This is a genomic window from Lacimicrobium alkaliphilum, assembly GCF_001466725.1.
Classification (GTDB): domain Bacteria; phylum Pseudomonadota; class Gammaproteobacteria; order Enterobacterales; family Alteromonadaceae; genus Lacimicrobium; species Lacimicrobium alkaliphilum_B.
In genome coordinates, this window is sequence record NZ_CP013650.1 from 57672 (window position 1) to 113462 (window position 55791).

The 55791-nt window shown below is 50.2% G+C and carries 61 protein-coding genes (1 of these 61 cut by a window edge); 20 read left to right on the top strand and 41 right to left on the bottom strand.

Going from position 1 to position 55791, the window contains the following annotated elements:
* Window positions 1-543: the 5' portion of an NADPH-dependent FMN reductase gene (locus tag AT746_RS00325; protein WP_062474825.1), read on the bottom strand. The gene continues 21 nt to the left of window position 1, outside the view; only the first 543 of its 564 coding nucleotides appear in the window; it begins with the start codon at window positions 541-543; the stop codon falls past the left edge of the window.
* Window positions 544-891: 348 nt separating this feature from the next.
* Window positions 892-1182: a coiled coil domain-containing protein gene (locus tag AT746_RS00330; protein ID WP_231730986.1), complete on the bottom strand. Its 291-nt coding sequence runs from the start codon at window positions 1180-1182 to the stop codon at window positions 892-894.
* Window positions 1183-1349: 167 nt separating this feature from the next.
* Here AT746_RS00330 and AT746_RS00335 point away from each other — a divergent pair, with 167 nt between their 5' ends.
* From AT746_RS00335 to AT746_RS00345, 3 genes are read left to right on the top strand one after another with little or no spacing between them, the layout of a single operon-like run.
* Window positions 1350-3068 (top strand): hypothetical protein, encoded by a 1719-nt coding sequence (locus AT746_RS00335; RefSeq protein WP_062474831.1) that lies wholly within the window; start codon window positions 1350-1352, stop codon window positions 3066-3068.
* Window positions 3065-3865, top strand: a complete 801-nt coding sequence (locus AT746_RS00340; RefSeq protein ID WP_062474834.1) for a hypothetical protein — start codon at window positions 3065-3067, stop codon at window positions 3863-3865. The genes AT746_RS00335 and AT746_RS00340 overlap by 4 nt, the downstream gene beginning before the upstream one ends.
* A gap of 48 nt (window positions 3866-3913) precedes the next feature.
* The gene (locus tag AT746_RS00345) at window positions 3914-5467 is read left to right on the top strand and encodes a glycoside hydrolase family 10 protein (protein ID WP_062474836.1); all 1554 of its coding nucleotides are present in this window, start codon (window positions 3914-3916) and stop codon (window positions 5465-5467) included.
* Between the two features lie 215 nt (window positions 5468-5682).
* Here AT746_RS00345 and AT746_RS00350 read toward each other — a convergent pair whose 3' ends face one another.
* The 16 genes from AT746_RS00350 to AT746_RS00420 all read right to left on the bottom strand — a co-directional run bounded on the left by AT746_RS00350 (window position 5683) and on the right by AT746_RS00420 (window position 16132).
* On the bottom strand, window positions 5683-6519 hold the full coding sequence (locus tag AT746_RS00350; protein ID WP_062474839.1) for an alpha/beta hydrolase: 837 nt from the start codon (window positions 6517-6519) through the stop codon (window positions 5683-5685).
* Window positions 6520-6661: 142 nt separating this feature from the next.
* Entirely contained in the window at window positions 6662-7033 is a 372-nt protein-coding gene (locus AT746_RS00355) for a hypothetical protein (protein WP_062474842.1), read from the bottom strand.
* A 49-nt stretch (window positions 7034-7082) separates the two neighbouring features.
* Window positions 7083-7433, bottom strand: coding sequence for a DUF1622 domain-containing protein (locus tag AT746_RS00360; RefSeq protein WP_062474845.1), 351 nt, complete (start codon window positions 7431-7433; stop codon window positions 7083-7085).
* A 65-nt stretch (window positions 7434-7498) separates the two neighbouring features.
* Window positions 7499-8050, bottom strand: a complete 552-nt coding sequence (locus tag AT746_RS00365) for a DinB family protein (protein WP_062474848.1) — start codon at window positions 8048-8050, stop codon at window positions 7499-7501.
* A gap of 50 nt (window positions 8051-8100) precedes the next feature.
* The gene (locus tag AT746_RS00370; protein ID WP_062474851.1) at window positions 8101-9315 is read right to left on the bottom strand and encodes a winged helix-turn-helix domain-containing protein; all 1215 of its coding nucleotides are present in this window, start codon (window positions 9313-9315) and stop codon (window positions 8101-8103) included.
* 19 nt (window positions 9316-9334) lie between these two features.
* Window positions 9335-10117: a class D beta-lactamase gene (gene blaOXA / locus AT746_RS00375; RefSeq protein WP_062474853.1), complete on the bottom strand. Its 783-nt coding sequence runs from the start codon at window positions 10115-10117 to the stop codon at window positions 9335-9337.
* A gap of 101 nt (window positions 10118-10218) precedes the next feature.
* Window positions 10219-10620 (bottom strand): GFA family protein, encoded by a 402-nt coding sequence (locus AT746_RS00380; protein WP_062474857.1) that lies wholly within the window; start codon window positions 10618-10620, stop codon window positions 10219-10221.
* A gap of 43 nt (window positions 10621-10663) precedes the next feature.
* Window positions 10664-11053: a GFA family protein gene (locus AT746_RS00385; RefSeq protein WP_062474860.1), complete on the bottom strand. Its 390-nt coding sequence runs from the start codon at window positions 11051-11053 to the stop codon at window positions 10664-10666.
* A gap of 151 nt (window positions 11054-11204) precedes the next feature.
* Window positions 11205-11525: a quaternary ammonium compound efflux SMR transporter SugE gene (gene sugE, locus AT746_RS00390; protein ID WP_062474863.1), complete on the bottom strand. Its 321-nt coding sequence runs from the start codon at window positions 11523-11525 to the stop codon at window positions 11205-11207.
* A gap of 94 nt (window positions 11526-11619) precedes the next feature.
* The gene (locus AT746_RS19745) at window positions 11620-11781 is read right to left on the bottom strand and encodes a hypothetical protein (RefSeq protein ID WP_156413590.1); all 162 of its coding nucleotides are present in this window, start codon (window positions 11779-11781) and stop codon (window positions 11620-11622) included.
* Window positions 11753-12247, bottom strand: coding sequence for a GNAT family N-acetyltransferase (locus AT746_RS00395; RefSeq protein WP_420480299.1), 495 nt, complete (start codon window positions 12245-12247; stop codon window positions 11753-11755). Before AT746_RS00395 ends, AT746_RS19745 begins: the two co-directional genes overlap by 29 nt.
* An 18-nt stretch (window positions 12248-12265) precedes the next feature.
* Window positions 12266-12772 (bottom strand): hypothetical protein, encoded by a 507-nt coding sequence (locus AT746_RS00400; protein WP_156413591.1) that lies wholly within the window; start codon window positions 12770-12772, stop codon window positions 12266-12268.
* A 57-nt stretch (window positions 12773-12829) separates the two neighbouring features.
* Window positions 12830-13321 carry a hypothetical protein gene (locus AT746_RS00405; RefSeq protein WP_062474869.1) on the bottom strand — a complete coding sequence of 164 codons (492 nt, stop codon included), beginning with the start codon at window positions 13319-13321 and terminating at the stop codon, window positions 12830-12832.
* Between the two features lie 88 nt (window positions 13322-13409).
* Window positions 13410-14276, bottom strand: a complete 867-nt coding sequence (locus tag AT746_RS00410) for an HD domain-containing protein (RefSeq protein WP_062474872.1) — start codon at window positions 14274-14276, stop codon at window positions 13410-13412.
* Window positions 14277-14298: 22 nt separating this feature from the next.
* Window positions 14299-15651 carry a hypothetical protein gene (locus tag AT746_RS00415; protein ID WP_062474875.1) on the bottom strand — a complete coding sequence of 451 codons (1353 nt, stop codon included), beginning with the start codon at window positions 15649-15651 and terminating at the stop codon, window positions 14299-14301.
* A gap of 91 nt (window positions 15652-15742) precedes the next feature.
* Window positions 15743-16132, bottom strand: coding sequence for a helix-turn-helix domain-containing protein (locus tag AT746_RS00420; protein ID WP_062474877.1), 390 nt, complete (start codon window positions 16130-16132; stop codon window positions 15743-15745).
* Window positions 16133-16594: 462 nt separating this feature from the next.
* Here AT746_RS00420 and AT746_RS00425 point away from each other — a divergent pair, with 462 nt between their 5' ends.
* A complete protein-coding gene (locus AT746_RS00425) occupies window positions 16595-16816 on the top strand; it encodes a hypothetical protein (RefSeq protein ID WP_062474878.1) in 222 nt (73 codons plus the stop codon).
* A 4-nt stretch (window positions 16817-16820) separates the two neighbouring features.
* On the opposite strand, the gene AT746_RS00430 is transcribed toward AT746_RS00425, so the two are convergent.
* The 4 genes from AT746_RS00430 to AT746_RS00445 all read right to left on the bottom strand — a co-directional run bounded on the left by AT746_RS00430 (window position 16821) and on the right by AT746_RS00445 (window position 19255).
* On the bottom strand, window positions 16821-17192 hold the full coding sequence (locus AT746_RS00430; protein ID WP_062474879.1) for a hypothetical protein: 372 nt from the start codon (window positions 17190-17192) through the stop codon (window positions 16821-16823).
* Between the two features lie 119 nt (window positions 17193-17311).
* Window positions 17312-17803, bottom strand: a complete 492-nt coding sequence (locus tag AT746_RS00435) for a hypothetical protein (protein WP_156413592.1) — start codon at window positions 17801-17803, stop codon at window positions 17312-17314.
* A gap of 105 nt (window positions 17804-17908) precedes the next feature.
* Window positions 17909-18742, bottom strand: coding sequence for a hypothetical protein (locus AT746_RS00440; protein ID WP_062474885.1), 834 nt, complete (start codon window positions 18740-18742; stop codon window positions 17909-17911).
* 108 nt (window positions 18743-18850) lie between these two features.
* Window positions 18851-19255, bottom strand: coding sequence for an energy transducer TonB (locus AT746_RS00445; RefSeq protein ID WP_062474887.1), 405 nt, complete (start codon window positions 19253-19255; stop codon window positions 18851-18853).
* A gap of 101 nt (window positions 19256-19356) precedes the next feature.
* Between AT746_RS00445 and AT746_RS00450 the strand changes: the two genes are divergently transcribed.
* A complete protein-coding gene (locus AT746_RS00450; protein WP_062474890.1) occupies window positions 19357-20511 on the top strand; it encodes an IS110 family transposase in 1155 nt (384 codons plus the stop codon).
* Between the two features lie 758 nt (window positions 20512-21269).
* On the opposite strand, the gene AT746_RS00455 is transcribed toward AT746_RS00450, so the two are convergent.
* The 9 genes from AT746_RS00455 to AT746_RS00495 form a co-directional block, all read right to left on the bottom strand.
* Window positions 21270-21686 carry a hypothetical protein gene (locus tag AT746_RS00455; RefSeq protein ID WP_062474892.1) on the bottom strand — a complete coding sequence of 139 codons (417 nt, stop codon included), beginning with the start codon at window positions 21684-21686 and terminating at the stop codon, window positions 21270-21272.
* Between the two features lie 108 nt (window positions 21687-21794).
* A complete protein-coding gene (locus AT746_RS00460) occupies window positions 21795-22298 on the bottom strand; it encodes a hypothetical protein (RefSeq protein WP_062474894.1) in 504 nt (167 codons plus the stop codon).
* 119 nt (window positions 22299-22417) lie between these two features.
* Window positions 22418-22798 carry a hypothetical protein gene (locus AT746_RS00465; protein ID WP_062474896.1) on the bottom strand — a complete coding sequence of 127 codons (381 nt, stop codon included), beginning with the start codon at window positions 22796-22798 and terminating at the stop codon, window positions 22418-22420.
* 19 nt (window positions 22799-22817) lie between these two features.
* Window positions 22818-23531 carry a hypothetical protein gene (locus AT746_RS00470; RefSeq protein ID WP_197414305.1) on the bottom strand — a complete coding sequence of 238 codons (714 nt, stop codon included), beginning with the start codon at window positions 23529-23531 and terminating at the stop codon, window positions 22818-22820.
* 125 nt (window positions 23532-23656) lie between these two features.
* Window positions 23657-24166 (bottom strand): demethoxyubiquinone hydroxylase family protein, encoded by a 510-nt coding sequence (locus tag AT746_RS00475; RefSeq protein ID WP_062474899.1) that lies wholly within the window; start codon window positions 24164-24166, stop codon window positions 23657-23659.
* 120 nt (window positions 24167-24286) lie between these two features.
* Window positions 24287-24811 carry a hypothetical protein gene (locus AT746_RS00480; RefSeq protein WP_062474901.1) on the bottom strand — a complete coding sequence of 175 codons (525 nt, stop codon included), beginning with the start codon at window positions 24809-24811 and terminating at the stop codon, window positions 24287-24289.
* 119 nt (window positions 24812-24930) lie between these two features.
* Window positions 24931-25305 carry a hypothetical protein gene (locus AT746_RS00485; RefSeq protein WP_062474904.1) on the bottom strand — a complete coding sequence of 125 codons (375 nt, stop codon included), beginning with the start codon at window positions 25303-25305 and terminating at the stop codon, window positions 24931-24933.
* Window positions 25306-25396: 91 nt separating this feature from the next.
* On the bottom strand, window positions 25397-25864 hold the full coding sequence (locus AT746_RS00490; RefSeq protein ID WP_062474907.1) for a nucleotidyltransferase: 468 nt from the start codon (window positions 25862-25864) through the stop codon (window positions 25397-25399).
* A 99-nt stretch (window positions 25865-25963) separates the two neighbouring features.
* Window positions 25964-26344, bottom strand: a complete 381-nt coding sequence (locus AT746_RS00495) for a hypothetical protein (RefSeq protein ID WP_062474910.1) — start codon at window positions 26342-26344, stop codon at window positions 25964-25966.
* Window positions 26345-26584: 240 nt separating this feature from the next.
* Between AT746_RS00495 and AT746_RS00500 the strand changes: the two genes are divergently transcribed.
* The gene (locus AT746_RS00500) at window positions 26585-27550 is read left to right on the top strand and encodes an integron integrase (protein ID WP_062474912.1); all 966 of its coding nucleotides are present in this window, start codon (window positions 26585-26587) and stop codon (window positions 27548-27550) included.
* A gap of 151 nt (window positions 27551-27701) precedes the next feature.
* Here AT746_RS00500 and AT746_RS00505 read toward each other — a convergent pair whose 3' ends face one another.
* Complete coding sequence (locus AT746_RS00505; protein ID WP_082633087.1) at window positions 27702-29783, bottom strand: amidohydrolase family protein; 2082 nt, start codon at window positions 29781-29783, stop codon at window positions 27702-27704.
* A gap of 308 nt (window positions 29784-30091) precedes the next feature.
* Window positions 30092-31324, bottom strand: coding sequence for an imidazolonepropionase (gene hutI / locus AT746_RS00510; RefSeq protein WP_062474915.1), 1233 nt, complete (start codon window positions 31322-31324; stop codon window positions 30092-30094).
* Window positions 31325-31492: 168 nt separating this feature from the next.
* On the opposite strand from hutI, the gene AT746_RS00515 reads away from it, so the two are divergent.
* The 4 genes from AT746_RS00515 (at window position 31493) to hutH (ending at window position 35896) form a co-directional block, all read left to right on the top strand.
* Window positions 31493-31864, top strand: a complete 372-nt coding sequence (locus AT746_RS00515; RefSeq protein ID WP_062474919.1) for a GxxExxY protein — start codon at window positions 31493-31495, stop codon at window positions 31862-31864.
* Between the two features lie 128 nt (window positions 31865-31992).
* Window positions 31993-32694, top strand: a complete 702-nt coding sequence (gene hutC / locus AT746_RS00520) for a histidine utilization repressor (protein ID WP_062474922.1) — start codon at window positions 31993-31995, stop codon at window positions 32692-32694.
* A gap of 14 nt (window positions 32695-32708) precedes the next feature.
* Window positions 32709-34373 carry a urocanate hydratase gene (hutU, locus tag AT746_RS00525; protein WP_062474927.1) on the top strand — a complete coding sequence of 555 codons (1665 nt, stop codon included), beginning with the start codon at window positions 32709-32711 and terminating at the stop codon, window positions 34371-34373.
* On the top strand, window positions 34373-35896 hold the full coding sequence (gene hutH, locus AT746_RS00530; protein WP_062474930.1) for a histidine ammonia-lyase: 1524 nt from the start codon (window positions 34373-34375) through the stop codon (window positions 35894-35896). The genes hutU and hutH overlap by 1 nt, the downstream gene beginning before the upstream one ends.
* A gap of 690 nt (window positions 35897-36586) precedes the next feature.
* On the opposite strand, the gene AT746_RS00535 is transcribed toward hutH, so the two are convergent.
* On the bottom strand, window positions 36587-37495 hold the full coding sequence (locus AT746_RS00535; protein WP_062474933.1) for a CPBP family intramembrane glutamic endopeptidase: 909 nt from the start codon (window positions 37493-37495) through the stop codon (window positions 36587-36589).
* Window positions 37496-37636: 141 nt separating this feature from the next.
* Here AT746_RS00535 and AT746_RS00540 point away from each other — a divergent pair, with 141 nt between their 5' ends.
* Together AT746_RS00540 and AT746_RS00545 are read left to right on the top strand one after the other, a co-directional pair.
* Window positions 37637-38533 carry an AraC family transcriptional regulator gene (locus tag AT746_RS00540; protein WP_062474936.1) on the top strand — a complete coding sequence of 299 codons (897 nt, stop codon included), beginning with the start codon at window positions 37637-37639 and terminating at the stop codon, window positions 38531-38533.
* 156 nt (window positions 38534-38689) lie between these two features.
* Window positions 38690-38986 (top strand): GIY-YIG nuclease family protein, encoded by a 297-nt coding sequence (locus AT746_RS00545; protein ID WP_062474939.1) that lies wholly within the window; start codon window positions 38690-38692, stop codon window positions 38984-38986.
* Window positions 38987-39567: 581 nt separating this feature from the next.
* Here AT746_RS00545 and hslU read toward each other — a convergent pair.
* Both hslU and hslV read right to left on the bottom strand, forming a co-directional pair.
* The gene (hslU, locus tag AT746_RS00550; RefSeq protein WP_062474942.1) at window positions 39568-40902 is read right to left on the bottom strand and encodes an HslU--HslV peptidase ATPase subunit; all 1335 of its coding nucleotides are present in this window, start codon (window positions 40900-40902) and stop codon (window positions 39568-39570) included.
* Window positions 40903-40944: 42 nt separating this feature from the next.
* Window positions 40945-41469, bottom strand: coding sequence for an ATP-dependent protease subunit HslV (hslV, locus tag AT746_RS00555; RefSeq protein ID WP_062483828.1), 525 nt, complete (start codon window positions 41467-41469; stop codon window positions 40945-40947).
* A 284-nt stretch (window positions 41470-41753) separates the two neighbouring features.
* Here hslV and AT746_RS00560 point away from each other — a divergent pair, with 284 nt between their 5' ends.
* Complete coding sequence (locus AT746_RS00560; protein WP_062474944.1) at window positions 41754-42656, top strand: phosphoribulokinase; 903 nt, start codon at window positions 41754-41756, stop codon at window positions 42654-42656.
* A gap of 575 nt (window positions 42657-43231) precedes the next feature.
* On the opposite strand, the gene AT746_RS00565 is transcribed toward AT746_RS00560, so the two are convergent.
* Window positions 43232-43642, bottom strand: coding sequence for an OsmC family protein (locus AT746_RS00565; protein WP_062474947.1), 411 nt, complete (start codon window positions 43640-43642; stop codon window positions 43232-43234).
* Between the two features lie 229 nt (window positions 43643-43871).
* On the opposite strand from AT746_RS00565, the gene ompR reads away from it, so the two are divergent.
* The 4 genes from ompR to AT746_RS00585 all read left to right on the top strand — a co-directional run bounded on the left by ompR (window position 43872) and on the right by AT746_RS00585 (window position 48819).
* Entirely contained in the window at window positions 43872-44600 is a 729-nt protein-coding gene (ompR, locus tag AT746_RS00570) for a two-component system response regulator OmpR (protein ID WP_062474950.1), read from the top strand.
* Between the two features lie 11 nt (window positions 44601-44611).
* Entirely contained in the window at window positions 44612-45916 is a 1305-nt protein-coding gene (envZ, locus tag AT746_RS00575; RefSeq protein WP_062474953.1) for a two-component system sensor histidine kinase EnvZ, read from the top strand.
* Between the two features lie 66 nt (window positions 45917-45982).
* Window positions 45983-47437, top strand: a complete 1455-nt coding sequence (locus tag AT746_RS00580; protein WP_082633088.1) for a M16 family metallopeptidase — start codon at window positions 45983-45985, stop codon at window positions 47435-47437.
* Window positions 47434-48819 (top strand): M16 family metallopeptidase, encoded by a 1386-nt coding sequence (locus AT746_RS00585; protein WP_062474956.1) that lies wholly within the window; start codon window positions 47434-47436, stop codon window positions 48817-48819. Before AT746_RS00580 ends, AT746_RS00585 begins: the two co-directional genes overlap by 4 nt.
* Before the next feature lie 469 nt (window positions 48820-49288).
* On the opposite strand, the gene AT746_RS00590 is transcribed toward AT746_RS00585, so the two are convergent.
* Entirely contained in the window at window positions 49289-49972 is a 684-nt protein-coding gene (locus AT746_RS00590; RefSeq protein WP_082633364.1) for a hypothetical protein, read from the bottom strand.
* Window positions 49973-50048: 76 nt separating this feature from the next.
* A complete protein-coding gene (locus AT746_RS00595; protein WP_156413593.1) occupies window positions 50049-51317 on the bottom strand; it encodes a GGDEF domain-containing protein in 1269 nt (422 codons plus the stop codon).
* Window positions 51318-51545: 228 nt separating this feature from the next.
* Between AT746_RS00595 and AT746_RS00600 the strand changes: the two genes are divergently transcribed.
* The 3 genes from AT746_RS00600 (at window position 51546) to AT746_RS00610 (ending at window position 53999) form a co-directional block, all read left to right on the top strand.
* Window positions 51546-51971, top strand: coding sequence for an ATP-dependent zinc protease (locus AT746_RS00600; RefSeq protein ID WP_062474965.1), 426 nt, complete (start codon window positions 51546-51548; stop codon window positions 51969-51971).
* Window positions 51972-52068: 97 nt separating this feature from the next.
* Window positions 52069-52974, top strand: coding sequence for a 30S ribosomal protein S6--L-glutamate ligase (rimK, locus tag AT746_RS00605; protein WP_062474968.1), 906 nt, complete (start codon window positions 52069-52071; stop codon window positions 52972-52974).
* A complete protein-coding gene (locus tag AT746_RS00610) occupies window positions 52974-53999 on the top strand; it encodes a succinylglutamate desuccinylase/aspartoacylase family protein (protein ID WP_062474971.1) in 1026 nt (341 codons plus the stop codon). The genes rimK and AT746_RS00610 overlap by 1 nt, the downstream gene beginning before the upstream one ends.
* Window positions 54000-54016: 17 nt before the next feature.
* Here AT746_RS00610 and AT746_RS00615 read toward each other — a convergent pair whose 3' ends face one another.
* Both AT746_RS00615 and AT746_RS00620 read right to left on the bottom strand, forming a co-directional pair.
* Entirely contained in the window at window positions 54017-55087 is a 1071-nt protein-coding gene (locus AT746_RS00615) for an MJ1255/VC2487 family glycosyltransferase (RefSeq protein ID WP_062474974.1), read from the bottom strand.
* A 13-nt stretch (window positions 55088-55100) separates the two neighbouring features.
* Window positions 55101-55613 carry a phosphatase PAP2 family protein gene (locus AT746_RS00620; protein ID WP_062474977.1) on the bottom strand — a complete coding sequence of 171 codons (513 nt, stop codon included), beginning with the start codon at window positions 55611-55613 and terminating at the stop codon, window positions 55101-55103.
* Between the last annotated feature and the right edge of the window lie 178 nt (window positions 55614-55791).

Below are 55791 nucleotides of genomic sequence, written 5' to 3' on the forward strand. Positions count from 1 at the left end.
TTTTCCGGGTTGCGACGCCTGAATTGCGCTGCAAAACTCAAACAGACTGTTTTGCAGAGGCTCTGCGAATGTTGGTTCATGTACTATGTCGTTTGCGCTCATGCCGCTGCCCAGAAGGGGTAAGGATAAACAAGCCTCATCGACAATAACGCCAGACATGGTTGTCAGAATTTCCCGCAAAGACGCCAGAGCATGAATCGCGCGGGGAGAGGTATTAATAAGTGCGATGGGCATAGCAACAAACTCCTCTCCGGCTACCAGCCAGTCTAACGCATTCTTCATCACTCCGCTTATGCCGTGGGCGTATTCGGGGCTCGCAATGATCAAGCCGTCTGCGTCTCGCAGCGCCGCAATGAGTCTGTTGATCACGGGAAGGGTCTTCGCATCAATATCGGGATTAAACAGGGGGATGTTACCCAGTTCCCGGTATATATTAATCTCAATATTTGATGGAGATAGTTGGTGTATGGCTTCAATGGCAGCGGTGTTAAATGAACCCGATCTCAGGCTGCCGGATATTGCCAGGATGTTGGTACTTTCCATGTAACTCCCTTTCCTTTTCGATGTGCCTGAACCCGGCTTAATAAAGCAGTGCTATCTTAATAATTTACCAACTGGCCAGCAGACCATCGTCTGCCAAAGGCCTCTGGAAGGAGTATATTATTCACCGAATGCTATATCATCGCCAGAGCTGGTGGAAACAAAGTCGCACACGGAGCCTTCGACTATAACAAAGATAAATAAATTCCGCATAGGGATGCTTCCTGTTGCCAGGACGTATTTTCAAGTAGGTTTTTCGTGATTGGTGAAAGCGCGGGTGAAGGGGTTGGGAGCCAGGAAACCAGAAATTGCCACCGGGCCGGTAAAATGCCGGCCACAAAGATAAAATGCTTACTTAAATCTGGATTTTGCCGACTCCAGCGAACGGCCAAGTGAATCCAGTGCACTATCAATGCCTGTTTTCAAGTCTTTCCAAGCGTCATCGCTGGCCGATTTAAGTTCATCAAGTTTCTGATTCGACTTTTCCTGCTTTTCACGCAACGCGTCAATCTGTTGGTAATATTCCAGTTGCGCATCGGCCTCGGCTTTATCAGCTTTTGCCTTGAGCTTGTCAATCTCTGAATTCCACTCATCCAGTTGTGCCTGTAGCTTTTTCTCGTAAGCTTCTTTCTCGCTCATCATCACTCTCCTTTTTGAGTTTCGGTGTATCAGAATACAGATTGCTGACCGTGCAGTACAGGTTAGTTATAGCTGCCACCACCGATGAAGTAAAACCCATTATTAGTTTGACTTTCACGGCAGCATTGAATAACTTATTCTCTAAAGGCGCTCTTTAAGGGAATAAATTTTTGAAGGTTTATCAACGCGTTCTGCTGAGCATAGTTACCTTAGCTGGCTTTGGTGCGGGAGCCGCTCCCAATGATACCGAGGCCGACTATTTATGTGCCCACAAGATAGTGGACAATACCAGCTGGAACTTTGGTACGGCACCGGCATATTGTGATATTGAACCTTTTGGTGATCCGGATTTTGTCAGTACCTACCTGTCAGATATTGTGTTCGACACCTCACAACCCACCAGCGAAGAGCGTGCGCGCTATATGGATGAGCTGAACGCCACCATCCGGGATGCCGCCACCTACTACCTGTCTGTGCGTAAGCCTGATGCCTCAGAGGACGAAGAAAATGCCTGGATTGAGGCGATCAAGGCGGTCGCGAATCAGGAAACCTTCTGGAGCCATTATCGGGATTCGGTTCTTGATGGCAGAATGAAGATGATGCGGGGTGACTCCGGCCATGGTCATGGCATGATGCAAATCGATGATCGCTGGCACTTCGCCAGAATCAATGAGGGCAAAGGCTGGCAGATTTTCGAAAACCTGCTCTACGCCATGGAAATTTTCTACGCCGAGTGGCAAAACGCCGCACAGGCCAGTTGTATTGCAGACCCCGAGAACTGGCAGGAAAGAACCCGCGCGGCCTATTCCGCCTATAACGGCGGGCCGAGCCAGATTTGTCGCTGGTATCAGAGTCCGGCCTGGCAGGACGAAGGCTTTCTGGGTAAATATGAAGCCAAATCCTGGCTGAATTATATTGCCGATAATAATAAAACCGCTCCTGTTGACGTTCCCTGCATGATGGAAGGCGTCGAATTTTGTGTACCGGAATATGAGCCGCCGCCCTATTCACTGGAAAATCCTGAATATCCCTGGCAATACAATTATTTAAAACTCAATAGCGGCGAGATCTGCCTGCTCGAAAGTGACACTTTCCATTGTGTTGCGCAGCAGCAGGATGCAGCCTGCTTAAACGCCAGATTTGATCGGGTCTCAGTTGCCCAGGCCATTGAACTGGATGAGGAACAAAGTAATGCCTACCCCAAAACGGTACATGAAAAGCACGCGTGCATGGGCTATCTGGAGAACAGTTTTACCGTGGGTCAGAGCATCAGTGCTGAGAAAGCCATAAATATCCGCCAGAGCGCGGCAGGCACCGATACCGGTGCAGATGCGGTAGTGGGGCAGGTTTACCAGATACTGGATATTGTAGCGGGCACACCGGCGGATCAGTCCCGTTATTATCGCATCCAATATTCCGGCGACAACCAGGGTTATATCTATGCCGGTGGCCTGTGGGATTTCAGCGACTGGGCATCATCGGCAACGCATCATGATCTGGCCGAAGAAGATCGCATCATTGCCATGCCGGGCGATGAGATCTACGTGACAAAATCTGATGGTATTGCACTAAAAGACGTGGCCGGTGAGCAAGGGGATGAAATTGCCAGGGTTACCAAAGATACGGCCCTTGACGTGATGGGTACGGTGGTACTGGGTGACAATAACGATATTTACTATGAAGTTAATCTGAATTCCCAGAGTGGTTATATCTATGGCGGCAGTCTGTTACCCACATCCACTTTGTCTGACTGGACGTCATTCAGCCCGGACGACAGTGAAACGCCAACACCTCCGGCCCCACCACCCTCAAGTCCTGATGACTCTGGTGGTGGTTCAGTCAGTTACTGGATACTGGCGCTGTTGCTGATAAGAAGGCTGAAGTCATGATCAAAAAATTGCTATTTATTGCAGCCGTTTGCGCCATAGCACTTTATCTGTGGCAACCCTGGTCGCAGGGTGAAGTCGCCGACGCCACCGCGCCAGCTTCTCAGGCCGGGCCACAACCGCCGGTTCACAAACCTCAGAAGGAAGCCAACAGCAAAGATAAACAGCCCGCGCCTGACAATAAACAACAGGCAAGGTCATTACCTGATGAGTTTTATCAGCAACGTGAAGAGATTATCAGCGCGCTGGATCAGGCAAAAGCCTGCCAGGACACCGGCGAGTGCGCGTCCTCAGAGGACGACCCCAGGGCCGCCATGTTTGAACAGGAAAAACGGCTGGTGGCAGCATTAAAAGCTCTGCAGGAGTTATATGCCAGCCATCAGTTTGAAGATGAACAGCTGGCCGCTATCACAGGTGAGTATCTGACCAGCCCTTTAGGCCGGGTTCAGTATCAGGCCCTGGAAATGATGCAGCAGCAATCCCCCGTTACTGACAATGCACGGATTTTACTGGAGGCGTTGGATGACAGTTATGACGATAAGGTGATGGAGTCGGCTCTGACCGAGCTGCAGCGCTATCCTGAGCTGAACCAGACCATTGATGGGCTGTTTATAAAGAACCTCAGAACAGGCAGCTTTCATGTCTCCAGAACCATTGCACAGGGTATCGGGCCTTATCTCAATCAGGATAATCTCGACGCTTATGAGGCGGTGCTGGACAAACTCCCCGGCCAGTCTGCCAAGGCCAGGTTTTTGAGTGCCTCCATCAGCAGCTATAAAAAATCGAACAACATTGACTGAGCCATAAGCGTTTTTTATTCCCTTCAGATACCCAGGTAAGCAAGCAGTATGCAAATCAAACGCATCTTTGAACCCGTTATTCACTTCTGGTCTTCCCGCACTCTGCAGGAACGCCTGTATATCGGCGTGATTGGCATCTTGTTGTTGGGGTTGTTGAATTACAGGGCGCTGTTCGGGCCCGATGTGCCTGATTACGGAAAAGCACAGCGCCAGACGGTGGCTACCGAGTTCCGTGCCGCCTGGGTGGCTTCGGTGGTGAATATTAACTGGCCCAGTGAGCCCGGTCTGTCCCCGCAACAGCAACAACAGGAGGCCATTGCTCTTTTAGACAGTATGGCTTCTGCCAACCTTAATGCAGTGATTTTGCAGGTCAGGCCCCATGCGGACGCCTTATATCAGAGTGAACTGGAGCCCTGGTCTTACTATCTAACCGGCGAGCAGGGGCAGCCCCCCGAGCCCTTTTACGATCCGCTCTCGTTCTGGATTGAACAGGCTCACAACCGCGGCATGGAGCTGCATGCCTGGATCAATCCTTACCGTGCCCATCACTTCGAAGGGGGTGAGATTTCTGAGCAGTCTCTGGTCAAAACCAACCCTGAGCTGGTCAAAGCGCTTAACAACGGTATGTACTGGATGAATCCGACCCGTGAGGAAACGGTTAACCACTCTCTGGCTGTGATTGAAGATATCGTCTCCCGCTATGATATCGATGGCATCCACTATGACGATTACTTCTACCCTTACCCCGCATATAACGATGGCGAAGACTTTCCGGATCGGGCCGAGTACGCGCAATACCTCGCTGAGGGCGGCAGCTTAACCCTGAATGACTGGCGCAGAGACGCAGTCAATCGCTTCGTAAAAACCCTGTATCAGCAGGTTAAGGCCATCAAGCCCCATGTGAAAGTCGGCATCAGCCCTTTTGGCATCTGGCGGCCGCAATCGCCCGAGACCATAGCCGGTTTAGATCAGTATGACACGCTGTTTGCCGATGCCAGGTTGTGGCTTAATCAGGGCTGGCTGGACTATTTTACCCCGCAGCTTTACTGGGATACCAACAGGGTTGCCCAGAGTTTTCCGGTATTGCTGGCCTGGTGGCAGCAACAGAATTTTCAGGACCGGCACCTGTGGCCGGGGTTAAACAGCAACAAAGTGGCCACGGTGCAGGGCATTGATGAGGTGGTGAATCAGATTATGTTCAGCCGGGCGTTGCTGCAGGAGCAAGCGGGGCAGGTGTTCTGGAATGTGCGCACGGTCACCGACAATCCCCGTTTTCATCAGGTGCTGACACAGAACATTTACGCAAACCAGGCACTGGTGCCGCCCTCACCCTGGCTGGACAGCACCCCGCCTGAACCACCGGCTGTTGAAATTCAGAGCGGTGATGAAGTGGTGGTTAAGTGGCAAAAAACCGGCAGCGAGCCGGTATTTCGTTGGGTGCTTTACTATAAAGACAGTGATCGCTGGCGCTATCGGATATTCAATAAAAATACTCATGAGTTTGGTTTTCCGGCTGACAGCCGGATCACTGATATCGCGGTTGTGGCGGTCGACCGCACCGGGCTGAAGAGTGAGCGTACAGACTTGCCGGTAAAACTCTAAGCCCTTAGAGTTGGCTGAACGTTGTTGCTGGAGGGGCGACAGATTCCACATACATAAGGGGCAGTGGCCCTGCCCGACTGCCCATACAACTAAAGCAAACCCGCGCAAAACAGATTCAGCCGGTTAATATCGACTCCTCGCATGCCAGGAGTCGGCCCCTTAATAGATTCCGTGACTCAGAGCCGCCTCTGAAACGCCGTGTCGATGCCCCGGCATTACTTTGTTTGAACCTTAAATACTTTATCAAAAGCATCATAGGCCGCCAGATGAAGGGTGTCACCATGATTGAGCTGTTCAAAAAAGCCGAAGTAGGCAGAAGTGCTCTCAGGCTTTGCGTTCTCTAATTTATCAAACAGCGCTTTTGCCACTCGCTCCATTACCGGCCCTTCCTTGCCCACGCCCACATAAACCGATTTGGCCGGGTTGAGTGGTGCCGGCTCGAGGCTCAATAAGGATTCATCATCCCACCATAAACTCGGGCTGATAATAATGTAGTTATCAAATAACGTCGGGCTTTTTAATAAGATTTCAGTGGCCAGCAAGCCACCTAAGGATTGGCCTATGATGGTTTTTTCTGCGCTGGTGCGATATTTACTTTCTACCAGTGGCTGAATTTCTTCACCAATCACCTTAATAAAGTTTGCCGATCCGCCATGGGTCGGAAACTCTTCTATATCCTGTTTATTATCAGAGGGGTAGGTAAAGTCGCGCTTTCGGTCGACATTGGCGATCCCCACAACAATGGTTTCCGGCAGCAGATGTATCCATGACAATGAGCCAAACTGAACCAGCCCGGATAGGTGTACAAAATCCTCATCCGCCGAGCCATCCAGCAGATAAATCACCGGATAATTTTTGTCAGTGTTTTCGGCATAGCTGCCTGGCAGGTAAATGTTCAGCACCCGGTTTTCATTTAATATGGCGGAGTGAAACGTGACTTTTTCGCCGATAGTAAACGGGCTGACCTGTGTCACTTCAGGTTTAGCTTTAGCCAGCAGTGGTGAGCTACAAAACACCAACGCGATAACAGCCAGATAGATTAGTTTTTTCATATTCGTCCTGTCTGAATTGAAGATGGAATTATTATTCTTAAAAATCTGCTGCAACCACAAAGCGTCTGTTTGCTGGCAACAACCCCTGCACTAATGCGATTCAGAAAAGGGCACTACTGCTGTGCGATTAACGCTCTATACGTTATGCCAGCCAGCACAATACGGCAACCCCCAAAAGCCCTGCCCAGCCGGGGTGTCTGCCGTTAGTTGCATAGCATACCAGCGCGCCAGCCATCGCCATTGAAAAGGCAATGGGCTGGACGACAAACGCCGGGGGAACAGACATTTCTGCCAGTTGAATGAGTATTGCTCCCATTGCGAAACCTAAAATACTTGCAAGATGCCAGGTGGCCCACAATATCCGGATATTCCTCTCCCGTATTGGCGGAACAGCAACATTAGGTACCACTGAGTTATTTCTCAGTTTCTTAAAAATAAGAAATTCACCGAGAGCAGAGTGAACCAGACCAACAACAATTGACAAAAGACCTGCAGATACCAGTAAAGAATGCATTTTATTCCCGCTCCTTTAATAGGCCCCCAGTTTTCTAGACATCGCTAAACTACTGATTATTCTGCCAGGGCCACTTGCCGCTCATCTCTACTTCCAGGGTCAGGCTGAGGAAGGTGCGTATCAGTACCACGATGCCCAGCACCCCGATGGTCTCAAAGGTCAGCTCCACGGCCACCGTATAGATAATGTCTGAGGCAATCAGAAATTCCAGACCAAGCAAAATGCCGCGGCCCAGTGACTGGCGCAGCTCCTGGAAGATGGAGTCGCTATCTTCTTTCCTTATCATCCTGATTATGGCGTTAAATAACGCATACAGCGCAAACAGGGTAATAGTGCCGATACCAATGGCCTCAATAATGGTGGCGCACCAGAGTGCTGTTGGTGCTATTAAGTCATTCATATTTACCCCTTAGTTGCCTGCGCTCGTTATACCTTAGTTGTTCCCCGCAGCTTTGCCGTCAATCTTTACATTCTGCTATCAGTAGCCTCTTGCGGGATAAGTGCCAATAAATCTGTCACGCCAATATCCAGACCTGATTGTGACAGCAAAACAGAGATCTGGCCCCGATGATGAGTCTGGTGATTAAAAAAGTGAAGAATCAGGTTTGAGAATCGTTTGTTGGCAGCAATCCCCTGGGTATTGTGGTAGCTGAGAACATCATCCAGATCGCCCTCGCGGAGCCCGGCGATCCAGTTGATAATTTGTTGGTCCAGCCAGCTGCGGTGCTGGTGCAGCTCAGTGAAATCATCAAAAACAATCTGATTCAGGCGGGTGGGGGATGGCATCTCTGCGACCTCCTGTAAAGATGCTGTGCACGACGGGTGTGTGGCAAAGCGCTGTAGCCAGATGGTGTCACCAACAACGATGTGATTTAAGGTGCCCAGAACAGACCCGAAGAAGGCGCCGCGCTCTTCAGCGAGTTCTGAGCCATTGAGCTGACCCGCAGCCCGATAAATTTTTTCATTCATCCACTGGTTATAAGAGGCCATTAATTCAAAATGGTGTTTCCGGCTCATTACGCCCCCTTTGTTATTTATAGCGCTGCCAGTATTGTCTGACTCCAATATCACCCTGCTGCTTCAAGCGCGCGGCGTAATTCCCGGGTCAGATGTTCCGGACTGGCACTGGTTAACGACACAGAGTCACAATTCTGAAACTGCCTGAATGCTGCGACGGCTTGCGCAAACGCGCTCATAACAGCATCCTGATCAAAGTGATGTTGGTGCAAATACAGCGCCTTGATCTCTAAATGGCTGTTTTTCCGATGGGCTTTGCAATCCATCCGGCCAATAAATTTATCCCGATACAGCAGCGGCAGACAAAAGTAACCATATTGCCTTTTGGCTGCCGGTACATAACACTCTATCTGATAGTCATATTCAAACAGCGCCCTGAGCCTGTCCCGTTGTATAACGCTATTGTCGAAGGGCGACAGAATCAGCATGCGGTTGTTTAAGCGTGGCAGAGGGCGCTCGAGCGCCCCTGTTTCCAGCACAAATACTTCGCCATTTTCTAACTGTACCTGTTCCAACGAGTCCTGCGCGAGCCTGTCGTTTACCAGCGTTTTCATGGCATTACGCAGTTCAGTACTGCGACGCTGGTAAGTCAGTCCTTTAAGTGAAGCCAGCCCGTGGCAGCCTAGCTGCTGGTTCAGCAGATAGGCGGCAAATTCATGCATGTCAGGCATCTGTGTATTGACGTCAGAGGGCAGTACCCGCTCGGTCAGATCATAGGTTTTCTGGAAACCTTCGCGGTCACTGACCATCAGATCGCCCTGCATATAGAGTTGTTCGAGTGCCTTTTTGGCGGGCTTCCAGTCCCACCAGCCGGCGCCTTTACTGGTGCTGCTTTCGATATCGCGGGAGCGTATCGGCCCCTCTGAACTTATGCGGGCCAGCAGTTCACCCATAAGCTTCTTATCAGGGTTTTTGTTCCAATGGGTCTGGCCACTCTTGATGGCATGTTTATAGGGTAACGAGAAGCGAAAATCTGCGATGGGTAAAAAAGCCGCGGCATGTGACCAATACTCGAAAATGTCTCTGTCGAGCAGCATTTTATGGGTCATGGCGGGCCTGAATCCTGGCACCCTGGAGTAAAAAACATGGTGGTGCGCTCGCTCTACCACCGATATGGTATCGATCTGCACATAGCCTATATGGTTGATTGCTTGACGTGCCCCGGCCAGACCACGCCCATATGGCTGTGCCTGCAACAAACCCTGTGCAGACAAGGCCAGGCGGCGCAAACGCGCGAGCTGCTGTGGACGTTTAATTTCAATCATGCCTGCTCTGCCTTTGCTCTCACAGTACTCCCAGGGTTTCAAGGCTGGCCTTACCGATCTCAATGCGCTTGCTGACGTCGGCCCGCTGCTGAATATCGATATTCAATGCAAAGGTATACAGGCGCTCCCCTTTTTGCACCCAGCCAACCCACCAGCCGATATCCGGATCAGTGACCACTCCCCAACCTGTTTTGCCGTAAAGTTGCCAGTTACCACCCTGTTCCAGCAGAACAATTTCGCGCACGCTGTGCTGGATATCCGGGGCTATTGGCAGTTTGCCCTGGGCCAGCCTTGCCAGAAACCTGGCCTGCTCGACGGCGCTGATCATCAGCGGGCCCTCCAGCCAGAACTTATCCACTGTGTCACCGATCTCTTTGTTTCCAAAACCAAGCTCCGAAACCTTTTTGCCCATTCGCTCCAGGCCAATTCGGCGAGCCAGCTCCTGATAGATCGGCACATTCGACACCTTGATAGCCTCGCGCAGTGCCATGTCTTTTTCCCACACATCGAAGGGTTGAGGTTGACCACCATAAGGCAAAACCTCATCAACGCTCCTGACGGCTTTTACAGAAAGGCCAATCAGGCTGTTTGCTATTTTAAAGGTAGAGGCAGGAATAAAGCGCATTTCAGAACGGGCCTGATTGTGGCCTGTAAACTTACCGGCATCCACATCATAGAGCACAAAAGTGCCTGTCACACCGGCCTGTTTGAATAGCGCTCCGACTTCAGCGCTTTCTGTCCAGTCTGCCGGGTAAACTTGTAGTGAGAAAAATGCGATCAATGCAACGAGCACTGGCTTCATGGGTATTCCTTGTGTTTTTGGGTAGCAATGGGGTTGATTGCGGTTTTGTTACTGCCAGGGGCACTGTTTATGGAAACAAAACCGGCTGGTGGCAACAGCGCTCATTCCGGCAAACCCCCGAATTCCGGAACCTGATTCAGCTCTCTATCCCAGGCGGCTTTACTGGATGAGAAAATGTGCGCAGTGGGGGCCATTGCAAGGTTGGTGTCCAGACATCCTGCGGGAACAACCAGCAATCCTGCTGCCTGAGTGTCTGGCAAGGCCGAACCACACAACTTACAAAAGCTTTTGTTATGACGGGTACCGGCAAGGGTGAAGGACGTTACCGCCTCAGCACCAGCATGCCAGATCAATTTAGCCGACTGTGAGAAAAGGTTTGCCGCATGAGCAGACCCGGTATCTTTCTGGCAATGCTGACAATGACACAGGTAAAAGTGCTCAAAGTCCCCCTGTACTTCAAATTTCACCGTGCCACACAGGCACGAACCCAAGTAATGACTCATAAAATCTCCGTATTTTTTCCTGCCGCTGAGGTACACATACCGCCTACTCCACACCTTGCGCAAAGTTGGGCAAAGATGCCACCTGAGTAACCCAGCTAAGCTGTGACTCGCAATAGATATTTATTGCTGGCTCAAGGTTTGACGGGGTGTCGATTGAACCAAAATACAAAATCTTCAGGCCTGCTAACTTAGGGTTTTGGTTGAATATCGGTGTACCGCAGCTTTCACAAAAACTTTTAGTGGCGTTCTCTGAGACCTGCACCGTTTTCAAACAGCCTTTGGTTAAAACAAAACCCTCATCCGCAACCACAACGTAGGTTGAAAACGCGCCTCCGTTCATTTTACGACACAAATTACAGTGGCAGTTTACGATAGCTCTGATGTCTGCCGAAGCGCTAAAGTGAACGCTATTACAGTTACAACTTCCTTGCATGAAACCACCTTTTTGATCAACAAACGGTATACACACGATACGCGATGTGAAAGAGCCACAGATTCCCAATATCTAAGGGGTAGTGGCCCTGCCCGGCGTTTGTGCCCGAAAACGTATCCGCGTTTGAATAACGCCGGTATCAGCCCTGGCGCTATGTTGTTGCTGAAAACCGCAGCCCGATAATACCCAGTATCACCAACAGTAAGCTGAGCATTTTGATCAGGCTGACCGACTCCTGAAACAACAGGATGCCGGCAAGGGCTGCACCCACAGTGCCAATACCCACCCAAACAGCATAAGCCGTTCCCAGCGGCAGGGCGCGCATGGCCAGGCTGAGCAGATAAAAACTGCCCATCATGGCCAGCAGTGTAATAAAAGAGGCAATGGGTCTGGTAAAACCGTCGGTATATTTGAGCCCGACCGCCCAAACCACTTCCAGTAAACCCGCGCAAAACAGAATCAGCCAGTTCATATTGACTCCTCGCATGCCAGGGGTCGTCCCCTTAAGGTATCTGGTGATTCAGAGTCGTCCCTGAAGCACTGTGTTGATGCCGTGGATAAGACTATTACTTTGTCTGAACCCTGAATACTTTGTCAAAAGCATCATAGGCCGCCAGATGAAGGGTGTCACCATGATCCAGCTGTTCAAAAAAGCCGAAGTAGGCAGATGTGCTTGCAGGCTTTGCTTTTTCTAATTTATCAAACAGCGCTTTTGCCACACGCTCCATAACCGGCCCTTCTTTGCCCACGCCCACATAAACCGATCTCTTGAGCATATCTATAGGAAGTCTTAGTAAAGCCAATATTTTCATAATATTGTTGTGTGGCTTGACGGGCTAAGGATGTTGTCACTTCTAGTTTTGAACAGAGTCGCTGCTTGCTCAAACTTTTCGCAAAATCAATTAACTGGCTTCCAACACCAGTGCCACGAGCATTCTGATCAACAACGATTGCGGTAATTCTGCAGATTCTTTCTTGAGATGGAAAGTAATCGAAGTATATTACGCTCATTAGCCCGACAACCTTGTCGTTTATTTGGGCAATGTAAATTTCATCACTTCTGTCAGTTTGAGCTAAGACGTCTTTCAAGTTATCCAATGTACTTTCATAACCAAGTTGCAAAAGTAGTGTGAAGACTTCTTTAGCATGGCTGGGGTCTGCTTTCTTAATTTCTGTTTTACTCATATTTTTCATGAGGTAATTCACACCGTGCTAAGTGCCGTCGTTTTGCAGCGTCCCGGAAGCGGAAGGCTGAGCCTTGAGCGCCCGGTTACTGGTAAAATTGAATTGTACAGTAACTGCACCTGAGCCACTAACACCCCTAACTGAAGCAGATGACCAGCTGGTGTTGATAAATTCTGGAAGGGTGATGTGTAACACTGTTGGTGAAAGCCAGCTAAGCTCCGGGCTGATATTGCAGTCGCCAATATACACGTCACTGTATGGCTGTGCATTTTGATTTTCGGGCGAAAATGGCGAAGAAGCCGGATTTATTGCAACCTTTATTGAACACCAACCCGCCGCACCACCGCCCATCTGAGAGTATGTTGTTGCAATATTTTCATTATTTGGCGAGAGAAGAGATGAAATGATTCTTGTATCACCACCAGTGTCCATAAAGGTGAATAGTAGTGCTGCTGCTATAAGGGCTAACGCAGCAATCGCTCCAATAATTGCAAATATATCGACGATGGTACGCGGCATAGTGATTTTACGCATTACCAACTTTCCAGTAACGGGCCCAGGCACGCGGGGCATAATGGCAGCCTGCGATGGTTAGGCATCCTCGCCCCCTTTGTAAGAGAACATCTCATTCTCATACAGTGATTTGAATTTAATCCTAAAGTTTATTGCCTGATCAATCGTCTCAATCACGTTGGGGTCAGTTGAAATATTGGCAAAGGTAACGCTTAGCAGCTGCCTTGAAGTATTGGGTGCGTGGGTAGATCCAACCGCCGGGATATGAAAATCATAATTGATCCCGTGTACCCCAAGAGCTTTGAATATGTCGGGCCATGGATCTTCTGTTGGGTCGGTAATTTCCTGCTCATTCACAAGAATGGCAAATTCTCTCACTACTCCCGGACCCAGCCCCTGGCTTTCCAGCCGATAGTGAAGGCCTTCGATATAGCTTTTATCAATGTGAAAGCGCGGCCTGACTGACAAAATATTGTGCTGTCGGCTTATATGTCCTTGCCATATGGCGACTCCAAAAGCAGCCAAAGCAATTACAGCCGATCCAAGTGCGATGTAGTCAGAATTATCCATAACCCCCTCATGCCTGACAGTAGGTTAAACGGAATTTTCTGTTTAAACAATTAAACGGATCCGGTTTAGATATTTTAATGACTATATTTCATGGCTCAGCAATTCGTGCTTTCAGCACTTGAATAGCTTTGGAATAGCGTTTGTTGAGTGACCGGGCTTGCTCTTTGGATAAGGCGCTGAGGCGGTTGGGGTCATTGTTATCCAGCAGGTCACAGAGTTTGACCTGGATTGCTGCCAAAGGCCCTTTGTCTGCGAGTTGATCTATGCGCTGTGCGTAAGTCAGCCCGTCATTCTTGTTTTTGGTGACGGCGGCAACGGTCTGGATGGTTTGTTCTGAATAGCCCCGTTGGCGTAACTCTTCTGCGGTAATACCACAATCTTCCATCACGTCATGCAAAAGTGCTGCATGACGAGTATCTTCGTCAACACCTGGGAACAGTTCCAGTAGCCGCATTAGAACCCTTAATGGGTGTTGGGCATAAGGGTGGCCGGCTTTGTCGGTTTGTTTGGCGTGCAGGGCAATTATCCATGACTTGGTGGCATGTATGCGGCGCTCGCAATTCCATAAATCCCACTGCGCAGGCGTGACATGGCCATCGTCAAAAAGATGGTACACGTCGATATCATGGAGCTGCTGGGCGAGGGCCTCCTGCAGCTTGGGATTCACCTTAGGGAGGTCTTTCCCTTCGGTGTGGGTTATACAGTTGGCGATCAGAAATACGTCGTCTCGGTACATGTCTTCGATCGGTGGGTTACCCCAGACCGTATTCATAGCCTCACATAATGACTCGATCTTGCCGTGTTGCTGCTCTTCGGGGAAAGGTAGGGAATAGCGCAATTCTGTGTGGTTAAAGTGACTGGCACAGTAGCCCACGATGGCCTTTATAGCTTCCCATTCATCTGGGGAAGCATCCAGGCTCGCGAAGGCATATTCTGTGCGTTCGATCTTAATCATCTATTGTCAGTTCGGGTTGTCGTCACTCTTTGATGATCAGGCTCTCTGCTCTGTTAAGTTTACCTTGTGCAGCATCAAAGACCTGGTCTCCGCTTTTGGTATGCTGCTGGTAGACAGCAATGAGTTGATCGACTTTATCGATGGTAGCATAGGTCAATCGGCTGTTCTGTTGTTTGGCTTGTTTTGCGGCTTCCTCCGCTTTCTGGAACTCATTTCGAGCTGTATCGAAGTCATTCAGCGCATCTCGTCTTAGCTGTTTAATCTTTTCAAAATGTCTTTTCAGCGACTTGAACCCCTTCAACTCAAACAGTGATTCGTTGATTTCTATGAGACGAGCGGCAATCTCGGCCTTCGTTTGTGCAGATTGAATACCATTCGACAATAGCCAGTCGTTATCCAACTTGACCATTTGCGTTACTGCATCCCGGACTGAGGCATTTTGCTTAATGCCCAACCAACGCTCGTAAGTCTTATCACGCAGGAGTTTGACGCCGCCATTGTCGAATACCTGGAAGTTCAGCTTATCAGGATTGATCCGCTCATCGGCGATACGCCCGACCTTTGGCCTGAACTTCAACACCAAAAGCTGTTTGGCACCCTCTATAACTTGAGGGTAATGGGGAAATTGGGGGCAGATTTGACGGATGGAGGGGATGATTTTTTCTTGCAGATAAACGGCGGGATGTGAGTTGAGAATCGCCTTTTTGACCGCCTCGTTATCATATTCCGCGATGACGCTGACGTAGGAATGCTGACACCATTTGGGTCCAGGCTGACTAAACCATGAAATAAACTTTAGGCCTTCGCTCTGATGCAACACGTAGTCATTGATCTCGCTGCGAATAAACTGTTCTTCCACTTCGGCGGTGCTCCGCGGGTCCAGGGCGGCCAATTGTTTAGGATTAAGGTGATATTGCGCATCAAGGGGGCGGTGATCGGTTACTTCAGCCCCTGCTTCACTGACTTTTACCGTGATGCTGTCCCAGGGTGGGGGCTTGTTGCTTTTGAGGGCGGAGACAAGTTCACTCGGGGCCATACTGCCCGGCTTGCGGTACATGGCCAGCGTGATGAAATCGATCTCGGCTTCGGCACCACAAACGCTCTGAATTGCGGGAAGAATGGCATCATGTACCCACTGATGAAGAGGCTTCCCAAGCTCTGCCATTCGTTGTTCGTGAGAAGCGGAATAAAAAATACTGACCGGGATGGCACGACCGGGAAGATTGTGATCTTCACACCAGCGCTGGTTTGATGACCAGGGTGACGAGAGTGCCCAAAGCCCGTCTTGCTGATAAATCACTTTGTCGTCGTTTTGGGCGAATGTTGGCAGAGCAATCAGGAAACCCAGGCCGACAGTTATCGCTTTTAAAATCATATTATCCCTCGATAGTATAAATTAAGCATAATGCTTGCTGGTGACATAAATGCTTTGTTATGCGGTTACCAACAGAAACTTCATAACTCTGTTATTGAGGGACTATTCTCTTAATGTGATTGATATTTAAATAGAGTGGTTTATTTTTCTGCAAAACCTTTATCCATGGTGAATCGATTTCAACTACTTTCCCTTTTATATCGTCACTCAATTCATTAAATTTTCCCGCTCCAAGCCCCATCACAATCAAAACGTCTTTATCTAGTAGTTCATTAATCATTTCTGCATCCTCATATTCGAGGTCACGAATATTCATATCAAAGGTTGATGCAAGAGCCTTTATAGATTGCAGAGATGCGGTTGCTTCTTTTTCGATCCGCTGAATCGTTCTCAGATTCAAGCCAGAAGCAATTGCCAATTCATCCTGAGACCAAGCCCGGTCTTTTCTCATCTTTAGAACTAGACCAACATTAACCTTCATCGAGTATCCATGCCTATTAGCTATAGTGGAGGTAACAGAATACGAGGACTGTCTGGATTCCTTTACGAATTCATTATGTTACTAATGCGAATACTATACGACAGTTTTACGACACCATCCATAGATCCATGAATATATGGGCTTTCGCATCGCTCTCCAAACCGCATAACGCTTTAAACCGCGGAAAACGCGAGCGGTTTGGCGCAGCCAGCGAGTGGTTTTCCGATGATTAACTTGTATGGTTACTGGCTTGCAACTTTATACCCCAACACCTTAATACGTTTGATCGTTTCATATACAGATTTCTGTGATGCCCCAGCGTCTGAAGCAATGTTTACTGTTACAGTTTCGCAGCTCTTACTTAGGTTTGAGACAATATCTTGCAGTAGATCGTCAGAATATCGCTCTGAGCCAAGCATCACATCATTATTTTTAGTTATGGAAATCCAGACATGACCTTCCTTGACTGAGCTTGAGCAAGACGAATACACGAGCGCCTGTGAACATGCGCTTACAAATAGCATGAATGAGATTAAGCAGAGATATCTAAAATTAAACACTATCTTCCTTGTAACCCTAAACGCCGCCACCAGCGGCAAAAAGTTGATGGCGCTTTTGTTGCGCCGTTTGCAAAAAATTGACAGCGAGTTTTTGTCCGGTTTGAGTGGCCTTGTTATGTTTTGACCAACTATTGGCCACAATACCCCTCACTCTTTAATTGTTCAATTAACTGAGTTCCTTTTTCAATTGTTTCTTGGAGCTGGATCTTAAATGGGTATGGAGCTTCGTAGCTATTTTGGGTAATCAAACCTATAGACATATCTATGAATTCACAGTTTTCGTTGATGATCGTTGTCACATCACCTGCTTTTGCCGCCTCGATATTTTCTATAGAAGTTTCAATAATGATTGAGTAACTCATCCTTTGCATTGCAGTTCCCTTGGAATAATCATCTAGGTAGAGCTCAATAGCTTTAACAAGAACCTTGTCACTAACAAAAATGGCGCTGATTGTTGCAGCGATGAATACAATAAAATAAAAAAGTACAAGCTTCTTCATAAACATCCTTGAGAAACATAACGCTTAACATATGGGGGTTTTAGGAGCGCTTTACCAGCGAGTAAAATTCCCGAAATGATGTTTTTGTTAGGTTCCGGTGTTGGGGAAGTTACATTTGATTATAAACCAATTTTTTCACTTTCGTTAAGCATAGCGAACCCCATATTTTCTTCGCCGAAATGACAAATTCTTGTTTTTGATGGATTACCAAAAGAATAGTAGCCTTCTCGACTATTTCCGCTGCCTTCATACGAAAATGCCTTCATGATAAACCAAACATCATCAAAGTACTGAAGCCAAATTGATTTGATTCCTTTGCTTTTAGCGAATGAAATAAATTCATCAAGTCGACCATCAGAAATTTCTACCTTCTTTTTAGTCCCTTTCATAGAAACGACATTTACCGGCAGGTTTTTACCACCATTTTCATCTATCCACTGGACAAGCTCAAAGTTTCCTTTCTCAGCCAACTTAATCAAATGCTCCAAGTTACTATGATGTTCAGACAAAAAGCCTTCTGCTATTTTTTCTGAGTTATTTTTGAGAGGATTATACTCGTCAGAACAACCCAGCATTAAAAATCCAACAATAAAAATCGTGAGAAATTCCATAGGAACCTAACTTTCACTTAAAGGGCAGTAACACAGCGGCGAGAATATCGAGCACGCCGCTGTGTTACTGTCCCAGCGCGCCCCTGCCGCGTTTTAAAGTGCTTGTTATAAGTCACTTTTTAGGTCTTCCTCGTAACTATTTCGAAAACTTGAAAGCTTATCGAATAACTTTTGGAAATCATCTTTTTTATAGATGCTAAATAAAACTTGAACCAAATTTAAGTACACTAACGAAAGCATAATAATTGTGCCTCCACTTTCTCTGCTGTTTTGATGGCTACGGCGAACAACGCTAACCTGCTCGTTATGGAATTTTTCATACTGCTTGACGATGAAAGGGTCTAGGTGAGCCCATTTATTAATCCGTCCATAAAATGTTCCGGACTCAGGGAAAAACTCTTTAAATTTAGTAATGCATTTGTTGGGTTTTAATTTAAGTAGATCTTCTTCATTTAGCCCTTTGGCTGAGTAAGCCCAAGCAAGTTGTTCCAATATTACTTTTGCGACTGCGTCAGTTTCGAAAATGTATTCTTTTCGTACAAGACCATAAGCAGCTTTGAAACTTGCTTCTAGCCTGCAAAGAGCAGCTTTAGCACAAATACTGCTGAGTGAGTTTTCTACTTCAGTTTTTTCTAAATCTGAAGATACCTTGTTTATTATTTTAAACATTCCTCTCAAACTGAGAATCAGGGGATCTCTTTCGTATGCTCCTTTTTTCCACTCTTGCCACGCATAATCATAGCGCTTCATTACATTGTCGATTGACTTGTTACCGAAAGCGTAAGTTGCCATTGCGGCCCAGATGAATTTCCTAAATTCAAGATCTGAATTACTGGGGACTGCTGCAGACATATTTATAATCGATAGAATATCGTAATCATCTAAGTCGCTTGATTTTGAAGTGGTTCTTATTGATTCATCCTCTGAAAAATCACTCATCTAAAAAAAACCTATGTGACTTATAACGCTTTAAACAGCGGAGGACACACGCGCCTTGGCCGTTTTTTGGCCAGAGGGTGGTTTTCCGATGATTTAACTTGTTATCTATCACTTTAATCTGTACTCAATAACTGTTTTCAGATCCTGCTGAGGCTGATACTCGCCATTTTTCTTTGGGGGGAGATATCTCCACTTTCTAAGCGCACTGGTAGCAGACTCTTCAAACATACCTTTAGGGCTTGAGTCTTGAACTTCAATATCAACTGGCGCTCCTGTGGCATCGACGTTGTAGGTCAGCAAGACCCAACCTTCTTTCCCACTACCAAGAGCGAGTTGTGGGTATGCAGGGGCTATCCGTATAACGGGTTCAGGGTACGCCTCAGCACCGACGATTGGTGCTTCCTTTGGAGGTTCAATAACTGTCTCTGAAGTTGATTGACACGCCGCCAACAGACAGGACAGGAAAAGAAATATTATTAGTCTCACTGACTTATCCTTTAGATAGATAGACATTATGACTCCCAGTGAAGGTGCTAGCCTCCGCATCATCGTGGGTTAGCAAAATACCAGAGCCATCATTAGTTTGTTCAAGACTAAATCATTTGGAGGCTAGCATGAACAAACATAGCATGACTTTTATTGGTTTAGATACGCACAAAGACTTCCACGAAGTTGCGTATTGTGAGGATGGTTTTGGCGTGGAGCCGATGCATTACGGGCAGATCCCCTCGAGTAAAGCCAGCCTCACCAAACTGCTTAAACAATTGCAGTCCAGGTACCCAAATGCCACTTTGCATGTGGTCTATGAGGCCGGTCCTTGTGGCTACTGGATTTACCGTCATATCACCAGCTTGGGTCATTGCTGTTATGTGGTGGCGCCATCACTTATCCCCAAAAAGCCCGGAGAGCGGGTCAAGACGGACCGCCGGGACGCGTTGAAGCTGGTGAAGCTGCTCAAGTCACAGGATCTTACCCCGATTTATGTTCCCGAGCCGGAAGATGAAGCCATACGGGATTTATCCAGAGCACGGGAGTGTGCCATGAAGGATTTAAAGGACGCCAAGTACCAGCTTAAAGCCCTGTTACTGCGCAACAATATTCACTATGCAGGCACGGCCAATTGGTCACTCAAGCATCTTCGCTGGCTGACCGAGCTGGTGTTACCTCACCCCGCCCAGCAGATTGCCTTGCAGGAATACATCCAGACCATTAATGAACGCATTGCCCGTCTGGAGCGTCTTGATAATGAATTGACTCACCATGTTCACCGCTGGCGCTACTATCCGGTAGTGAAGGCCATTCAGGCGATGCGAGGAGTAAGATTACTGGTCGCGGTAGGCGTGGTGGCAGAGCTGGGTGATCTGACCCGCTTTGCCCACCCCAGACAACTGATGGCGTATCTGGGACTGGTGCTCAGCGAACACTCATCGGGTGGTAAGCGCCATCTGGGTGCTATCACCAAATGCGGTAATAGCAGAGCCAGGCGATTACTGATTGAGGGCGCTCACAGCTACCGTTATCCGGCCAACATCGGCACAGATATGCAGCTTCGTCAGGAGGGGTTACCCAAAGCCATTGTGGATATCGCCTGGAAAGCCCAGTTACGGCTATGTCGTCGCTATCAGCGCATGAGCAAGAAAGGCAAACATTACAACCTGATAGTGACAGCAATTGCACGGGAGATGGCCGCCTATATCTGGGCAATTGCCAAACAAGTGGTCCTGACCCCGGTCAATCCTAAACTGAGACTCAGTCGGGTACCGGCATGACACACCCTGTTTTGAGCTATTGCACTGTGAAGAGGCCGCGGAAGTGGCGCAACCTACGACGGCGTTAGGATGGCAATAAGACAAGCGCTTATTGACCCACGAACATAGAGTGATGAGAAGGTGCCACGGCGGAAAAAGTAAGGTCAGCTCTGCTTATTCATCGAATAAGTAACCTACGGATACCAGCATGACAACCGACGACATTACTGCCTCATCCGGTGTGATAGCTCAATTTAATTGAGAGAAACAGAACAAACTACGGGCCGAGAGAATGCCAGGGAGGAGTTCGTTTAAACTTGACACTGGGAGTCATACCAACGCCGCCACCAGCGGCAAAAAATTGATGGCGCTTTTGTTGCGCCGTTTGCAAAAAAAGTGACAGCGAGTTTTTGTCCGATTTGAGTGGCCTTGTTATATGTCAAAACCATAATCCAATGCAGAAGGCCAGCATCCCGGCGGTGAACAGTACAAAATAAATGATATGAGGCCAGTTCTTTCTTCTGTTCGCTTTGTAATATCGAATCATCTCGTCAACATCTGACGGAGAAAACCAGCTATCACATCTGTAGCACTTTCTGGTGCCTCCTTTGACATAGGCTCCGCAAGTTAAGCACTTGTATTTGTACCGTAGCCTATCCTCGCACCAATAAGGGTAACTTTCCTTCATGATGTCCCTGACATATAACGTTTCGCCTTTACGGCATTTGCGAGCGATCTGGCCGAAGGCCAGCGAGGTAATGTCCGAAAACAGGCGCTTGTTAGAAGCCGCACGGACTATTCTTCTCGCCACCATTTAAAACCGTTAGAGGATGGCGCGACAAGTGACTGATTATCTTTATATTAAATTGCTCAGCATACAACTCCAATAGCTTATTATGTCTCATATGCGGGTACATCGAACCGTGCTCATCCAAATTTACACCATCAGAAACAACGATTTTCTTTATATCTAAACTCTCAGCACAACTCTTGAATTTGTCCTTTATACCAGGAAGCTTAGAACCAACCATGTAACTGAGTCTAATGAGATATGGCGAGCGCTTTTTTAATGTGGCTTCAGCGTCTAGATGAGCATCTGCAACCAACATCTCGCCAAATGTAAAATGCAACCGTTCACTGGCATCAGAACTCAGAGAGATGAATATGCTAACTAAGGTTATGATAAAAAGTTTCATATGGCTTCTAACGCATTGCTAATTGGCTGCCGCAGCGCAGCGTAGGCAGTCCAGTGGAGGCCACGCTGTTTGTGGCCGGAACGAAATTAAGCAACTTGTTATAAATCATTATGTACCTGAGTACTTTAAGGTTGCCCATAATTTTTTGCCGGTTAAAGAGCTGAGCAGAAACACACCCGAAAAAATTAAAACGAGAGGCTCAGCTGTAACCTGAATGTAGTCTGCAATTCCCGCTTGCAAAGCTAAACTTAATCGCCAAATTTGAATAGCTGAAGTTGGTAAATACGACAAACCAGTTACTAAAAAATAAATGCCTAAAAGTTTATATCCATGTTGAATATTAAAACCAGAGTAACCTTCCTCTGCATTTGACTTAACGTTGTTTGAAAGTGAAGTGCTTACCTTCCACAGTATAAAAGTAATTGTGAGACCTATAACCAGCGTTATCAGGGACATTAATACTGGGAACATTAGCCCTGGCTCCGTTCCTGGCATAACATCAGATACACTGAAAAATAACCCCCAAGCTGCGGGAATAGAAATAATGACAGTGATCAATACATAAATAGCTAATAGCTTAAAACAGATAGCTGAAACGTCCTTTGCACTCATAACTTTCCTAATGATTTATAACGCCCGTAGCAGGCGCATTTATGTAGGTGGGTTTTGTATGCCAGCGTAGCGCCCGGCATACAAAAACGCCGGAATAAATGTCGCACTGACTACGTTTGTTATGTGAATTGATACTCGGCAAAAACACCACCCCGCCAGTTGTCGTACTTGTACTTAACCCTATTGTTTAATAGCGCGTTTATGTTGACTTGCCAAGCTTTGATAGCGCCATGATTTACACCTAAACCTTTTTCAGCGTAGGAGCGAATGCGTGCTATTTTATCGGTTTTGTTTGGCTCGCTATAGGTAACACCAACGATGTAATAAAGCATATGTAGAAAGAAACTTTGTTTTGGGCATTTATGGTCTGTTGCTAATTCAATGAACAGATCCACTTCTCTAGTCCACGAAAGAAAAAGATCCCATTCGTCATGAGGCCATTCATCTTCTGAATAGGCCCAAAGCCTTATCTCTTCTACGGTCGGATTCGTTACTTCCATGCTCGACTCACATAACGCCTCAATCAGCCGACGCGTTAGCGGTCGGCTGCATTGATTTGTTAGCTGCGTACCTACCTGCCCATAGTGATGCGTAAAAGTATAACCATACTAAACCTGGAAGGACCATCCAAAAGTATGCTTCCGCTGCACATAGCGCGACAATTAACGCGGTAACGACAAATAGGAACACATAGAAATAATTTGAACCTTTTATTTGGCGGATAGATATAGGTGCGCCAGCTTTAAATTTTCCATTCATGGCCAGAAGGTTGAGCGCTGCCCAACCTATAAATATAAAAGCGAAAACGGGCACTCCCATGAGAGGTATTCCCATTGAATCCGCCCACCATGGATAAGATCCACGGAAAAACTCAAGGAAAAGGTCGCCAACATACCCGCTAACAGTGAGTAACGCTGCTCCAAACCCAACCAATGCCACTTTAACATTTGAAGTCGGTGCGTTTACAGATAATCCATTACCGAACAAGATTAACGTTGCGCAGCCAAATATTAAAAGCGTAAAGCCATAATCTTGGAATTTATATTTATTTGAAAGATATTCATCGCGAAGCTCATAGAACCTGTTCGAGGCATTTCGACTTCCGAGTTCTTGCCAATCTAAAGCCATATATTTCTCCATATACTCTTCTTCATTTGTATATGCCGAGATGCTAAATGAGTACGCAATACTCAATAACGAAATAATAATGATACCAATGGATATTCGCTTCATAGTGATTTACAGCTAACGCCGCAAGCAGCTGCGGCTTTGTAGTGGATTGTTTTGCGATAGCGTAGCGTTAAATCGCAAAACAAGGAACGCAAAAGCCGTCAGACTGCCTTGCTTTGTTACATGATTTAAAGCTTGGTGGACAACCATATAGCAAACTCCGTTGAGCGCTGGACGAGCCAAAATATTGGCTTATACAAAAATGATTCCTTCCCATTACTGCGCCCCATCTCTCGATGTTCTTCTTCATCTGATTTGATGCTTAGTACAGCGGCATACGCTTCGGCATCATGTTTATTAAGGAAAACCAATTGCCATTCAAGGTGATGCAGAACAGTAGTCTCTATGGAATTAGTGCAAACCCAGATGGCATTGCGCCCCAAAAGCGCGGTCAAGGTGCCCAGAACAGCCCCACCAAATGCCCACAACCCTAGACCATAGCAATGCCGAATTCTACGACTATTAAGGAGTCGGTTAAATGTGGCGTAGTGCTCTCGCTCGTGAAGAAGCATAGCCTCTAGAACAGGAACCAAGTCTTTATATAAAACGCGGGCCACGATCAGCTGAGCACTGTAAATACCTATAGCACCTCGCTCTCCTGCATGATCCACTCTGATTATTCTTTCGATTTCTTTCATGCATCCTATTTGCGGCGAATGGCCATGTAACGCCTCAAACACCGGCTTGGTGAAGTTGGCGGCTTTTTTGCGTACGCAAAAAAAGGTGACAGCTTTACCAAGTCCGCGTGCTTTGACTTGTTAACCCCAGTTTTCGGCAAACACCCATGCCGCATTAAACTCACGGGTACTTGCATTAAATGTAAACTCACAACCTTCATCAGTAAGGTCATTTAGAACCCCTTTTATTACCGGACCGGACTGGTCGGTAAAGCTAATGCCGTCAGCAGATACTCTTTTACCTGACCATTCTAAATGAGGCCCATCGAATAAGGCCAAACAAAGACCATCTGTTGCAACTAGAAACCCAGTTGCCTTGTTGTAGATAATATTGTCGATACCGTCCCATTCAGTTGTTGAAACTATTTCTCTTTTATTTGGATCAACAAAATATCCCTGACCACCTGCAACAACCAAAAATAGCTTCTCATTGGGAACACGAAGGACGGTATTATAGGAACTCCAACCACTTTGACTAAATACGCCCACCCACTCGATATATTCTTCGTCAAAGAACTTTACCCACAGAGTGTTTCCAGACTTTGAAAAATTGTGTTCTTCAAAATCTCCTGATAATGGTGGCCTATCAAGTATCTCTGCTTCCATGATATTGCTCAGTGCTCAATTAGGGTTAACGCCCAGCTAAGGGGCAAAATTTGATGGCAGTTTTTTTGCGTGTTTTTGCAAAAAAGGTGACAGCATATTTTGTCCGTTTGAGCTGTTTGTTAAGCCATGCAGACGATAAAGAAACGCTTATCATCAATATTCTCTCCAAACCCTATTACCGGATTATCTATTCGTACTGATGAGTCATTGAATGTTTTCGAAAAAGCAGATACCAATGAAAACCCAGAGTCTATCGTTTCTATTTCTGAATATGCTTCAGAAACCTTTAATGCCTCTTTGCCAGGCAATATCTGAAAAAGGCACTCTTCATGTTCTATATCAACACCAATTTTAGCGATTGGCTCTATAGATTCCGTTCCATATATTTCACCGGAATCATCAATTTTTACGGAAAGCACGAACATGTCAAAATCGTCATCGATGACTTCTGACTTTTCAAGTTCATTGATAATACAACCAACATACTTACTCAATGTGCATATTCCTTTGTAGGCTTAACGCCCGCCATCACCGGTGGCAAAACCGGCGCGAAGCAGAGGTTTTGGCATCCGGTGCATGGCTTGGTTATGCGCTCTCTCGGATGGCACGGATATCCTCGATATCCACCGACCGTGAGAGCGCAGATTTATACCGAACCAGATCCTCTTTCATCATAAGGGGAAGCTCCAAGCCCAGCATATTGACTATTTTATAGCGAGAGAAGTCTATATTGAGCGGTACCCACGTCTCGCCGCCTGCATCAAAGATTCGCGGACCGTCAGCGCTACCTACCTCCACTTTGATGCCTTCACATTTGAATTGGACGTAGGTTAGGTCCCAGCCTTCCTCCTGTCGGTGAGCGGCAGCTTTGGATACAAATTCTTGACCAGCCTGAACTACAGACGAAAAGTGCTCACCGGGGACGAAAAGATCGATGTCATTCAGGTCGCGCTCAGAGCCATATCCCTTAGCAGCGAGTCCCCCACAGATCAGAAAGGGAATATTCCTATCTCTCAGTAACCCCACAATCCATTGGGCTGCTAAATGATGCACGCCTCCTCCTTTTGCGCATAACGCTGAGGTAACCGGCGCCGGAGCGCCAGCGGAGGGAACCAAAAGCGCCACGCTTTTGGCGTCCGGTTGACCGTTTGGTTAGGCCGTTGCATTGGACTCGCTCAGCGCCTTGCCCCAAATTGCTACTCTGTACGTAAAGGAGCCGGGGTCGCTAGCCTCGATGTTGATTGCCGCAGGGATAAAGCTTTTTCCCTCATACTCTGGAGCTGCGTTGTAACGAGTTACCTTACCCTCCTGGGCAAGAGGTAAAATGACGTTTTGATCGGTACTCGCTTTAAGTTCAACTGCGAAAGCTGGCACATACACGACGTTCGGTGGGACATCTTCGCCACCGAATTCGGAAGGTAGAAGCAGTAGCTTTTGAAGCTCTCCCTTCTGGACTAGCGCCTCAGCTTTCTCTCTTGAATCGACGCCAGAGTAGTCTGGACCCGTATTGTTTTTCTTCAACCACCCAAACATCGCTATCTCCTTGTGGGCCTAACAGTTTAATAGCGGGAAGAGTTCCTTGTTTAAACACGGAAGACTTCCTCTTTTTTGTTTTTGTAGCATGTTTAGTCCATCTGCACCACCCGCCATGTCGGCTCTCTGGCGTTGTGGGCAATTTTCTGCTGATGAAAAGCGGAAAAGTTCCTCTTTTTTGCTGTTATCAGGAAGTTAGTCTATAACTGTATTAATATACAGTATTATGGAAGTGCTGATATGGCAAAGTCTCTTTTTCTTAAGTCCGTTGCCGAGCAGATGTACGCCCGCCGTTATGCCAAGCGGACTATCGAAACCTATATCAAATGGATCAGCAGTTTTATTCATTTTCATCAGATGCGTCACCCCGTGCAGATGGGCGATACAGAGGTGGAGCTGTATCTGAATCATCTGGTCAATGAGCTGGATGTGGCAGCAGGTACGCAGGCCGCTGCGCTCAATGCGCTGGTGTTTCTGTATAAGGAGGTGGTGAAGCAACCGCTGAGCCTGAAGCTGAATTTTGTGAAAAGTCAGCGTCAGCAAAAATTGCCCGTGGTAATAACACAACCGGAAATGCGCCAATTGCTGGCGCATATCCCGGCGCAACAGAAATTACCGGTGTCGTTGTTATATGCCAGTGGTCTGCGACTGATGGAGTCGGTGCGCCTGCGGGTGCAGGATATTGATTTCGATTATAAGTCGGTGCGGGTCTGGAACGGCAAGGGCGGCAAGCACCGGGTAGTGACGTTGGCCAGTGAATTAATTGCGGATTTACGCCGCCAGATCATGCTGGTGGAGCAGTATCTGCATGCGGATTTGGCTAACCCTCATTATGCCGGGGTATGGATGCCGCACCGGTTAAGGGTTAAGTATCCCCAGTCTAAAAACCAACTGGGCTGGCAGTATCTGTTCCCCAGTCGCCAGGTGTCGGTAGATCCCGAAACCGCCACAGTGCGTCGCCATCATATTGATGAAACCTCAGTCCGAAAGGCGGTTGTCAGGGCGGCCCGCCAGGCGGGTATTAAAAAACATGTTACACCGCACACCCTGCGGCACTCTTTTGCGACCCATTTATTGCAGTCGGGGGCGGATATCCGCACAGTGCAGGATCAGCTCGGCCACGCAGATCTGCGTACCACGCAAATTTATACCCATATTCTGCAGCGTGGAGGCCACGGGGTGGTCAGCCCGTTTTCGCATTTGTAAGTGACTGCTCTTTTTTGTCACTCCCGCGCAGGCGGGAGTCCAGTGCCCTTGAGCGCCGCAGGTATAAAGGCACTGGATGCCCGATAACGGCATTCGGGCATGACCGGTAAACACGAGTGTTTAGTCGTCATTCCCGTAAGGGAGCCAATCGTCAATGGGCGCTGGCGGCGTTGACTTGTGGCTTTTCGGTAAAGGGCTTAATGCCAAGCTGTGGGTAAACCTCGCTGGGGTAATAGAATACGCCACCGCGGGAGACCAGGCTGATGGTCTTAATGGCTTTTATGTCGTCAACCGGATTACCTGGTACCACAAAGAAGTCGGCGAGTTTGCCTGGCTCTATGCTGCCCCGGTCGCTATGGCCCAGATACTGTGCCATATCATAACTGCCGAGTTTAAGTATTTCCGCCGGGGTGAAGCCCAGTTGCTGATACAACTCCAGCTCGCGGTGCAGGTTAAACGCACCGCCAAGGTCGGTACCGGGAATAATCAGAATACCGCGCTCTTTCATCATTTTCAGGGTGGTGAGGATCTGTTCATAAGCTCCGCGATAGGCGGCATCCTGCTCCGGGCCTTCAATTTTTGCCAGCGATACTTTGGCGCTGCGCTGCACCCCCGGCGGCATATGCTCGATGTAGTCTTTTACTCCGGCCCGGGTCTCACCATTGCGTGACAGCAACAGGTATTCATGGATCGCCAGGGTGGGGTCAATGGCGACATTATTTTCTACCATCAGATCCAGCGTTGTTTGCACCGGCTCACTGTTAAGATCCAGTGCAGGCAGTCTGTCCAGGGCGGTAAGTCGTAGCAGGGTGCGGGTATCTTCGTCAGGCTCCAGCACCCAGCCAAGCATCACCTGATTAATATGGGTGAGTTCGTTGTAGCCCGCCTTAATCATTTGATTGGCATTGGAAAATGCCGGCACATGGCCGCTTACCCGCATCTCCAGGCTCTTTGCCAGTTCGGCAATGGCCGGTACCCATTCACCCTTCATGCTGTTATAGATCTTCACACCGGGAAAGCCGTGCTCAGCGTAGGTTCTGACCGCATTCAGGGCCTCTTGCTGGGTTTCTACCAGTATGCCGTTATTGTTATTCGACGGGCTTTTACCTTCGATCATGCCGTAGCGGGTGACTCTGGGTCCGGCCAGAACACCGGCTTCAATTTTGTTTGTCAGCTCACCCAGAACTTCCAGTGAGTTACCCATATCTCTTACCGAAGTAACGCCCGCCAGAACGTTCATCAGGCCGTCATCATCGCTGGTGTGGCTGTGCATATCGTACAGGCCGGGCACCAGAGTGCCGCCGGCGCCATCAATTTCGGTTTCGTGTGCCAAAGTAGCAACACTCAGCGGGTCAATGGCGTGAATGCGTTCGCCCTGTACCACCACCGACACCGGCTCAGTCAGGCTCAGGTCCTGCGGCTGAAACACCCGCACATTACGGATCCGCACCGCACCTTGGTAATCATGGGCGAACTGTGCCTGTAGGGCTTCGAAACGCTCTGTAGAGTAATTTGCTGAAAGCTGACGCAGTCTGGCTTCATTGGCTTCAAAGCCGTCACGGATAACAATAAACCGGGGGTGAATATAGGCAAAAAACTGCTTATTGTCGTCCAGCATCAGGTAATCCGGGTCCAGATCGGCACCGGCCAGAGCATAGGTGCTCACGGCTATTTCACCTTCCGGGCCCTCAACCTTCAGCGTTTCAATTTTATTCAGTGTCAGCGTGCCGGCTGGCAGAGCTGGCATGGTCTGCTCATCTTTTTGCATTAATGCCTGTGCCAGTATAAAGGCTTTATAGGGGCTGCTGTTTTGTGGCACATACAGTGCCGGTCTATCCAGGGTTGCCTCACCGGGGCCCGTTGCATCCTGCCAGGTGGCTTTGCTGTTGTAGATTTGCATCTGTTCTTCGATGGGATTACCGAAGGTGGTATTGCCGCTGATTTGCCAGTTTTGGGGAATGCCTTCGTTATTAAGGGATATTTCTTCCTGATACGCCGGGCCGCGACCGTTACTTTTGTAATCATAATCTACCGTAACGGTATGGCCCGGATCACTTGCAAAAAGCTGGTGGGTGGCCTGCAGGTGGCCCACTTTATTACCGTTGAGCAATACCGTGTAGCGATAGGTGTTTACCTCCGCTAAGGCCGGGGTTTGAGGCGTCTCTCTGGAAACCGGTGGCTCTGAGCAGCCAAAAAGCAGGCCAAGTAATACTCCACAGATAACAATACGCATAGCAGCATCTCCACTGGGTAAACCCGCCAAGGGATCGGCCGCACATTGCTGGCACAGGCAGGCGAATCAAAAAACCAGTGTATAGCGGTAACGCGCAGGAGTACAACATCCGGGCATGACGGTATGTCGAGTTAATCGTAGCCTGCAAGGAGCGAAGCGGATTGCGGGAACAAGCTCCCCGGATTCCGCTTCGCTGCATCCGGGCTACTTGGCTGATATTCATCAGGCCGACGGGATTATCATTTATCGCACAGAGACGCAGAGATCTTGAGTTCTTCTATTTCTTTGCGTTTCTGCGAGAAAACCGCTTACAGATCAACCCTTCTGCCCCGATGCCAGATGGCGGTGATGGGGTTGATACCAATTTCATAGGCGAGCTGGTTGGGGTGGCTAATATCCAGTTGCAGAATATTGGCGGCTTTGCCCGGCTCCAGGCTGCCGATTCGGTCATTCAGGCCCAGCGCTTTGGCAGCGTTGAGGGTGATCCCGCGCAACGCTTCTTCGGGGGTCAGCGTAAACAGGGTGCAGGCCATATTCAGCATCAGCGGCAGGTTGCAGATTGGCGATGAACCGGGGTTAAAATCTGTGGCAATAGCCATGGGTACCTGATATTGGCGCAACAAATCAATGGGCGGTTTTCGGGTTTCTTTTAAATAATAAAAGGCGCCGGGTAATAGGGTGGCGACCGTACCGCTTTGGGCAATAGCTTTAACCCCGGCCTCATCCAGGTATTCGATATGATCCACCGACAGCGCCTTAAAGCCTGCTGCAAGCTCACTGCCACCTAAATTGGAAAGCTGTTCGGCATGCAGTTTTACCGGCAGGCCCAGTTCGCGGGCCTTACTGAATACCTTTTCGGTTTGTGCGCGGCTAAAGCCGATATTCTCACAAAACACATCCACTGCATCGGCCAGTTTCTGCTCTGCCACTTTTGGCAGCATCTCATTACACACCAGTTCAATATAACCTTCGGCATCATCCTGATATTCCTCTGGCAGTGCATGGGCACCGAGAAAAGTGGTGCGTACTGTTATTGGCAGATGTTGTTCTGTGGCACGAGCCACCCGCAGCATTTTCAGTTCGGTGGCGGTATCCAGACCGTAACCGGATTTAATTTCGATGCAGCTTACGCCCTGCTTAAGCAAAGTGCGGGCGCGCTTAAGGGTAAGTTCAAGCAACTCTGCTTCACTGGCTTCTCTGGTGGCAGTGACGGTGCGGCGAATGCCGCCTCCGGCGCGGGCAATATCGGCGTAGCTGACCCCCTGCAGGCGCTGTTCAAATTCATCGGCGCGGTTGCCGGCAAATACCAGGTGTGTATGGCAGTCAATAAAACCCGGTAACAGCCACTGGCCCTGGCAATCGTGGATTGTGGCACCGGCGGCAAGTTCAGGCATGTCGCTGGCTTTACCTGCCCACAGGATGTTGCCCCCGGTAACAGCCACGGCGGCCTCTGTAACAATGCCATAAGGCTCAGCCTTGTCGCTCATCGTGGCGAGATTGGCATTGGTCAGAATCAGCTCGGCATGCAGCGCGTCGGCCATGGTGTTCTCCTGTTTTATTCCTGAATGGCTTTACCTGATAGTCAGATTAGTCTATTTTTTAATTAAGCATCTTGTATAGACAAGTTGATTCTGGCATTTTATTCAGACATTCGCGAGTAAAAATTTGCAGATTGAATTCACCACGAAGAGCACGAAGGAACACGAAGAATGGAATTTGACGAACTGTCGAATCGAGTGATTGGCTGTGCGATCGAGGTTCACCGGGAACTCGGTCCGGGGTTGCTGGAATCCACCTATGAGCAATGCCTGGCGCACGAACTGAAACAGAACGGCATCAGGTTCCGCCTGCAACATCCACAGCCTGTTGATTACAAAGGCTTCCGTCTGGACTGCGGATACCGCGTGGACGTTTTCGTAGAGAGCACACTTATCCTTGAGTTGAAAAGTGTTGATGAGATTAAGGGCATTCACGAGGCGCAACTGTTGACATATATGAAGTTGGCTGGTGCCAGCACTGGCTTGTTGATCAATTTCAATGTCACGAGACTTAAGAATGGGATCAAGCGTTTTGTTCTGTAATGCTTCGTGCTCTTCGAGTCCTTCGTGGTGAAAAATGAATGTGTATTGCAAGACCGAATTCACCACCTAGGGACGCGAAGAATGAAATTGGCTGGTGCCAGACTAAAACACAGCGTTAGGCGTAACAGATGAGTAAATATCAGCAGATTAAAGCGCATATCCTGGAGCAGATCGAGTGTGGCCACTGGGCCGAGGGCGATACGGTGCCCTCAGAGAACCAGCTGGCACAGCATTTTGCTGTCAGCCGTATGACGGCGCGCCGCGCTTTACAGGAGCTGGCCGAGCAGGGCGTGCTGAAGCGTACTCAGGGGGCTGCAACCTGTGTGGCGAGTCTGAAAAATCAGTCCTCTATGCTGCAGATTCGCAATATCGCCGATGAAATCCGCGCCCGTGATCATCAGTACCGGGCTGAGGTGATCGAGCTGTGCAGCCGTGAGGCCAGCACAGGTATCGCCAGGCATCTGCACATTGAAGTGGGTAAAGCTGTGTTTTACAGCCTGATTTGCCACTGGCAGGACGAGACCCCGCTGCAACTGGAGCAACGTTTTATTAACCCGGCGCTGGCCCCGGCTTATCTGGCCCAGGATTTTACCGCGATTACGCCCCACGAATATCTGTGCACCGTCGCACCGCTGACCGAAGCGGAGCACAAAGTCGAGGCGGTGCTGGCCGATAATCTGGCCCAACAACATTTACGCATTGGCGCGGGCAGTGCCTGCCTGCGCCTGCACCGAACTACATGGAGCCGGGAGGGTATTGTCAGCCATGCGCTGTTGACCCATCCGGGCGACAAATATCAGCTGGGCGGTCATCTGACCTTCCAGCCCTGAACAGGAGAGTAACCATGAACAACAGACATGATCCTTCGCGCACTATTCGCGCCCCTCATGGCAGCCAGTTAAGCTGCAAAAGCTGGCAGAGCGAAGCCGCCCTGCGCATGCTGATGAATAATCTTGATCCGGATGTGGCCGAGCGCCCTGAAGACCTGGTGGTGTACGGCGGTATTGGCCGGGCTGCCAGAGACTGGCAGTGTTTCGATAAAATCGTCGAGGTGCTCAAACGCCTGGAAGATGACGAAACCTTGCTGGTACAGTCCGGCAAGCCGGTGGGCGTGTTCAAAACCCATAGCGATTCACCGCGGGTACTGATCGCCAATTCCAATCTGGTGCCACACTGGGCTAACTGGGAGCATTTTAACGAACTGGATAAAAAAGGCCTGATGATGTACGGCCAGATGACCGCCGGAAGCTGGATCTATATCGGCAGTCAGGGCATTGTTCAGGGTACCTACGAAACCTTTGGTGCGGTGGCGCAGAAGCACTTCAGTGGTGAAGCTAAAGGAAAGTGGGTACTTACTGGGGGGCTTGGTGGCATGGGTGGTGCCCAGCCGCTGGCGGCGACCATGGCCGGTTTTTCGATGCTGGCGGTGGAATGTGACGAGACCCGCATCGATTTTCGTCTGCGTACCCGCTATCTGGATAAAAAAGCCACCTCGCTGGATGACGCCCTGCAGATGATTGAGCAAAGCGATACGCCGGTTTCTGTGGGCCTGCTGGGTAATGCCGCAGATGTCTACGCCGAGCTGGTACAGCGCAATATCACTCCCGATGTGGTCACCGATCAGACCTCGGCACACGATCCCTTAAACGGCTATCTGCCGCAGGGCTGGAGCATGGAGTACGCGGCACAAATGCGTACAAAAGATGAAGCGGCGGTGGTGAAAGCCGCTAAGCAGTCTATGGCGGTGCAGGTTAAGGCCATGCTCACCTTGCAGGAGCGCGGTGCGGCCACGCTGGATTATGGCAATAATATCCGCCAGATGGCGTTTGAAGAGGGCGTTGCAAACGCCTTTGATTTCCCCGGTTTTGTGCCTGCCTATATCCGACCGCTGTTCTGCGAAGGGATCGGGCCGTTCCGCTGGGCTGCACTGTCTGGCGATCCTGAAGATATTTACAAAACCGATCAGAAGGTAAAAGAGCTGATCCCCGATAACGCCCACTTGCATAACTGGCTGGATATGGCTCGCGAGCGTATTCAGTTCCAGGGCCTGCCGGCCCGTATCTGCTGGATTGGTCTCAAAGACCGGGCGCGGGTCGCTCTGGCCTTCAATGAGATGGTTAAAAACGGCGAGCTTAAAGCGCCGGTGGTGATTGGCCGTGACCATCTGGATTCCGGCTCAGTGGCCAGTCCCAATCGTGAAACCGAATCGATGCTGGATGGCTCCGATGCCGTATCTGACTGGCCACTACTCAATGCGCTGCTCAGCACCGCCGGTGGCGCCACCTGGGTGAGCCTGCACCATGGTGGTGGTGTGGGTATGGGCTTTTCCCAGCACGCCGGGGTGGTGATCCTCTGTGACGGCACCGAAGCGGCCGCTAAACGGGTGGGCCGGGTGTTATGGAATGACCCCGCCACCGGCGTGATGCGCCATGCCGATGCTGGCTACGATATTGCTAAAAAATGCGCCAGAGAAAATGGCCTGGATCTGCCCATGTTGGAGGACGAATAATGCATACCATTAACTTACAGCCGGGCAAAGTAGACCTTGCCACCCTGCGTCAGGCAGATCGTAACCCTGTCAGTGTCACCCTGGCCGAAAGCGCCAAAGCCGGTATTAATGAATCGGCGGCCACCGTACAAAAAGTGCTGGATGAAGGCCGGGTCGTCTATGGCATCAATACCGGTTTCGGACTTTTAGCCAATACCCGTATTAAACCTGAAGAGCTGGAATTGTTGCAGCGTTCCATCGTTCTTTCTCACGCTGCCGGTACCGGTAATCTGATGGATGACAGTAGCGTGCGCTTAATGATGCTGCTGAAAATTAACAGCCTGGCACGGGGCTATTCGGGGATCCGTTTGCAGGTGATAGAGAACCTGATTGCACTGTTAAACGCCGAAGTGTATCCCTGTGTACCGAAAAAAGGTTCGGTGGGTGCCAGTGGTGACCTCGCGCCACTGGCCCATATGAGCATGCCGCTGATGGGCGAAGGCCATGTACGTTATCGCGGCGAAATTATCACGGGTCAGCAGGGGCTGGATGTGGCAGGTTTGCAAGCCCTTACTTTTGCTCCCAAAGAAGGGCTGGCGCTGCTCAATGGCACTCAGGCCTCCACTGCTTTTGCCTTACAGGGTTTATTTGCTGCCGAAGATCTGCTTGCCAGTGCTACTGTTGCCGGTGCCATGTGTGTGGAAGCGGCCATGGGCAGCCGTGCGCCTTTTGATGCGCGTATTCATGAGGCGCGCGGTCAGCAGGGTCAGATTGACATGGCTGCAGCCTACCGTGATTTATTAGGTAACAGCTCCGAAATCGGTCAGTCTCATGAAGATTGTGAAAAAGTGCAGGATCCCTATTCACTGCGCTGCCAGCCCCAGGTAATGGGTGCCTGTTTAACCCAGATGCGCAATGCGGCCGATACATTGTTGGCAGAGGCTAACGGCGTTACGGACAACCCGCTGGTGTTTGGTGAAGATATTATTTCCGGGGGTAACTTTCATGCCGAGCCGGTGGCCTTTGCGGCCGACAACCTGGCCCTTGCGATTGCCGAAATCGGAGCCTTGTCGGAGCGGCGTACCGCGCTTCTGATCGACAGTAACCTGAGTAAGTTGCCCCCATTCCTGGTGGAAAACGGCGGGGTGAATTCCGGCTTTATGCTGGCTCAGGTGACGGCTGCGGCGCTGGCCTCAGAGAACAAGAGCCTGGCGCATCCGGCGTCGGTCGACAGCCTGCCCACTTCGGCCAATCAGGAAGATCATGTCTCTATGGCCACGTTTGCCGGGCGCAGGCTGGCTGATATGGCAGAAAATACCCGTGGCATTCTGGCCGTGGAGTTACTGGCCGTGGCTCAGGGCATTGATTTTCGCCGGCCCCATAAAACCAGCACAAAACTGGAGCAGGCCTATGCGCTGGTCAGAGAAAAAGTGGGCTTTTACGATCACGACCGCTATTTCTCGCCGGATATTGAGACCATTGCCAGCCAGATAGCCGCCGCGGCCTATAACCCGCTGGTGTCCAATCTGGCGCTGTCGAAATAATACCGTAGCTCTGTCATGCCCGAATGTAGTTATCGGGCATCCAGTGCCTTTAAAGCTCCTGAGCTCAAGGTCGCTGGGTTCCCGTCAACAGCACGCAGGAACGACAGATGGTCATGCCCGAATGTAGTAATCGGGCATCCAGTGCCTTTGAATCTCCTAGCTAAAAGTCGCTGGGTTCCCGCCAACAGCCGCGGGAACGACAGATGGTCATGCCCGAATGTAGTTATCGGGCATCCAGTGCCTTTGAATCTCCTAGCTAAAAGTCGCTGGGTTCCCGCCAACAGCCGCGGGAACGACAGATGGTCATGCCCGAATGTAGTAATCGGGCATCCAGTGCCTTTGAATCTCCTAGCTAAAAGTCGCTGGGTTCCCGCCAACAGCCGCGGGAACGACAGATGGTCATGCCCGAATGTAGTAATCGGGCATCCAGTGCCTTTGAATCTCCTAGCTAAAAGTCGCTGGGTTCCCGCCAACAGCCGCGGGAACGACAGATGGTCATGCCCGAATGTAGTAATCGGGCATCCAGTGCCTTTGAATCTCCTAGCTAAAAGTCGCTGGGTTCCCGTCAACAGCACGCGGGAACGACATACGGTCATGCCCGAGTGCAGTTATCGGGCATCCAGTGCCTTTAAATCTCCTGAGCTCAAGGTCGCTGGGTTCCCGTCAACAGCACGCAGGAACGACATACGGTCATGCCCTGTTGTGAAAAATTATTCGTGCCAACAGCACACAGCTCAGTACCAGCACGATGGTTGTGATCACGCTGTTTTCCGGCCCTGCACTACCACCAGTAAGCCAGTTTGGTGCGTTATCGGTCATTATCAGGTCAACCCATAGCGGGGTGATATCAAGGACAATACCGGTAGTGGGTAAACCGAACCAGGTGATAAAAGACCAGTTCCAGGCCGCATGCCAGGCGCAGGCTCCCCAGATGGATTGCTGGCGAATCACCAGAAAACTGAGAAAGATAGAAAACGCCATGGTCATGGTCACGAAAATAGCGAAGTCACCTAAATGAAACGCTTCCTCGCCGGCAATATCCAGATGCATCAACATAAAAAGCGTGCTGTTTCCGAGAACACCGACCCAAAGGCTGTAACGCTCTGTCAGACGCGATAGCATCCAGCCACGGAACAGAATTTCCTCAACACCGGACTGAACGATAAAGCCCAGTGCCAGCAGCAGGATTGGCAGATAGCTGACGGCCGCAAAGTCCTGAGTGGTTTCAATCTCATATCCGCCCGCGAGACCGATACCAAGAACCGATACCGACGCCATACCAGCGCCCAGACCTAAGCCACAGGCAAACAATTTTGCTGCCGAAGACCGAAGCATGCCGATGCTTGCAAGGACACGTTTCTCGCCAAAACGCAGCCACAGAGCAAGAATTAGCAGGGGTGCGCCGAAACCGGCAATCAGCATATACAGAATAGTGGGATAGGTTTCGATCTCTTCTTCTGTAAAAAAACCCATTTCTATGGGTGGCACCATCGACAGAACCTGCCCCATAAAGAAGAACACCAGCAACAGGATGGGTACGGCCCAGGCCTTTTGCTTGCGGTAGCCTTCACCACTGTCGAAAAACACTTTGTTACTCATTCCTTTTCCTTACTGTTGCGTCAGTCCCGGCGTGGACTGCAAGCATGATCATTACGCAAACCCGGGGCGGGCAGATATCAATATCTTGCTATTTTATTTAGCCGCCTTTATCGTCAGAAAAGACCGCAAGAGGAGCCCAGCATGGACCGCGAAGACAACAGGATAGACAGCGCGCTGCTTCTGCAAGCTAATGCCAATATTGAAGCACAGTACGATATCCACAAGGATGTTGCGGTGTCTGAGTGGTCCATCGATCGCAACAGGGTGACTTACGAAAAGGGTGACAGCCATACCCTGAGCCTTTACCTGAAAGGGGGGAACACCAGTTACCGTGCAGACCAGCGAGGCCATTGGGGAGAACCCGGAACCCTGTGTCTGATGCCTCAGGGGCATACCTCTGACTGGCATATTGGCGGGCCGATTCATTTTGTTCACCTGTATTTCTCGGATCGCATTCTCAAACGTTTCGCCAGCGATCATTATGAACAGGATGTAAGGCTGATTGAGCTGACAGACCTGACCTATCAGGCTGACCAGCAGCTAGTGGGTTTGATGCTTGATTACGCTGCGAGTTGCAGCCGCTATGCAGACAGTGCGGGTTTATTTGGCGAGCATCTGCTTTATGAGATCTTTGCCCATATCATAGGGCACTATAATAGCTTTCCTCTTACCGGCTGTCGGCTGAAGGGTGGCCTGACATCGCGTCAGATGAAACGGGTAATCGTATTTATCGACGAACACCTTGATAGCCGCATTTGTATGGCAAACCTGGCGACAGAAGCTGATCTCAGTCCCTTTCATTTTGCCCGACAATTCAAGCAAAGCTTTGGTGAAACGCCCGGTCAATATGTTATACGTCGACGTGTTGAAGGCGTGAAGCGCCAACTGGCGACCCAGATCCCGCTGGCGCAGATCGCCGCAAACAATGGCTTTGCACAGCAAAGCCATATGACAACCAATTTTAAAAAACAGGTGGGTGTGACACCGAATGCCTATCGTGTCGCTCTGGCCGGTGAGGCGGGCCGCTTCTGCCTGTAACCCAGCGTACCCTGAAGGTCGCTGGGTTCCCGTCAGCAGCATGCGGGAACGACATATGGTCATGCCCGAATGTAGTTATCGGGTATCCAGTGCCTTTAAATCTCTCTGGCCGAAAGTTACAAACAATAATAGAGGGCCTAAGAGGGAGGTATAAGGATGAAACAACCCTGTGTTTATATACTTGGAAGTCAACGGAATGGGACACTGTATATTGGGGTAACCTCAAATCTGGTGCAACGAGTCTGGCAACATAAAACTGAACAGAGCGAAGGATTCACCAGCCAATATCATGTGCACAAACTCATTTACTATGAAGTATTTGAGGACATGTACCATGCCATTACCCGGGAAAAACAACTGAAAAAATGGAACAGAGCCTGGAAGATCAGGCTTATTGAGTCCATAAATCCATACTGGCGTGATTTGTGGGAAGAAGTTCAGACCAGTAATTAGCTAAAAGTCGCTGGGTTCCCGCCAACAGCATGCGGGAACGACAGATGGTCATGCCCGAATGTAGTTATCGGGCATCCAGTGCCTTTAAAGCTCCTGAGCTCAAGGTCTCTGGGTTCCCGTCAGCAGCATGCGGGAACGACAGATGGTCATGCCCGAATGTAGTTATCGGGCATCCAGTGCCTTTGAATCTCCTAGCTAAAAGTCGCTGGGTTCCCGCCAACAGCCGCGGGAACGACAGATGGTCATGCCCGAATGTAGTAATCGGGCATCCAGTGCCTTTGAATCTCCTAGCTAAAAGTCGCTGGGTTCCCGTCAACAGCACGCGGGAACGACAGATGGTCATGCCCGAGTGCAGTTATCGGGCATCCAGTGCCTTTAAACCTCCTAGCTTAAAATCGCTGGGTTCCCGTCAACAGCACGCGGGAACGACAGATGGTCATGCCCGAGTGTAGTTATCGGGCATCCAGTGCCTTTAAACCTCCTAGCTTAAAATCGCTGGGTTCCCGCCAACAGCATGCGGGAACGACAGATGGTCATACCCGGATGTCGACATCAGCACCGCTGTCGGAATAAATTCCGACCTACAAAATAAAGCGGCTAAGGTCTTCGTCATCCACCAGCGAATCGAGGTGGGCGTTAACGTATTCGGCGTTGATCTCAATGTTATCGCCCTGCTTATCGGTGGCATTGAAAGAGATCTCCTCCATCAGCTTTTCCATTACCGTATGCAGGCGCCGTGCACCGATATTTTCGGTGCGCTCATTGACCTTCCAGGCGGCTTCGGCGATACGCTTGATGCCGTCTTCGGCAAAGCTCACGTCTACCCCTTCGGTTTTCATCAGTGCGATATATTGCTCGGTCAGTGACGCATTGGGCTCGGTGAGAATACGCACAAAATCTTCTGTATTCAGGGCACTCAATTCAACTCTGATTGGCAGGCGGCCCTGTAATTCCGGGATCAGATCCGAAGGCTTGGACATCTGAAAGGCACCGGAGGCAATAAACAGGATATGGTCGGTTTTAACCATGCCGTGCTTGGTGTTAACCGTAGAGCCTTCCACCAGCGGCAGCAGATCCCGCTGCACCCCTTCGCGGGACACATCACCACCACTGTTGCTATCGCCCCGTTTACAGATCTTGTCGATCTCATCCACAAACACAATGCCATTTTGCTCAACGTTGTAGATGGCCTTTTCTTTGAGCTCTTCGTGATTCACCATGCGCGCCGCTTCTTCTTCTGTCAGCAGCTTCATGGCATCTTTGATTTTAAGCTTTTTCTTCTTCGAACTGGTACCCGATGACAGATTCTGAAACATGCTCTGCAACTGGCTGGTCATTTCTTCCATGCCCGGCGGTGCCATAATCTCCACACCCATCTGCGGCAGACTGACATCGACTTCTATTTCCTTATCGTCCAGTTGCCCTTCTCTGAGCTTCTTGCGAAAGGCCTGGCGGGTACCGCTGTCTTTGACTTCTTCCTTGTCACCCCAGTTGTTCTGCGGCGGTGGCAACAGGGCATCAAGAACCCGCTCTTCGGCCGCTTCTTCGGCGCGATGGCGGACCTTTTTCATCTCCTGCTCTTTGGTCATTTTCACGGCAATATCGGCCAGGTCACGGATAATGGTTTCTACTTCCTTGCCCACATAACCCACTTCGGTGAACTTAGTCGCTTCGACCTTGATAAAAGGGGCGTTGGCCAGCTTTGCCAGACGCCGGGCGATCTCGGTTTTACCTACACCTGTGGGGCCGATCATCAGAATGTTTTTTGGGGTGACTTCATGGCGCAGCTCTTCATCAAGCTGCATGCGCCGCCAGCGGTTACGTAAGGCAATGGCAACGGCGCGTTTGGCGCCCTGCTGACCGATGATATGGCGGTCCAGCTCGTGAACAATTTCTCTGGGTGTCATTTCAGACATAAGGGTACCTTTAAATAATCTGTTTATCTGGCTTGAGATCGATCAGTAATCGAGCTGCTCAACGGTCTGATTCTGGTTGGTGAATACGCAAATATCGCCAGCAATGGTCAGACTCTTTTCGGCAATTTCGCGGGCGCTGAGTTCGGTATTCTGCAACAGTGCAGTGGCAGCGGCCTGGGCATAGGGGCCGCCGGAGCCAATCGCGATCAGATCCATTTCCGGTTGCAGCACATCGCCGTTACCTGTGATGATCAGGGACGCGGTCTCGTCGGCTACCGCCAGCAGGGCTTCTAAGCGCCGCAGCATTCGGTCGGTGCGCCAGTCTTTAGCCAGCTCCACCGCAGCGCGCATCAGATGGCCCTGATGGGTTTCCAGTTTGGATTCAAATCGTTCGAACAGGGTAAAGGCGTCAGCTGTGCCACCGGCAAAACCTGCCAGCACCTTATTTTGGTAAAGGCGGCGTACTTTTCTGGCATTGCCTTTCATGACGGTATTACCCAGCGAAACCTGGCCGTCACCGGCAATTACCACCTGATTATTACGTCTGACTGATACTATTGTGGTCACTATCTGTCCTTTTTTGTATGGCTGCAAGGTGCAGCCTGTAGCAATGCTAGGTATTTTGGGGCAAAGGCCCGCTTTTCAAGTGAAGCGGCAAATGCAGTGCAGCATAAGTGCTTTTTATAAGCCTGCCAGCATAAGGGTAAAAATAATCTAAGCCGGCGACTGGCTTCCGCGGCCCTTGCTACAGGCCTTTACGGCAGATGCCCGTGGTTTTGACAGTCCGCCGGACTTGACCCCTTAATCTGCCTTGCTTATAACTAGCGTTCGACAAAATCAGATGATGACCTATGTCAGCAAAGCATCCTATTATCGCCATTACCGGTTCGTCCGGTGCTGGCACTACAACCACCACCAATGCCATCCGGCATATATTCCGCAACCTGGGCCTGGATGCGGCCTTTGTGGAAGGCGACAGTTTCCACCGCTATACCCGCCCGGAAATGGAGGTGGAGATCCGCAAGGCTCAGGAACAGGGCCGGCATATCAGCTATTTTGGCCCCAAGGCCAACGATTTTGTGCTGCTGGAGAGCCTGTTTCGGGAATACGGAGAAACAGGCCAGGGTAAATACCGCCAGTATCTGCACAGCTTTGATGACGCGGTGCCGTTTAATCAGATGCCCGGCACCTTCACCCCCTGGCAGGATCTGTCGGATAAAACCGATTTACTCTTTTATGAAGGGTTGCATGGCGCTGTAGTCACAGAAGAAGCTGACGTGGCCAAACATGTGGATTTGCTGGTGGGCATGGTGCCGATTGTGAATCTGGAGTGGATCCAGAAAATCGTTCGCGATACCACCGACCGCGGCCATTCCCGCGAGGCGGTAATGAGCAGTATCGTGCGCAGTATGGATGATTATTTTCATTATATTACCCCGCAGTTTTCCCGCACTCATGTGAATTTCCAGCGTGTGCCCACAGTGGATACCTCGAATCCGTTCAGTGCCCGGGAAATTCCTTCTCACGATGAAAGTTTTGTGGTGGTGCGTTTTCGCCGCGAGATGCGCACAGTGGATTATCCCTACCTGTTGCAGATGATTGACGGTGCCTTTATGTCGCGGATTAACACCATGGTGGTGCCCGGTGGCAAGATGGGCCTGGCCATGGAGTTGATTCTGTCACCTTTGATTGAAGAACTGATGGATAAAAAGCGCCGCGCCAGCTTCCAGATGGACTGGGTGGAAGAGAAGTAACGCCGGTATTCCCCTGATTTAGCTCCGTCGCTCCCGCATTTTTCTCTCCGTCATTCCTGCATGTTGTTGGCGGGAGCCCAGCGTCTTTTAAAATGGCGTCTAAAGGTCACTGGATGCCCGATAACAACACTCGGGCATGACCGCACGTCGTTCCCGCGGCCGTTGGCGGGAACCCAGCGCCCTTCCGCCCCTCAGTAAGAATATTTCACCGCAGAGTCGCAGAGGGCGCAGAGAGGTAAAGGGAGCAAACCCTTAAGACCTCTGTGCTCTGTGTGCCTCTGTGGTTTTGCCTTTTACAATGGTGTTTAAGGGTCGCTGGATGCCCGAGAACAGCACTCGGGCATGACTAAAATGCATCTCTGCGCCCTCTGCGACTCCGCGGTGAGAAATGCTCTTTCTTGTGGTGGTAAAAAGCCTTCAACCACGAAAAGCACTAAAAGCACAAACTTATACTAATTCTCGCAGAGGCGCAGGCTAATGGCGCTGGACTCGGCTGTGCTGGTGGAATGAATTCGACCCTACATCGAAAATCAACTCCGTAGCCTGGATGCAGCGAAGCGGAATCCGGGAAATGCCTAACCAAACTCAGCCTGATGTACTTCAAAGCTATGGCTGATATCCACCGACTTGCCCAGCATAATAGACACTGAGCAATACTTTTCTGCTGAAAGGCTGACTGCCCGCTCCACATGTTTGTCGCTGACATCGAACCCGGTCACCACAAAATGCAGTTTCATTCTGGTAAATACCGCCGGCACCGCGTCGGCCCGCTCGCCGCTCAGTTGCACTTCCACGCCCGTTACCTGCTGCCGGGCTTTTTTGAGTATGCTGACCACATCTACCGAGGCGCAGCTGCCTGCGGCCATCATGACCATTTCCATGGGGCTGGCGGCAGAGGTTTTGTCACCGTCCATTACAACCGTATGGCCACTTTCTGAGGTGCCCACAAAACGCTGGTTATCCAGCCATTTTACACTTGCTTGCATAAGACATTGACCTTGTTGTTATTAATAGCTAAACCGGCGGCCATTTTGCCCCAGCGCCGGTGTCGATTGCAATTAGGCTCAGCAACGCGTGTTTGAAGAATGTAAACCTGATATCGGTATTGGCGATAATTTTTTGTAACAATCCTCTTGCCTGAGTCAAAGCCTAAGCCTTTCACTTTCTTCTGCCCTTGCCTTATAGTGGCATCAGTACGTAAAACCGGGACAGGGTATGGGACAGGAAACAACAAAAATTCTGGTGGTGGACGATGATATGCGTCTGCGCAGTCTGCTGGAGCGCTATCTGGTTGAACAGGGCTATCAGGTCAGAACTGCGGCCAATTCCGAACAGATGGACCGGCTGCTGGAACGGGAAAACTTCCATCTGATGGTGCTGGATTTAATGCTGCCCGGCGAAGACGGCCTGTCCATTTGCCGGCGTATGCGCCAGAAAGAGAATGACCTGCCCATTGTGATGCTGACCGCCAAAGGCGATGAAGTGGATCGTATTATCGGTCTGGAAATGGGCGCCGATGATTACCTGCCGAAACCTTTTAACCCCAGAGAGCTGCTGGCCCGCATCAAGGCGGTGCTCAGACGCCGCACACTCGAAGCGCCGGGAGCGCCCTCTCAGGCCGAGCAGATAGTCAGCTTTGGCCGTTATCAGCTCAATCTGGCAACCCGGGAAATGAGTGCCGATGGCCAGCCCATTGTCCTGACCAGTGGTGAATTCGCCGTGCTCAAGTCTCTGGTTACTCACCCCAGGGTGCCTCTGTCGCGGGACAAACTGATGAATCTGGCCAGAGGGCGCGATTACAGCGCCCTGGAGCGCAGTATTGATGTACAGGTGTCGCGCCTGCGTCGTCTGCTCGAAGAAGATCCCGCCAATCCCAGATATATTCAGACCGTGTGGGGGTTGGGCTATGTGTTTGTGCCAGATGGTGAGAGTAAAGCCAGCTGAAAGCCCTGATAATGCGTTTTCTGCCCCGCAGCGCCTTTGCGCAAACTGTATTATTGATTGGCATGCTGTTGCTGATCAATCAGGTAGTGTCGTATCTGTCCGTCACTTATTACTTTATCCGCCCCAGTTATCAGCAGATTAACAGCCTGCTGGCCACGCAAATCAAGGTGATTTTTATCGAAGGCCTGGATCATGAGGATCCTGACCTGCACAAAGCATTTTTCGAGGCCACCGGCATTCGCATCATGCAGGAGCGGGAGGCCAGAAAATCCGGGCTGGATCAGGCCCGTCACTATCAGTTCCTGTCCAGACAGATGTCCGGCGAGTTAGGCGGCAGTGCCGATGTGCGTATCAGCCCCGGAAGTCCCTCATTATTCTGGGTTAATCCCCCTCAGGCGCCGGATTTATGGATAACGGTGCCTATGCAGGGACTGGGTGAGGCGGATATCTCGCCTCTGACCATTTACCTGATGGTGATCGGTGTACTCAGTGTGGCAGGTGGCTGGCTGTTTGTGCGTCGTCTTAATCGTCCGTTGAATGCGCTACAGGGTGCGGCGCTGACCGTGGCCAGAGGAGAATTCCCTGCGCCACTGAAAGAAGAGGGCTCGAGTGAAATTATCGCCGTGACCCGGGCATTCAATCAGATGTCCAAAGGGGTCAAGCAACTCGAGGATGACAGGAACCTGCTCACGGCGGGGATCTCCCACGATCTGCGCACCCCGCTGACCCGAATCCGTCTTGCCGCTGAGATGCTGCCATCAGAGCAGGACTGGATCCGGGAAGGGATCAGTAATGATATCGAGGATATGAATGACATCATCGATCAGTTTATCAACTATGTGCGTCAGGACCGTCAGGAAAAAATAGAACGGGTGAACCTTAACAGTCTGATTGATGATGTGGTCAAAGCCAGAAATATCGAAGCGCATCACGATATTGAACTGTACCTGGGGGAGATACCAGACCTGCAACTGCGCAAGGTGGCGATCAAACGGGTGCTTGAAAACCTGATTGATAATGCCTTTCGTTATGGCAGCGACCATATCACTGTTACTTCCGGCTATAACAACAAGAGCCGGGAAGTGTTTTTCTGTATCCGTGATTTTGGTGCCGGTATTCCCGAAGAGCAGATAGAGACTCTGTTTCAGCCCTTTACCCAGGGCGACAAGGCCCGCGGTAGTGTTGGCTCGGGGCTTGGGCTGGCCATTATTAAGCGTATTGTGGATATGCATCTGGGCCGTATCAGCCTGACTAACCACCCCGAAGGGGGGCTGCAGGCCAGCGTATATTTGCCGGTACGGTTGATACGTTCATGATTGCCAGCAACAGCAGTACTGGTTATATTTTCAACCAAGTATAATAAGGAACAAGGAAATAAGGTTATGAGGTTATTCAAATTAGCGCTTCCCGCCGCGCTGTTGCTGATGTTCGGCTGCAGCGAGCAGCCAGCGCAGCAAAGCCAGACCGAAGCCGTGGCCGACAAGCTCGCCGACGCGTCGCAGCAGGCAGACAGCCCGGTCAGCTTTAACGTGCCAGTTCACTACAGCACACTGGAAAACGGCCTGAAAGTGGTGATCTCCCCCGATGAGACCGCGCCGATTGCCACCGTCGGGGTGTATTACAATATCGGCTTTCGGATTGAGCCCAAGGATCGTACCGGTTTTGCCCATCTGTTTGAACATATGATGTTTCAGGGTTCAGACAATCTGGCGAAAATGGAATTTATCCATCTGGTGCAGCAAAACGGTGGGGTATTGAACGGTTCAACCCGTTTTGACTACACCAACTACTTTGAGATTGTGCCTGCCCATAAAGTGGAAACCATGCTCTGGGCGGAAGCGGATCGCATGCGCGGTCTGGCCATTACTGAAGAGAACCTCAAAAATCAGCAGGAAGTGGTAAAAAATGAAGTGAAAGTGAATGTGCTGAATCAGCCTTATGGTGGTTTCCCCTGGCTGGATATGCCTCAGTACGCTTTCGACAACTGGTACAACTCCCACAATTTTTATGGCGATCTGGAAGATCTCGATGCGGCGACGCTGGAAGACGTGCAGAGCTTTTTTGATCGCTATTACTCGCCTAACAACGCCGTTGTAGTGGTGGCGGGTGATGTGGATGTTGAGCAGACCCGGGACCAGATAGAAAAGTATTTTGGCGATATTCCTTCGGCGGAGCTGGGCAAACAACCGGATCTGACCGAGTTGCGTCAGGAGACGGAACGTAAGTTTAACCGCTACGACAAACTGGCGCCCAAGCCCGCCTATGCCTTTGCCTATCGGATGCCGCCGCGTAATTCGGCTGAGTATTACGCCATGGGCATTATTGACCAGTTACTGGTGCAGGGCGATGACAGTCTGTTACATCAGGAACTGGTCAAAGATAAACAGCTTACCGGCGATGTCAGTGGTGGTATCAACTACCTGCTTGGCAATATGTTTAATTACAACGGCCCGATGCTGTGGATGGCGTCTTTTACCCATGATGAAGAGTATGATCAGCAGACGCTGACACAGGCGGTGGACAGTGCCGTGGCTAAACTGACTGAGCAGCCGATTGAACAGGACGACATCAACCGCGCGCTGGTAAAACTGCGCTCTTCTATGTACAGCAATATCGATGGCTTTTATGGTTTCGGTAAAGTGGACCTGCTCGCCAGCTTTGCCCTTTTTGATGACGATCCGGCCCGTATCAATACGCTGGAGCAACAATTTCAGGCAGTTACTCCGGAAATGATCAAAAGAACAGCTAAAGAGTATCTGCGCCCGGGCAATCGCACTATCCTGACGCTGACGCCCGGCGAAGATCCCCAGGCAGAATCACAAGGAGAACAACAATGAATAAATGGAAAATACTTGTTGCAGCATTGCTGTTGGCCGCAGTTGGCGCTCAGGCCGAAAAGCAGCAACCGCCCGCAGGCGGTGAGCCGAAAGATTTTAAGCTGACCGAAACCTATGATTTTAGTCTGGACAATGGCCTGGACGTAACCTTTGTCCAGTATGGGGATACGCCCAAAGTCACCTTGCGTATGGTGACAGCCACCGGCAATGTGGATGATGGTGAACATGATGCCGTATCGGATATGGTGTATGAGTTGCTGACCGAGGGCACTGCCACCCGTTCTGCCAGAGAAATCGCTGAACAGAGCGCGGGCATGGGTGGTCAGGTGAATACCTCAGTTTCAGCCAACTCCAGCTATGTGCAGATGGATGTGCTGAGTGAGTATGCCGCCGATGCCGCCGCTCTGATTGCCGATTTGGTGCAGAACTCGGTGTATGCAGAGGAAGATCTGCTGCGGGCTAAAAACAACTTTATCCGCGATCTGAAAGTGCAGAAATCGCAGGCTCAGGGACAGGCCGCTGAGGCCTTTTATCAGGCGGTATATTCTGATCATCCTTACGGCAAGGTGTTTGCCGATGAGTCGGTGGTCGAAACTCTGGGCACTGAACAGGTGAAGGCCTTCGCTGATGCCAATCTGGTCGCCAGCAGAAGCCATTTGTATGTTTCCGGTAAGTTTGATCAGGCACAGGTGGAAAAAGCGGTCAAAGCGGCCTTCGCGTCGATGCCAAAGGGTCAGCCGACAGATGTAACGGCACCAGCGGGTAAAGGGGCAGGGAAATTTGTCTTCGTACCCAGGGAGGATGCGCCGCAGTCTACCTTGCGACTGGGCCTGCCGGTTGTGGATCCTTCTCACGAGGATTACGTCGGCCTGGGCGTTATGAATACCCTGCTCGGTGGATCGTTTTCCAGCCGTATTACCTCTAATATCCGCGAGGATAAGGGCTATACCTACTCACCCAGCAGTACCATCGCTACCCGGGTTAAATCAGGTACCTGGTTTCAGACTGCCGATGTGACCGCGGAAGCCACAGGGCCTGCGCTGGCAGAGATCATTAAGGAAATCAAACGACTGCAGACAGAAGCACCTGCGGAGCAGGAGTTGCAGGGGTTTAAGAATTATATTTCCGGCATCTTTGTGCTGCAGAATTCTTCCCGTACGGCGATTATTAATCAGCTGTGGTTCCTGAAAAGCCATGACCTGCCCCTCTCCCGACTGGAGACCTATGTGCAGCAGGTCAATGATCTGAGCCCTAAACAGATTTCTGCCCTGGCCGCAAAATACCTGCCGCTGGAGAAAATGACGCTGGTAGTTGTGGGTGATGAAAGTGTGAAATCTCAGCTCACAGAAGTGCCCGAGCTGAAGGAGATTTTTAAACTCTAAGAACATGTTCTCGCAGAGGCGCAAAGTCGCAGAGGACTAAAAAGTTATCAGTTTTTGGTTATCTGCCTGACTACTGGTGGCTGCCTGGTAGGTCGGATTTCAATCCGACAATCCGCAGTCGTGTCCAGCACCTTTGATAGCACCGCTGAGCCGCGAAGAACGCGGAGGTAACAGAGATTAAAAATTCAAATCTCTGCGACTCTGCGGTGCAATATTCTTGCTGAGGCACTAAAAGACACTGGGCTCCCGCCAACAACACGCGGGAGCGACGGCCGGTCATGCCCGAATGTTGTTATGGGCATCCAGTGCCCTTTGAAAAGGCAAAACCACAGAGTCACGGAGAGCACAGAGGTATCAGGGGTTTAATCTCTTTACTTCTCTGTGTCCTCCGTGGCTCTGTGGTGAACATTTCTTTATCCTTTTATTGTCAGTTTGCAGCGCGCAGGTTCCAGTCCCTGCCACTGACTGCTTATTTCAGAACAAAGCGCAGATTATGGATTTTCCATAGCCAGGCCACTATCAGGACATGCAGATTCAGCAGCAGTATCAGCAGCCATTCGAAAGCATCTTCCATACTCTTATAGTCCACCGCAGGTAAGGCATCGAGCAACAGCGAAAACAGAGCGATGGCCAGCGTGGCGAAACTCAGTCTTAGCAGTACTTTGCCCTGAGTGATGTGGCGGGCCAGAGCGGCACTGAGCAATAGCTGGGCGATAAAGGTCAGGCCCAGATAGATCACCACACCGGCGCGGCGTAACAGGTAGAAGGTGTCGCCAACATGACCCAGGCTCAGGGTGTAAATCAGCAGTGCAGGACTGGCGATCAGCCCCAGCACACAGAGCTTCTGAGAGTGATGATTGCTCAGGCGGTTCAGCCACTGCTGATTTAGCCACCAATACCACGACAACAATACCAACGCCGGGATCATACCGCCTTTGAAAATAAAATATCCCAGCCCGTATCGCCCGGTGGAACTGACACTGTGGCAGTGCAGCCAATAGGGGTTGCACCATTCAAGATGACCCTGAATGGATGCAGCCAGCCAGCTCAGGTGCATGGTCAGCATGGGCAGTAATCCAGTCAACAGACCAAGCAGCCATATTCTGTTGCCTGATATAGCGGTGTTTTTGAAATCAGCGTTGTTTGCTTGCATAAGCATTGTCTATGCGGATCGGTATAAGGCCGCGTTCTTACGGTGAATCCTTATAATCAGAAAAACACGCCAGCGCTCAGATACAGACCCTGTTGCGGCCCTGATCTTTGGCCTGATACAGCTTATTGTCGGCATCCACCAGCATACTGTGGCCCATATCTTTTTCCAGTTTATCACTGATGCCAAAGCTGATTGTGACGGCGAGGCCTTTACAGATTTTCTCCCAGGGCCAGCTTTCAACCTTAGTTCGGATACGATTCAGCAGTGCTTCTGCCTGATCATTACTGGTCTGTGGCATCAGCAATACAAACTCCTCTCCGCCGTAGCGGGCCAGAACGTCTGACTCGCGCACTTCTTCCTGCATCAGCTGCGCCAGTTGTCTGAGCACGGCATCACCGATCTGATGGGAATACCGGTCATTGATCAACTTGAAGTGGTCAATATCGCCTAAGGCCAGGGTCAGAGGGTCACCGTAGCGCATGGCCTGATGATGCATCAGCCTGAATTGTTGATTGAAATAGCGCCTGTTGTGCAACCCCGTAAGCTCATCGCGCAGTGACAATTCCTGCATGGCCTCGGCCTGGGCCTTGATAGTCTCATTTGATGCGGTTAATTCCGCATAGGTGTTCTGTAACTCCTGACACATACGGTTAAATTCCCGTGCCAGAATGGCAACTTCATCGTCACCCTTGATATTTACCTGTTGATCCAGATTACCTTTGCTCATTTCCATGGCAGCCCGGGTAAGGTTGCGCAATTGTTTAATTAACTGCCTGCCCATGGTCAGACTCAGCAACAGGGTTATCATCAGTCCGGCAGCGGCACCAATCAGCATACTCTGGCTGAGTGTCACCAGATAAGTACTGTCATGGTTATTGAGATTAGTTGTGCCGGTTTTCAGTGCATAGCCAAGGACGTCACTATTCTGGCTCAGAGGAGTCGCCCTTTTCAGGGCCGCAGGGGGTAATTGTTCGCCAACCTGATACTCACCGGCCGCAACAAAAATATGCCCGTTTGGATCCGTAACCACATATTCAGAGTGCGACAGATCCATTGTCAGCACTAACGACCGGTTGCCTTGTTGTTCCGACGGAATTGGGGACTGGGCCTGTATCTGAGCCAATTGCGAGGCCAGAGCCGCTGAGCTTTGTGGCGAACCCCAGTCCGGATCCTGCTTCTTAAACCTTTGAATCAGCTCAACAAACTGGTTCAGATGTTCCTTGTGGGTAAGATCCTCAAAGCGTTGTTCCAGCAACAATGGACTGACGAGAGCCATAACACTGATTGCAGCCAGGCTGGTAATCAACATGGATAAGGTTAATTTGGTACGTAACGAGCTGAACAAATAACTCTCCCTAGGGCCCTGTTATACCGGACAAGGAACGTAGCGGCGTCCTTTTGGGGCATAATAGAACAATTTTAAATCAAGTACAGTGTCAATTATCCTATAAAGGTATGACAGTTGGTCGAAAAACAGACTTTTCGGATCAGTTGTGTTACTGATGAAGTAAATTTCTGGCTGGTTATATCTATTCATGCTATATGCCAGTGACTAATTAATATGGATAAACCTATGCAGACATTAGGTTGGCGGGAATGGGGTGCATTGCCCGGGCTCGGCATCGATAAAATCAAAATGAAAGTGGACACAGGAGCGAAAACATCCTGTTTGCATGCTTTTAAACTGGAACCCTTCGATAAAGAGGGTGAGAATTGGGTGCGTATATACCTGCACCCCCATCAGAATGACGACCAGACCGAACAGGTTTGCGAGGCCCCGGTAATGGAGCAGCGCACGGTGCGGGACTCCGGTGGTCATGAAGAATTACGCTATGTGATTGAGACGGTTCTGGAAATGGCCGGCCAACGCTTTGAGGTGGAGCTTACCCTCACCAACCGTGATTCCATGCGTTTTCGGATGTTGTTAGGCAGGCAGGCGATGGAGGGCCGATTTATGGTTGATCCACAGGAATCCTATTTGTCAGGCCAGATTGATTAATTTTTGACTGACTGCCAAACTGCAGTTTTGCTGCCCTTTTTAGCGGGCGTGGCGTTAATGCAGATCTATTCACTACCCAGATTAAGGCTTAGTTATTATGAGAATCGCTGTCTTGTCCCGTAACGCCAATCTTTACTCCACGCGCAGATTAAAGGAGGAAGGAGAAGCCCACGGGCATGAAATGCACATTATCGATCCACTGAAATGCTATATGAACATCAATATGCAGAGTTCATCGGTGCATATCAGGGGCAAGCAGTTGCCCGAGTTTGACGCTATCATTCCGCGAATAGGTGCTTCCATCACCTTTTACGGCACTGCCGCGCTGCGGCAGTTCGAGATGATGGGCGTGTATCCGGTCAATGAATCTGTCGCCATCAGCCGCAGCCGCGATAAGCTGCGTTCATTGCAACTACTTTCCCGCAAGGGGATTGGTTTGCCGGTAACAGGTTTTGCCAATCAGGCCAGTAATATCCCCGATCTGATTGATATGGTGGGAGGCGCTCCGCTGGTGATTAAATTGCTTGAAGGCACTCAGGGCATCGGCGTGGTGCTGGCCGAAACCCGCCAGGCGGCTGAGAGTGTTATCGAGGCGTTTATGGGCATGAAAGCCGATATTATGGTGCAGGAATATATCAAAGAGGCCGGTGGAGCGGATATCCGCTGTCTGATCATCGGTGATAAGGTGATCGCGTCGATGAAACGCCAGGCCAAGGCCGGTGAATTTCGTTCGAATCTGCACCGTGGCGGCAGTGCATCACTGGTACGTCTGACACCTGAGGAGCGCAGCACTGCGGTGCGGGCGGCGCGCACCATGGGACTGAATGTGGCAGGGGTGGATATTTTGCGCTCTAATCATGGCCCCGTGGTGATGGAAGTGAATTCTTCCCCCGGTCTTGAGGGCATTGAGACCGCCACCAGTAAAAATGTGGCCGGTCGTATCATCGAATTTATCGAGAAAAATGCCAAAGCCCATAAAACACGTACCCGGGGCAAAGGTTAATGCCCCGACGACCGGCCTTTGAAATTGCCGATCACCGTGTTGCTGCCGGTACCCAGGTATCGATCAAATTACCGGCCACCAGATTGTATACCGATACGCCCATGGATCTGCATGTGGAAGTGTTTCACGGGGTGCGTGATGGCCCGGTGTTGCTGGTTTGTGCGGCGATTCATGGTGATGAGCTCAATGGTATTGAGATCTGCCGTCGGCTGATTAAAAGGCTGAATCCAAAACGTCTGCACGGTACGGTGCTGGTTGTGCCGATTGTCAATGTGTTTGGCTTTATCCAGCAGACCCGTTATCTGCCGGACCGGCGTGATCTGAACCGTTGTTTCCCCGGCTCACAGCGCGGTGCGCTGGGCAGCCGTCTGGCCCATTTGTTTTATGATCAGTTGCTCAGCCGGGCCACCCATTTAATTGATTTACATACCGGTGCCATTCATCGCAGCAACCTGCCGCAGATCCGTACTGATATTAAAGATCCTATAGCCAAACAAATGGCAGAAGAGTTTCTGACACCTGTGATCCTGCATGCCAAAGAGCGGGATGGCTCATTGCGCTCTTCGGCTACCGACCTGGGCGTGCACTGCCTGCTTTACGAAGCCGGCGAAGCCCTGCGCTTCGATGAAGCGTCAATTCGTACCGGTCTTAACGGCATTCTCAATGTCATGAAATATCTGGGCATGGGGCAGCGCCGTGGCAGCCGGCGTAAATTCGAGCCGATGATTGCCAACAGCAGTCAGTGGGTACGCAATGAGGTGGACGGGTTGATTGTGAGCCGGGTGCGACTGGGTGAAATGGTCAGCAAAAACCAGATTCTGGCGTATTCCGCCAGCCCCCATGGTGATATGGAAGAAGCCATCCGCTCACCCATCGATGGTGTGGTTATCGGCATGTCGAATATTCCCATCGCCAATGAGGGAGAGGCATTGTTTCATATTGCCAAGTTTACCCCTGACTTGATTGATCAGGCCGGTGAAATCTTCGATGCCTTTACCGAAGATTTTGAGCCCAGAGTGCTGTGAACACGGGGTGATGTCAATCAGGCCGGAGTCAGATTCTCCAGCCGCCGTTTCAGCGGCTCGGGGAAGCTTACCTGCTGCCAGAGTTGCCGGCAGATGCCGTGGGTATCCTGCCAGTTGCCGTTCAGTAACCAGTCAATCAGCAATTGTGGGTCGCCGGGGAAGCCTATAGGTTCAGCCGGCGCCATCTCCAGCCAGTTTTCCACTTCTTCACTGTCCAGCACTTTCATACTCTGGCACAGGCCGAGTTTTTCCAGCGTCAGTACATTGGAAAGTTGTTCGAACTGACCCTGCAGGGGTTTGAGTAACAATTTTTTACCCAGTTTCAGACATTCGCTGGAAAGCTCGAAGCCACCATTGGCGATCACGCCGGCCGCCTGCTGCAATACCTGATGAAAAGCGTCCTTGCAGGGGCGGCGCCAGTGAATATGGCCCTGCTGATATTCGTTCTCTATATCAGGGTGAAAGCAGATAAAGTTCACTTCGCTGATAGGATCCAGCAACGCAGCGATATCCTGCAGGTCTTCAAAAGGCAGGTAGACCAGCACATCTTTGCCATTCTCACTGTGCCCGGGCTCATCTTCTACAAAGGGGGGCATAATGGCATGACCAAAGTGATACCAGTGTACGCCAAGATGAATGTCTGCCGGTGCGAAGTATTTCATCAGCAGGCGGTCGGCAAGGCTGTCCCCCTGTTTGGGTACATTATGGGTAAATGAAGCCTGGTGACTGATGGAAATACAGGGGCGTTGCTGTTTTCTGGCAGCCCAGGCGCTGATGGGTTCGAAATCATTGAGTACCAGATCATAGGTGCTCAGATCCAGTTGCCTGATATCGCGCATTAGTTCCACCGGTCTTGCGCTGCGCAACGTGTGCCAGCGGTCAATGGCACCGTGGCGGTGCACAAAGGTCAGGCCGCGGCGGCATTGGTAGTCACCAAATACCTGCATATCAAAGTATTTACCTTCAGCGCGCCCGGAAAACAGATAATCTACCTGTACATCCTGGCGTTTCGCGAAGGCTTTGGCCATCACTCTCGCCCGGGTAATATGACCATTACCTGTGCCCTGGACACCATAGAGAATCTTCATCGGTTTCCCCTGTTTAAACCATCAGGTTCAGACTGAACATGGAAATACATAATCCGAGGCAGGCCCCGGCGAGGATATCGCTGGGATAATGGACTCCCAGCAATACTCTGGACAGCCCGATAGTGGTGGCCCACAGATAGACCACTAAGGAAAAGGCCGGGTAGAAATGGGCGATCAGGGCGGCCATTAAAAAGGCGGCTGCCGTATGACCGGAAGGCAGACTGAATTTGTCTGAGGGGGAAATATGAGCGCGAAAGTTGCGCAGCAGATCACAGGGGCGCTGGCGACGGAAGCTTTTCTTTAACAACAGATACACAGGTAATTCCAGGGCATAGGCGGTCAGCGCGGTGTATAAAAACAAATCACCGTATTGTGGTTCAAAAAACCACAACACCAGGCCCACAGCGAGATACAGATGACCATCGCCTGTGCGGGAAACCCAGCGCACCGGAGTGCAGTTTCTGCCACTGGTCTTGTTAAACAGCCAGTAGAATAATTGTGTGTCTGCACGGGCGAATAAGTTCATCGCGGTACTTCTCGACCTGATAATCGATGCTGTGCAGCTTATGAAACGGATGTGAACAACCGGTGACAGAAAAAAGAAGACTTTATGACAAGGCTGCAGATCAGGTTGGTGTGTGGAGATTCCGACACAACGCAACCCGGCCAGGGGAATGGACACAGACAAATCTCAAAGTATACTG

What these genes read in the sequence shown, in the direction of transcription:
- AT746_RS00330 (WP_231730986.1), bottom strand. Translation starts at nt 1,182, where the DNA reads ATGATGAGCGAGAAAGAAGCTTACGAGAAAAAGCTACAGGCACAACTG.
- AT746_RS00340 (WP_062474834.1), top strand. Translation starts at nt 3,065, where the DNA reads ATGATCAAAAAATTGCTATTTATTGCAGCCGTTTGCGCCATAGCACTT.
- AT746_RS00345 (WP_062474836.1), top strand. Translation starts at nt 3,914, where the DNA reads ATGCAAATCAAACGCATCTTTGAACCCGTTATTCACTTCTGGTCTTCC.
- AT746_RS00350 (WP_062474839.1), bottom strand. Translation starts at nt 6,519, where the DNA reads ATGAAAAAACTAATCTATCTGGCTGTTATCGCGTTGGTGTTTTGTAGC.
- AT746_RS00355 (WP_062474842.1), bottom strand. Translation starts at nt 7,033, where the DNA reads ATGCATTCTTTACTGGTATCTGCAGGTCTTTTGTCAATTGTTGTTGGT.
- AT746_RS00360 (WP_062474845.1), bottom strand. Translation starts at nt 7,433, where the DNA reads ATGAATGACTTAATAGCACCAACAGCACTCTGGTGCGCCACCATTATT.
- AT746_RS00365 (WP_062474848.1), bottom strand. Translation starts at nt 8,050, where the DNA reads ATGAGCCGGAAACACCATTTTGAATTAATGGCCTCTTATAACCAGTGG.
- AT746_RS00370 (WP_062474851.1), bottom strand. Translation starts at nt 9,315, where the DNA reads ATGATTGAAATTAAACGTCCACAGCAGCTCGCGCGTTTGCGCCGCCTG.
- blaOXA (WP_062474853.1), bottom strand. Translation starts at nt 10,117, where the DNA reads ATGAAGCCAGTGCTCGTTGCATTGATCGCATTTTTCTCACTACAAGTT.
- AT746_RS00380 (WP_062474857.1), bottom strand. Translation starts at nt 10,620, where the DNA reads ATGAGTCATTACTTGGGTTCGTGCCTGTGTGGCACGGTGAAATTTGAA.
- AT746_RS00385 (WP_062474860.1), bottom strand. Translation starts at nt 11,053, where the DNA reads ATGCAAGGAAGTTGTAACTGTAATAGCGTTCACTTTAGCGCTTCGGCA.
- sugE (WP_062474863.1), bottom strand. Translation starts at nt 11,525, where the DNA reads ATGAACTGGCTGATTCTGTTTTGCGCGGGTTTACTGGAAGTGGTTTGG.
- AT746_RS19745 (WP_156413590.1), bottom strand. Translation starts at nt 11,781, where the DNA reads ATGGAGCGTGTGGCAAAAGCGCTGTTTGATAAATTAGAAAAAGCAAAG.
- AT746_RS00395 (WP_420480299.1), bottom strand. Translation starts at nt 12,247, where the DNA reads ATGAAAAATATGAGTAAAACAGAAATTAAGAAAGCAGACCCCAGCCAT.
- AT746_RS00400 (WP_156413591.1), bottom strand. Translation starts at nt 12,772, where the DNA reads ATGCGTAAAATCACTATGCCGCGTACCATCGTCGATATATTTGCAATT.
- AT746_RS00405 (WP_062474869.1), bottom strand. Translation starts at nt 13,321, where the DNA reads ATGGATAATTCTGACTACATCGCACTTGGATCGGCTGTAATTGCTTTG.
- AT746_RS00410 (WP_062474872.1), bottom strand. Translation starts at nt 14,276, where the DNA reads ATGATTAAGATCGAACGCACAGAATATGCCTTCGCGAGCCTGGATGCT.
- AT746_RS00415 (WP_062474875.1), bottom strand. Translation starts at nt 15,651, where the DNA reads ATGATTTTAAAAGCGATAACTGTCGGCCTGGGTTTCCTGATTGCTCTG.
- AT746_RS00420 (WP_062474877.1), bottom strand. Translation starts at nt 16,132, where the DNA reads ATGAAGGTTAATGTTGGTCTAGTTCTAAAGATGAGAAAAGACCGGGCT.
- AT746_RS00430 (WP_062474879.1), bottom strand. Translation starts at nt 17,192, where the DNA reads ATGAAGAAGCTTGTACTTTTTTATTTTATTGTATTCATCGCTGCAACA.
- AT746_RS00435 (WP_156413592.1), bottom strand. Translation starts at nt 17,803, where the DNA reads ATGGAATTTCTCACGATTTTTATTGTTGGATTTTTAATGCTGGGTTGT.
- AT746_RS00440 (WP_062474885.1), bottom strand. Translation starts at nt 18,742, where the DNA reads ATGAGTGATTTTTCAGAGGATGAATCAATAAGAACCACTTCAAAATCA.
- AT746_RS00445 (WP_062474887.1), bottom strand. Translation starts at nt 19,255, where the DNA reads ATGTCTATCTATCTAAAGGATAAGTCAGTGAGACTAATAATATTTCTT.
- AT746_RS00450 (WP_062474890.1), top strand. Translation starts at nt 19,357, where the DNA reads ATGAACAAACATAGCATGACTTTTATTGGTTTAGATACGCACAAAGAC.
- AT746_RS00455 (WP_062474892.1), bottom strand. Translation starts at nt 21,686, where the DNA reads ATGAAACTTTTTATCATAACCTTAGTTAGCATATTCATCTCTCTGAGT.
- AT746_RS00460 (WP_062474894.1), bottom strand. Translation starts at nt 22,298, where the DNA reads ATGAGTGCAAAGGACGTTTCAGCTATCTGTTTTAAGCTATTAGCTATT.
- AT746_RS00465 (WP_062474896.1), bottom strand. Translation starts at nt 22,798, where the DNA reads ATGGAAGTAACGAATCCGACCGTAGAAGAGATAAGGCTTTGGGCCTAT.
- AT746_RS00470 (WP_197414305.1), bottom strand. Translation starts at nt 23,531, where the DNA reads ATGAAGCGAATATCCATTGGTATCATTATTATTTCGTTATTGAGTATT.
- AT746_RS00475 (WP_062474899.1), bottom strand. Translation starts at nt 24,166, where the DNA reads ATGAAAGAAATCGAAAGAATAATCAGAGTGGATCATGCAGGAGAGCGA.
- AT746_RS00480 (WP_062474901.1), bottom strand. Translation starts at nt 24,811, where the DNA reads ATGGAAGCAGAGATACTTGATAGGCCACCATTATCAGGAGATTTTGAA.
- AT746_RS00495 (WP_062474910.1), bottom strand. Translation starts at nt 26,344, where the DNA reads ATGTTTGGGTGGTTGAAGAAAAACAATACGGGTCCAGACTACTCTGGC.
- AT746_RS00500 (WP_062474912.1), top strand. Translation starts at nt 26,585, where the DNA reads ATGGCAAAGTCTCTTTTTCTTAAGTCCGTTGCCGAGCAGATGTACGCC.
- AT746_RS00505 (WP_082633087.1), bottom strand. Translation starts at nt 29,783, where the DNA reads ATGCGTATTGTTATCTGTGGAGTATTACTTGGCCTGCTTTTTGGCTGC.
- hutI (WP_062474915.1), bottom strand. Translation starts at nt 31,324, where the DNA reads ATGGCCGACGCGCTGCATGCCGAGCTGATTCTGACCAATGCCAATCTC.
- AT746_RS00515 (WP_062474919.1), top strand. Translation starts at nt 31,493, where the DNA reads ATGGAATTTGACGAACTGTCGAATCGAGTGATTGGCTGTGCGATCGAG.
- hutC (WP_062474922.1), top strand. Translation starts at nt 31,993, where the DNA reads ATGAGTAAATATCAGCAGATTAAAGCGCATATCCTGGAGCAGATCGAG.
- hutU (WP_062474927.1), top strand. Translation starts at nt 32,709, where the DNA reads ATGAACAACAGACATGATCCTTCGCGCACTATTCGCGCCCCTCATGGC.
- hutH (WP_062474930.1), top strand. Translation starts at nt 34,373, where the DNA reads ATGCATACCATTAACTTACAGCCGGGCAAAGTAGACCTTGCCACCCTG.
- AT746_RS00535 (WP_062474933.1), bottom strand. Translation starts at nt 37,495, where the DNA reads ATGAGTAACAAAGTGTTTTTCGACAGTGGTGAAGGCTACCGCAAGCAA.
- AT746_RS00540 (WP_062474936.1), top strand. Translation starts at nt 37,637, where the DNA reads ATGGACCGCGAAGACAACAGGATAGACAGCGCGCTGCTTCTGCAAGCT.
- AT746_RS00545 (WP_062474939.1), top strand. Translation starts at nt 38,690, where the DNA reads ATGAAACAACCCTGTGTTTATATACTTGGAAGTCAACGGAATGGGACA.
- hslU (WP_062474942.1), bottom strand. Translation starts at nt 40,902, where the DNA reads ATGTCTGAAATGACACCCAGAGAAATTGTTCACGAGCTGGACCGCCAT.
- AT746_RS00560 (WP_062474944.1), top strand. Translation starts at nt 41,754, where the DNA reads ATGTCAGCAAAGCATCCTATTATCGCCATTACCGGTTCGTCCGGTGCT.
- AT746_RS00565 (WP_062474947.1), bottom strand. Translation starts at nt 43,642, where the DNA reads ATGCAAGCAAGTGTAAAATGGCTGGATAACCAGCGTTTTGTGGGCACC.
- ompR (WP_062474950.1), top strand. Translation starts at nt 43,872, where the DNA reads ATGGGACAGGAAACAACAAAAATTCTGGTGGTGGACGATGATATGCGT.
- envZ (WP_062474953.1), top strand. Translation starts at nt 44,612, where the DNA reads ATGCGTTTTCTGCCCCGCAGCGCCTTTGCGCAAACTGTATTATTGATT.
- AT746_RS00580 (WP_082633088.1), top strand. Translation starts at nt 45,983, where the DNA reads ATGAGGTTATTCAAATTAGCGCTTCCCGCCGCGCTGTTGCTGATGTTC.
- AT746_RS00585 (WP_062474956.1), top strand. Translation starts at nt 47,434, where the DNA reads ATGAATAAATGGAAAATACTTGTTGCAGCATTGCTGTTGGCCGCAGTT.
- AT746_RS00590 (WP_082633364.1), bottom strand. Translation starts at nt 49,972, where the DNA reads ATGCAAGCAAACAACGCTGATTTCAAAAACACCGCTATATCAGGCAAC.
- AT746_RS00600 (WP_062474965.1), top strand. Translation starts at nt 51,546, where the DNA reads ATGCAGACATTAGGTTGGCGGGAATGGGGTGCATTGCCCGGGCTCGGC.
- rimK (WP_062474968.1), top strand. Translation starts at nt 52,069, where the DNA reads ATGAGAATCGCTGTCTTGTCCCGTAACGCCAATCTTTACTCCACGCGC.
- AT746_RS00610 (WP_062474971.1), top strand. Translation starts at nt 52,974, where the DNA reads ATGCCCCGACGACCGGCCTTTGAAATTGCCGATCACCGTGTTGCTGCC.
- AT746_RS00615 (WP_062474974.1), bottom strand. Translation starts at nt 55,087, where the DNA reads ATGAAGATTCTCTATGGTGTCCAGGGCACAGGTAATGGTCATATTACC.
- AT746_RS00620 (WP_062474977.1), bottom strand. Translation starts at nt 55,613, where the DNA reads ATGAACTTATTCGCCCGTGCAGACACACAATTATTCTACTGGCTGTTT.